This is a genomic window from Achromobacter aegrifaciens (assembly GCF_902859735.1).
In the GTDB taxonomy this organism is placed as follows: domain Bacteria; phylum Pseudomonadota; class Gammaproteobacteria; order Burkholderiales; family Burkholderiaceae_B; genus Achromobacter; species Achromobacter aegrifaciens.
The window spans coordinates 679,377-735,635 of the sequence record NZ_CADIJY010000002.1 but is presented as its reverse complement, the minus strand read 5'-3'; the positions used below and the strand labels follow the sequence as shown (position 1 = coordinate 735,635).

Sequence of the window (56,259 nt, the reverse complement as noted above, 5' to 3'; positions counted from 1 at the left end):
CCGTCAGCCTGGAACATCGCCCGGTTCGTTGCGATACCTTCCATCAGGAAGGGCACGAGCCGGGCGTTTTCGTCTTTGGCGACCGTGGGGAACACCTGCGCGAAGCGCTGGGTGTAATCCCGGCCGTAATTCGGCGGAATCTGCATGCCGACGATCAGGACCTGCGCCTCGGCCTTGCGGGCGGCCTGGGCCATGGTGCGCAGGTTCTGCTCGGTCATGGTCAGCGGCAGGCCGCGCAACGCGTCGTTCGAGCCCAGCTCCAGCACCACCACGGCCGGCGCATGCTGGCGCAGCAGCGCGGGCAGGCGGGCCACGCCGCCGCTGGTCGTGTCGCCGCTGATGCTGGCATTGACGACCTGGTACTTGGGGTATTGTTCCGCTACGCGGGCCGAAAGTAGCGGCACCCAACCGGTGCCGCGCTTGATGCCGTATTCGGCCGACAGGCTGTCGCCCAGGACCAACACCGTGCGGGGCGCGGAACCCTGGGCCGCGGCGGCGGTCTGAGCGTGGGCGGGCGCCACGACGGCGGTCGCCATGGCGGTCATGAGTAGCAGACGGGAAAATAGGCGCATGGATAACAAGAATTCGATCGAGGTGAAAGGGCTGGGCAAGCAGGTGGCCGATGCCGGCGGCACGCTCTCCATCCTGGAAGGTATAGATTTTACGGTCGAGGCGGGCAGCGCCGTGGCCATCACCGGCAGTTCGGGGTCGGGCAAGTCCACCTTGTTGGGACTGCTGGCAGGCCTGGATGTTCCCAGCGCGGGCAGCGTGCGCCTGGCCGGGCAGGACCTGTTCTCGCTGGACGAGGACGGCCGCGCGCGTTTGCGGGCCAATCATGTGGGTTTCGTATTCCAGTCATTCCAGCTGCTGCCCAACCTGACGGCGCTGGAAAACGTGATGCTGCCGTTGGAGCTGGCCGGGCAATCGGCGCGGGACGCGGCCCAGGCCATGTTGGAGCGGGTGGGGCTGGGCAAGCGCCTGCATCACTACCCGCGCACCCTGTCGGGCGGCGAGCAGCAACGCGTGTCGCTGGCGCGCGCCTTCGTGGTGCAGCCGGACCTGCTGTTCGCGGACGAGCCCACCGGCAGCCTGGACGCCGCCACAGGGGTGACGGTCATCGACCTGATGTTCGACCTGCACCGCGAGCACGGCACCACGCTGGTGCTGGTGACCCACGATCCGCAGCTGGCCGCCCGTTGCGGGCGTCAGCTGGTGCTGGCGGCGGGGCGGATGGTCAACGGCGCCTGATGCCGCCGGCCCCACCGCCGGGCTTCCAAGTTGGACCAGCCCCTCGGGGGGGCTGCGAGCCCCGGAGGGGCGCGGCGTGAGGGCCTTACCCTCTTACTTGGATTTCGCGACCGCCTGGTTCCAGGCGGCGACCACCGCCTCATACTCCTTCGCCGCGGCATCCTGGCTGACCGGGAAGATCTTGATGGTCTTCAGGTCGGGCAGGGTGGTCAGGCTGGCCACGGCCACGTCCGTGCGCGTCGGGCGGCGGAAGTTTTTCACCAGCTGCGCTTCCTGCGACTCCTTGCTCAAGAGGCCGTCATACAAGGCCTTGGCCGCGTCCATGTTCTTCGCGCCCTTGATGATGAACATGCCTTCCGGCGCCAGGTAGCTGCCCTCGGTCGGGTAGACCAGCTTGATTTCCTTCTGGCCGCCGGCCACGTATTCCTGCGCGGCGTATTCCAGCGTCATGCCCACGGCGTATTCACCCGCGGCCACGCCCTTGTAGGTGGTGCCGGACGATGCCGTGACCACCGCGTTGGCGGCGATCTTGTCCAGGCCTTCCTGGCCGAATTGCTTGAAGAGGCCATACACCAGCATGTAGGCCGTGCCGCTCTTGGACGGGTCGGTGATGGCGAACTTGTTCTTCCACTGCGGCTGCATCAGGTCGGACCAGGTGGCCGGCGCGGGCAGGCCCTTGAGCTGGCGCTCGTTGACCATCATCACCATGACGTGCACGTTGGTGCCCACCCACAGATCGTCCGGACCGCGGAACTCGGCGGGGATCTTGTCCAGGTCGGCCGGGCGGTAGGGCTGCAGATGCTGGCGGTAGGCGCCCAGCGTGCCGAAGCCGCCGCTCCAGAACAGGTCGCCGCGCGGATTCTGCGCCTCGGCCTCGATGCGCTTCATCATCGTGCCGGTGCCGCCGGTGACGGGCTGCACGTTCAATTTCGGCGACTTCTGCTTCACCGCGTCCAGCGCGGTTTCGATCGTCTCCGTGTTATTGGACGAATAGAGCACGACGTTCTGGGCCTGGGCGGCGCCAGTAGCCAGGGCGGCGGCCAGGACGCTGTACTGAAGTAGGTGCTTGAATTGCATGGTTAGCCTCTGTGCAAGTGGGTTATTTACCGGAGAACAGCTTGATGCCGAACGCCTTGACCGACACGATGATGGGCAGCACGATGACCGTGACCAGCGCCGCGCCATAGGCCGACGCCATGCCCAGCCTGCCGCCGTCGACCTGGCGGAAGATGGCGATGGGCATGGTCTCCAGGCCGCCGCTGTAGGCGACGATGGACGCCGACAGCTCGGAAATGGTGGTGAGCCACATCAGGATGGCTGCCGAGATGATGGATGCCTTCATGGCGGGCAGGATCACCTTGAAGAAGGTCATGAGCGGCGACACGCCCAGGCTGATCGACGCTTCCTCGATCGACTCGGGGATGTTGAACAGCACCGACGATGCGTTGCGCACCGCGAAGGGCAGGCGCCGCACCGTGTAGCACAGCACCATGATTCCTGACGTGCCCGCCAGCACCAGCCAGCCGGTGTTGAAGGTCTGCACCAGTGCGATGCCCAGCACCGTGCCGGAAATGGTCAGGGGCAGCACCACGATGTAGTCCAGCACCTGGGTCGAGGCGCTGCGCTTCTTGATCGTCAGATAGCTGACCAGCACCGCGAAGGCCACGCCCAGCACCGTGGCCAGCGAGGCGAACTTGAGCGAGTTCAGGATGGGTTCCGGCGCGCCATGCAGCGCGCGCTGCATGCTGGCCAGCGACCATTGGCCCCATTGCATGACCGGGCCGCTGGTCTTGGTGAAGGCAGCGATGAAGACCACGATCAGCGGCAGCAGCGAAATGAAGATGATCAGGCCGACACCGCTGGTGTAGAGCAGGGCGGTCCAGGAGCGCACGCGGGTAGCGGCCGGCGCGCGCCCCTGCGTCATGGTGTAGACCTTGCGTTCGACCACGCGTTTCTGGAAGAACAGCACGATGGCGACGATGGCGATGGACACCACCGACATCGCGCTCTGCAGAGTCGGGCTGCCGCCCATTTCGCTGACAAAGGTGTTGTACGTCATGACCGACAGCAGCGGCACGCGGCTGCCCAGCAGCATGGCCAGCGCGAAGTTGCCCACCACCAGCGTGAACACCACCAGCGCGTTGACCAGCACCGCCGGCAGCAGCACCGGCACCAGCACGCGCAGCTTGGTCAGGAGCGGCGGCGTGCCCAGGCTCAGGCCCGCTTCTTCCAGCTGGCCGTCGAAGCCGCGCAGCGCCGCCAGCACCCCCAGGTAGATGTAGGTGTAGTAGACCAGCGTCATGGAAAACACCATGCCGGTCCAGCCGTAGAACGAGGGCAGCGAAATGCCGGCGTCGCCCAGCAGGTTGGTCAGGATGCCGTTATTGCCCAGGATCAGCAGCCAGGACTGGCCGACGATGATCTCGGGGATCACGATGGTCAGCACCGGCAGGATCGCCACCAGGTTCTTCAGCGGAAAGTCGAAGCGCGCCACCATGTAGGCGAAGGGCACGCCCACCAGCACCGTGCAGGCCGTGACAGCCAGGCCCAGGATCAGCGTATTGCCGAAGGCCTCGACGTATTGGGAGTCGGCCAGCAGGGCCTTGAAGCCCTCCAGCGTGAAACCGCCATCCTGCCCGGTGACGCTATTGCTGAAGAGCACGGCCAACGGATAGAGCACGAAGAACAGTAGCAGGGCCAGGCTGATTGCCGTCAGGACGCCCCAGGGCCACCATTTGATTTTCATGGTCGGCACGTCCTCAGGCGTTGACGACGCGGCTGTCGGCGGGAATCAGTACCTGCACGGCTTCGCCGGGCTGGAACTGCGCCACCATGTTGCCCGCGTGCAGCTCGACGCGGATCTCGGAGCCGTTGTCCAGCGCGATGCGGTAGGCGGTCTTGAAGCCCAGGTATTGCCGCCGCAGCACCTTGCCAGGCAAGGTGTTGGGCACGTAAGGGGCGGGCGCCATCAAGGCCAGCTCTTCAGGGCGGGCGATGAGCACGCCTTTGCCGTCCAGCTGCTCGCTGCCCTGCACGCCGTCAAAGCCCAGGCCGCAGATCTCGTAGCGGACATGGCCGGCAGGGGCGCCGGCCTGGCCGTTGCGGGCCGGCACCGGGATCACGTTGGCCGAACCGATGAAGTCCGCGACGTAGGCGTTTACCGGCGTGCCATAAAGTTCTTCCGGCGTGCCCAGCTGGGCGATGTCGCCTCGGTCCATGATGGCGATGCGGTCGGACATCGCCAGCGCTTCTTCCTGGTCGTGCGTCACGAAGACGGTGGTGATGCCGGCCTCGCGCACCAGGTCCAGGATCACGTCGCGCATCTGCAGGCGCATCTTCGCGTCCAGGTTGGACAGCGGCTCATCCATCAACAGCACGCGCGGCCGGATCACCAGCGCGCGCGCCAGCGCCACGCGCTGGCGCTGTCCGCCGCTCATTTGCGCCGGGTAGCGTTCGGCCAGCGTCAGCAGCCCGACCTTGTCCAGCGCTTCATTGACGCGCCGCGTGATCTCGGCGCGCGCCACGCCGCGGGCGCGCAGGCCGTAGGCCACGTTGTCGAATGCGGTCTTGTCCGGGAACAACGCGTAGTCCTGGAACACCATGCCGATGTCGCGGCGGTGCGCGGACACGTGGGTCACGTCGTCCTGGTCGAACAGCAGGCGGCCGCCGTCGGGGGCATAGAAGCCCGCAATGCAGCGCAGCAGCGTGGTCTTGCCGCAGCCGCTGGGTCCCAATAGCGTGTAGAACGCGCCGTCGGGGATGTGCAGCGACAGATTGCGCAGCACTTGCTGCCCGCCGAAAGTCTTGACGATGCCGTCTACGGTGATTGATGCCATGTTTCGCTTCCTGCCTGAGGTTGTCGGCATCATAGGAACGGCTTCCGCGCGCGACCAGCGGTGTTTTTTAAGGGTAGTCGTTAGTTTTTCTAAGAGGTCGGCGCCCGGGCTATCACCTAGAATGCGGCTGGATAGATCAGGCGCGCGCAAGCAGCGCAGATAAAAAATAGACGACAAGGGAAAACGTGGGAAACAGCAGCACAGCGCGGCGCCGGGCCGGCGCGCGGGCGGGCCGCAACTGAGATGGCGGGGCAGAGCCTGCCGCCGCTGAAGGCCTTGCGCGTGTTCGAAGCCGCGGCGCGTCTGCGCAGCTTCACCGCGGCCGCCGACGAACTGAGCATCACGCATAGCGCGGTCAGCCAGCAGATCCGCATACTCGAAGAGTACGTGGGGCAGCCTCTGTTCGCGCGGGAGGCGCGCGGCGTGGCGCTGCTGCCTTGCGCCCAGGCCTACTTTCCGGAAATCCAGGCCAGCCTGGAACGCATCGCGGCCGCGACCGCCAAGCTGAAATCGCCCGCCTACGGCGGCGTGCTAAGCGTCTGCGCCACGCCGTCGCTGACCATGAAGTGGCTGATCCCGCGCCTGTCGGCGTTCCAGGCGCGGCATCCGGGCGTGGACGTGCAGCTCACCACGCAAGGGCGGTCGTTCCTGGACCGCGGCGGCGACACGGGCAGCGACGTGCTGATCCGCCACGGCTACATGGCGCATTCGGACCTGACCTGCGTGCACTGCCTGGACGACTTCCACGTGCCGGTGGCATCGCCGCGCTTCATCGAGCGCAACCGCCTGGCCGCGCCCGCGGATTGCCTGGGGCATCCGCTGCTGAAGATCGCGGGCGGCATGGACCACTGGCCGCGCTGGTTCGCGCTGGCCAAGGTGGACGTGCCTGCGCAATTGCCGGGGCCGGTGTTCGACCACCAGTTCCTGTGCATGCAGGCCGCCATGAACGACCTGGGCATCGCCTTGGCGCCCTGGTGCCTGCTGGAAGACGACATCCGCGCCGATCGCCTGCGCCCGCTGTTCGACGGCCCGCAGCTGCCGAACGCCGGCATCCACGCGCTGTACCGCCAGGACGGCCCGGCCGCCGCGTCGGCGCTACTGTTCATCGAGTGGTTGCGCGAGCAAGGGCGCGACCCCACACACACCGCATAGACCAAGGATCCCCCATGCATTCCGCCTCTACGACACCCGGCCTTTCCTGGCGCGGCATTGCGCCTCCGCTGGCGCTCGCGGACTACAAGCTCATCGCCTTCGACATGGACTCCACGCTGATCTCGATCGAGACGCTGGACGAAATGGCGGACCTGATGGGCAAGAAGGGCGAGGTGGCGGCGCTGACGGAAGCCGCCATGCGCGGCGAGATCAAGGACTACAAGCAGAGCCTGCGCGAGCGCGTGGCGCTGCTGGCAGGCATGCCGGAAGCGGCGCTGGACGAGGTCTATGAACAGCGTGTGCGCATCAATCCGGGCGCGGAAACGCTGATCGCGGCGTGCAAGGCCGCGGGCCTGACCTGCCTGCTGGTGACTGGCGGCTTTACCTGCTTCACCGACCGGCTGCGGGTGCGACTGGGGCTGGACGACGTGCGCGCCAATGTGCTGGAAATCGTGGACGGACGCCTGACCGGCCGGCTGCTGCCGCAAGCCTGGGGCGACATCTGCGATGGCGAGGAAAAGCGCCGCAAGCTGCTGGAAGTGTGCGCGGCGCTGGGCGTAGGGCCGGAGCGCGCCATCGCCGTGGGCGACGGCGCCAACGACCTGCCGATGATGCGCGCGGCGGGCCTGTCGGTGGGCTACCGCGCCAAACCGGCCGTGCGCGAGGAGGTCAATGTCGCAATCGACGAAGGCGGCCTGGACCGCCTGCTGGAGCTGATGGCGCGCTAGCGCCGGGGCTCAAGCCAGCCCGCGGATTTCCACGGCCGGATCGGTGTCGGCTTCATAGTCGACGCCTTCGATTTCGAAGCCGAACAGGCGCAGGAAGTCCTGCTTGTAGCCCGCGAAGTCCGTCAGCTGGTAGATGTTGTCGTTGGTGACCTGGCCCCACAGCGCCTGCACGCGGGCCTGCACCTCGGGATCCAGTTCCTTGTAGTCGGCGCGCAGGCGTCCGTCCTGGTCCAGGATCGGCGTCTTGCCGCACAGGCTGTCGCGGTACAGGCCATAGACCTGTTCGATGCAGCCCTCGTGCGTGCCGGCCTCCTTCATGGTCTTGAACAGCAGCGACAGGTAGAGCGGCATCATGGGGATCGCCGAGCTGGCCTGCGTCACCACCGCCTTGAGCACCGACACGCGGGCGTCGCCGCCGCGCGCGGCCAGCTTGGCGCGGATCTCCAGCACCTTCTGGTCCAGATCCTTCTTGGCGGCGCCGATCGAGCCATTCCAGTAGATGTCGTGGGTGATCTTCTCGCCCAGGTAGGTGAAGGCCGTGGTGGTGGCGCCTTCGGCCAGCACGCCGGCTTCCAGCAGCGCGTCTATCCACATCTGCCAGTCTTCGCCGCCCATGACGGCGACAGTCGCGTCGATCTCGGCCTGGGTGGCGGGTTCCAGCACGGATTCCTTGACCACTTCGCGGTCGGTGTCCAGGCCGCGCAGGTTGACCGCCTGGCCGATGGGCTTGAGGGTCGAATTGAAGACTTCGCCGGTTTTCGGGTGCGTGCGGCGCGGCGCGGCCAGGCTGTAGATCACCTGATCGACCTGGCCCAGATCCTGTTTGATGAGGTCTATGGTCTTGCGCTTGATTTCGTCGGAGAAGGCGTCGCCGTTGACGCTCTTGGCATAGAGTCCGGCGGCGTGGGCCTGCTCGTGGAACTCCGCCGTGTTGTACCAGCCCGGCGTGCCGGCCTTGGCGGCGTCGCCCGGCCGCTCGAAGAACACGCCCAGCGTCTGCGCGCCACAGCCAAAGGCCGCGCTGATCCGCGCCGCCAGGCCATAGCCGGTCGATGCGCCCAGGACCAGTACGCGTTTCGGCCCGCCAGCTATCGGCCCCTGGGCGCGGACGTAGTCGATCTGGTTGCGGACGTTGGCGGCGCAGCCGGCCGGATGGGTGGTGACGCAGATGAAACCGCGCACGCGGGGCTTGATGATCATGGGAGCCTCGATTCGGGGAAATGCCTGGATCGCCCATGCGCGAAAGCGCAAAAAGCGACCCGCATTGTACGGGAGGCGGCGCCTGCGCGCTGCCGGCTCAGCGTGCGTCGGCCCCGGCCAGCGGCGCGGCCTGGGCGCGGCTGCGGCGCCATTCGATCAGGCCGATGCCGATGCCGCTGGCGCAGATAATGGCGATGCCCAGCCAGGTCAGCGGGTCCGGGAAGTGGCCCCAGACCAGCCAGCCGACCGAGGTGGCGCTGATGATCTGCAGGTATACGAAGGGCGCCAGGGTGGAAGCGGGCGCGCGGCGGTAGGCGGCGATCTGGAACAGATGGCCCAGGCCGCCGGTGATGCCGGTGGAGATCAGCACAACCCAGTCCAGCGGCGCCAGGGCCTTGAGCACGGGCAGGGCAGGCGGCAGGATGAAGGGCAGGGACAGGGTCAGGCAAAGCGTGCCGACGGCGCCGCTCCAGATCAGCGAGGTAAACGGGTCGTCGCCCGCCACGCGCCGCGTGGCGATGAACTGCACGGCGAAGCAACAGGCCGTGAGCAGGCCGAACACCGTGCCCACCGGATCCAGGCCGCCGCCGGGGCGGATCACGATGATCACGCCGATGAAGGCGATGCCGGCGGCCACGAAGCGCGACAGGCGGGCGGGTTCCTTGAGGACCCAGGGCGCGGCGGACAGCACCAGCAGCGGCGCCAGGAAGTTGATGGCGGTGGCCTCGGCCTGCGGGATGTAGCTCAGCGTGGTGAAGAACATCAGCGTGGCCAGGAACATCGAGCCGCCGCGCAGGATCTGTTCGCGCGGCTTCTTGCTGCGAAAAACGCCCAGGCCGCGCGCGGGCAGCACCAGGGCCAGCACCAGCGCCAGGTGCACGGCATAGCGGAACCACGACAGCACCAGCAGCGGCACGCCCGCATTCATGACCCACTTGCCGCTGGCATCCAGGCACGACAGCGTCCACATCGACAGCACCAGCAACAGCACCCCCATCATCGGGCCGCTGGAAGCGGGCGTTGCGCGGCGCGTGCGACCGTCATCGGCCGGGGTCATCGACAAACTCCTTTGTTGGCTGAAACGCCGGTTTGCAGGTACCGGGCGGCTGCCATGATACGCTCATCGCGCCGGGGGAACAGGCTCATGATAGAACTACGCAACATCGAAACTTTTTTTTGGGTGGCCACGCTGGGCAGTTTTCGCGCCGCGTCGGAGAAACTCAACACCACCCAGCCTGCGGTATCGCAGCGCATCGCCTCGCTGGAGGCCGACCTGGGCGTGCTCCTGTTCGAGCGCGAGGCGCGCGGCGTGAAGCTGACCGCCAAGGGGCATGAACTGCTGTCGCATGCCGAACGCATGCTGCAGGTGCGGCGCGACATGTTCGAAGCCGCGCGCGAGCAAAACGTCATGAGCGGCACCGTGCGCATCGGCGTGGCCGAGACCATCGTGCAGACCTGGCTGCCCACGCTGATCGAGCTGATCCATTCGAACTATCCGGCGCTGGTGCTGGAAATAGAGGTGGACACGACGCATGTGCTGCGCTCGCACCTGATGTCGCGCCAGATCGATCTGGCCTTCCTGATGGGGCCGGTGCTCGAGGCGCGTGTGGAAAACCTGCCCCTATGCACCTATCCGCTGGCTTGGGTCGCCAGCCCCCTGTTGGATCTGGGGCCGGAGCCGCTGACATTGGAGCGGATAGGCAAGCTGCCCATCATCACCTATCCCTCCAACAGCGCGCCTTACCGCGTGGTGCGCGACATGCTGACTCGCGCCGGCGTGACGTCGCCGCGCATGTACGGCAGTGCGTCGATGTCGATGGTGGTGCGGATGACGCAGGACGCCATCGGCACCAGCGTCATCGCGCCGGTGTTCCTGGGCAAGGAGCTGGCGCGCGGCGAATTGCGCATCCTGCGCGTGGAGGCGGATCCTTTGCCGGAACTGAGCTTCACGGCTACCTGGGTGCAGGGGCCGGATAGTCACGCGGTACGGGTCATCGCGCAGATGGCGCAGAAGGTGGCCGAGCAGGCTGCGGACGGGATTCCGCTCTAGGTGTTTACCCCAGCAGGGGCTGCGCCGCCGGCCGTAGCGGCCGTGCGACGCGGCCACGTTGCGACGCGCCCAACTGCCCGCCAAGCCGCGCCACCGCGTCGTTTGCGCGAAACGCGGGGCGCTTGCCGCACGAGACCAAAGAAAAATTTATACCCCCGTATCGCAACATACGATTGGACGCTCCGCGCCCCTGACGCTGCAATGGCGCCACATCAATAACGATCGCCTGGATGCATAGAGCGGGGGAAAGCATGAACCAGCGTATGTCCCATTCCCGGAACCGGGCGGCAAGCCATGCCGCGCAGGCGCGACGCGCGCCGCTGCGCGGCTGATCTCCAGACTCTTCGATTGCCACCGCGCGCCGCCAGGATAACGGGATCCGGCGCGCGGCATACCATCCCGCCAGCCAGGAGTTTTGTCCATGAAGAAGTCGCTAGTTTTCGCCGCCGTCGCCGCCAGCTTGTTGGCCGGCGCCGTCCAGGCCCAGGACCTCCCCAAGACCCAGTTGAAAGTCGTGGGCGGCCTGAGCAACCTGACCGCCTACAACGATTACGAAAAGCCGTTCTGGACCAAGACCATCCCCGAGCTGTCCAAGGGCCAGGTCACGGCCGACATCAAGGGCTTCAACGAAATGGGCTTGAAGGGCCCCGAATTGCTGCGCCTGATGTCGCAGGGCGTGGTCGAATTCGGCACCGCCACCCTGGCGTACTTCGCCAGTGACAATCCCATCAACGAAGCGATCGACCTGGCCGGCCTGGCGCCCGACGTCAAGACCGCGCGCGCCGTCACCGACGCGTTCGAACCGGTCTACGCCAAGCTGTATGGCGAGGGCAGCAACGTCAAGCTGCTGGGCATTTCCACCTATCCCGCGCAGGTGCTGTTCTGCAACGCCGAAATCAAGGGCCTGGCCGACATCAAGGGCAAGAAGGTCCGCACCAGCAGCCGTACCACCGCCGAGTTCGTCGAAGCGCTGGGCGGCTCCAGCGTGACCATGGCCTTCGGCGAAGTGGTGCCGGCGCTGCAGAACAAGGTGGTGGATTGCGCCATCACGGGTTCGCTGTCCGGCTATTCGGCCAAGTGGTACGAAGTGTCGACCCACCTGGTCGCGCTGCCGATCAACTGGAACCAGCAGATCCACGCCGTGAACCAGAAGGCCTGGGACAAGCTGGATCCCAACGTGCGCACTTTCCTGCAGACCAATGTGAAGACGCTGGTCGACAACATCTGGGACGCCGCCGCGCGCCAGACGCAGGAAGGCTATGACTGCAACACGGGCGCTGCCGCTTGCCCGTTCCCGGTCAAGGGCAAGATGGTCCTGGTCCAGCCCTCGGATGCTGACCGCGCGCTGCTGAAGAAGGTCACCGAAGAAGCCGTGCTGCCGAAGTGGGCCGCGCGCTGCTCGGCCCAGTGCGTGAAGGACTTCAACGCCACCATCGGCAAGACGCTGGGCGTGGTGGCGAAGAAGTAGTCTCCCCCCCGAAGCGCTATCGCGCTTCCCCCCCAGGGGGGCATGCCTGCGGACCGGCGGAGCCGGATCCGCGGCATCCCGATCGGGGGAGGGGGGCGATGGATCGGGAGAGCTGGCTCCGTGGGGCGTCCCGATAGGGCGGTTCTCGACATAGCTGGGGCGGCGATGTGTGCCTGGCCCTGCAAAGGTTTTACTCATGACTCAATCTGAACACTTCCGCCTGCTGGGCGGGCTATTGCGGCGCGCCGAGAGCTTTTCGCGCTTGGCCGTGTGGGCCGGCGGCGCGCTGACGGTGGCCAGCGTGCTGCTGATCTCGTTCGATGTGCTGGCCCGCAAATTCCTGGGCTTCACGACCGGCGGCGCGGACGAGCTGTCCAGTTATGCCTTCGCCATCAGCACGTCCTGGGCGCTGGCGTTCGCCACGTTGCAGCGCGCCAATGTGCGCGTGGACGTGGTCTACCAGTACATGCCGGTGCGCGTTGCGGCCGTGCTGGACTGGATTTCCATGGTGGCCCTGGCGGTCTTCATGGTGTACCTGACTTACTACGCGTCGGAGGTGGTGCAGACCTCCTGGGCGCAGAAATCCGCGGCCAATACGCCGCTGGCCACGCCGTTGTGGATTCCGCAGGGCCTGTGGCTGCTCGGCCTGGGCTGGATGTGCATCACCGTCGCGCTGATGCTGGCGCGCGCTTCCGCCGCGCTGGTCACGGGCGATATCGAACTGGTCAGGAGCATTTGCGGCGTGCGTTCGGCGCAGGAAGAAGCCGACGAGGAAGCCGCCGCCGGCGAGCGCATGGTGAAGGGAGAGGCCGCATGATTTCCACCGCATTGATACTGCTTCTGGTGCTGATCGGCCTGTCCATTCCGGTGGGCGCGGCGCTGGGCGTGCTGGGCCTGATCCTGGACCCGCTGTTCTCCATGCTGCCGCTGACGCGCGCCATCGGCGAAGTTTCCTGGAGCACCAACAACGAATTCCTGCTGGTGGCGATTCCGCTGTTCATCATGCTGGGCGAGGTGCTGCTGCGTGCGGGCTTCGCCGAACGCATGTATGGCGCGATGAGCCTGTGGCTGTCGTGGCTGCCGGGCGGACTGATGCACGCCAACATCGGCGCCTCGACGCTGTTCTCGGCCACCTCGGGCTCCAGCGTGGCGACTGCCGCGACGGTCGGCACCGTGGCGATCCCGCAGATCCGCAAGTACGGCTACAACGAGCCGCTCTTCCTGGGCAGCCTGGCCGCCGGCGGCACGCTGGGCATCCTGATCCCGCCTTCGATCAACCTGGTCATCTATGGCGTGCTGACGAATTCCTCGGTGCCCAAGCTCTACCTGGCCGGCATCATCCCGGGTTTCGCGATGGCCGCGCTGTTCATGCTGACGGTGGTCATCGCCTGCGTCGCCAAGCCGTCCTGGGGCGGCAAGAAGATCCAGGCGACCTGGGGCCAGCGCTTTGCCAGCCTGGTGCATCTGGCGCCGCCCATGGGGATCTTCTTCCTGGTGGTGGGTTCCATCTACGCCGGCCTGGCCACGCCGACCGAGGCGGCCGCGCTGGGCGTGCTGGGCGCGTTCATCCTGGCGGCCTGGTTCCGCCGCCTGTCGTGGTCGATGCTGCGCGAGGTCATGGAAGGCACCATGCGCTCCACGGCCATGATCATGCTGATCGTGGTGGCGGCCAGCTTCCTGAACTTCGTCATGTCCGCGACCGGCCTGACCGATGCGCTGACCAAGTCGATCACGGGCCTGGGCCTGTCGCCCGGCTGGATGCTGCTGATCGTGGTGATTTTCTACCTGGTGCTGGGCTGCTTCATGGAAACGCTGTCCATGATGATCACGACCATCCCCATCGTGGCGCCCATCATGATCGGCCTGGGTTTCGACCCCATCTGGCTGGGCATCGTCATCATCATCCTGGTCGAAGCCGCCTTGATCACGCCGCCCGTGGGCCTGAACCTGTTCGTGGTGCAGAGCCTGCGCAAGAGCGGTTCCATGAGCGCGGTCATCATGGGCAGCCTGCCGTTCGTGGCCGCCATGTTCGTGATGCTGGCGTTGCTGGCCTTCTGGCCGGACGTGGCGCTGTGGCTGCCGCGCGTGTTCGGCTGACCTTCATTTCCTAGACATTCCGGGGCGCGGCGAGCCGCCGCGTCCTTCACCCCCTTATTCTCAGCAGGACAGATATGAAAGCCGTATTCCAGATCGAAGACTCGCAACCCCGCCAGGTGGAAGTGGAGTTCAACACCCTGATCGTCGCCGGCTGGGCCGGACGCGACATGGCCGCGATCGAGCACCACATCGAAGAACTCGCCGCCATCGGCGTGCCGCGCCCCAGCAGCGTGCCGCTGTACTACCGCATCGCCGACAACCAGCTGACCCAGAAGGAAACCGTGCAGGCGCTGGGCGAAGATTCGTCGGGAGAAGTCGAGACCTTCGTATTCTCCGTGGACGGCGAAATGTACGTCAGCATCGCGTCCGACCATACCGACCGCAAGCTGGAAACCTATAGCGTGGCGATGTCCAAGCAGGTCTGCGTCAAGCCCGTGGCCACGAGCGCCTGGCGTCTGGCCGACGTGGCGGACTACTGGGACGAGCTCATCATCCGTTCCTACATCGTCGAGAACGGCGTGGAAGTGCTGTACCAGGAAGGCCCGCTGGCGTCGCTGCGCACGCCGCAGGACCTGATCGCAGGCTATACCGGCGGCGCCACGGTGCTGCCGGCCGGCGCGGGCATGACCTGCGGCACGGTGGGCGCGATCGGCGGCATCCGCGCCGCGGCCGACTTCACCATGGAGTTGCACGATCCGCGGCGCCAGCGCAGCCTGCGCCACCGCTATCATGTCGAGACGCTCCCCGTGGTGGCCTGATTCAGGCCCCAGGCGCTGATCGCCAGGCGTGCCCGCTGGCGCGCCCGTTTGCACTCAAGCCGCAAGACGGCACTAGGATGACTATGGTTCCGACTTTGAATGATCTGACCCAGGCCCTGCAAGAGGGCCGCAGCACCTCCGTGGAACTGACGCAGGCGGCGCTGGCCCGCGCGCAGGACGAAGCGGGCGAGGGCGCCCGCGCGTTCACCCGCCTGTACGCCGAATCGGCATTGGCGCAGGCGCAAGCCTCCGACACGCTGCGCGCCGCCGGCATCGTCCGCTCCGCGATCGAGGGCCTGCCCATCAGCATCAAGGATCTCTTCGACGTCGAAGGCGAAACCACGATGGCGGGCTCGGTGGCCCGCGAGGGCGAACCGGCGGCCGACGCCGACGCCGAAGTCGTGCGCCGCCTGATCGCCGCAGGCGCGGTCATCATCGGCCGCACCAACATGACCGAATTTGCCTATTCGGGCCTGGGCATCAATCCCCATTACGGCACGCCCCTGAACCCCTACGACCGCGCCACCGGCCGCATCCCGGGCGGCTCGTCCTCGGGCGCCGCGGTGTCGGTTGCCGACGGCATGTCGGCCGCGGCCATCGGCTCGGACACCGGCGGTTCCGTGCGCATTCCGGCCGCGCTGTGCGGCCTGACGGGCTTCAAGCCCAGCGCCTGGCGCGTCTCCATGGAAGGCGTGCTGCCGCTGTCGGCCAACCTGGACTCCATCGGCCCGATCGCCGCCAGCGTGCGTTGCTGCGCCGAGCTGGACGCCATCCTGTCCGGGGACGGCGGCCCGGTGCCGGAAGCGGCCGTGCTGCACGGCCTGCGCCTGGCCATCCCGACCACGCTGGCGCTGGACGCCATGGACAAGCATGTCGCCGACAGCTTTGCAGTCGCCGTCAGCCGCCTGAAGGCCGCCGGCGCCCTGGTCGAAGAGATTGCGATTCCGGAATTCGCCGAACTGGCCGCCATCAACGCCAAGGGCGGCTTCACCGCCGCCGAGGCCTGGGCCTGGCACCGCGACTTGATCGCCCGCGCCGGCAAGCGCTATGACCCGCGCGTGGTGTCGCGCATCATGCGTGGCAAGGACATGAGCGCGGCCGACTACCTGGACCTGCTGGATGCGCGCGAAGCCTGGGTCGCGGCAGTGGACCGCCGCATCGCCGGCTACGACGCCCTGATCATGCCGACCACGCCCATCGTGGCGCCGGCGGTGGCCGACCTGCAGGCCTCGGACGAGGCCTACTACGCCGCCAATGGCCTGATCCTGCGCAATCCGACGCTGATCAATTTCCTGGATGGCTGCGCGCTGTCGCTGCCTTGCCATGCCGCAGGCACGGCGCCGGTGGGCCTGATGATCGCGGGCAGCAACGGCGCCGACCGCCGCATCCTGAGCATCGGCCTGGCGGTGGAAGCGCTCTACGCCGGCCAGTGACGCGCAGCGGGGGCGGGCGGCAGCCGCCGGGCCCGCCCCGGGCGCTAAGATGGCGGCTGCATAGCCGGATGCCGCCGCCATGATCGATCTGCGCAATATCGAAACGTTCTTCTGGGTCGCCACCCTGGGCGGTTTCCGGGCGGCCGCCGAAAAGCTGAACGCCACCCAGCCCGCCATTTCCCAGCGCATCGCGTCGCTGGAATCCGATCTGGGCGTGCGCCTGTTCGACCGCGATGCGCGCGGTATCAAGCTGACGGGCAAGGGACGCGAACTGCTGTCGCACGCCGAGCGCATGTTGCAGATGCGGCGCGACATGCAGGAGGCCGCGCGCGCCAAGAGCGTCATGAGCGGCATGTTGCGGCTGGGGGTATCGGAAACCATCGTCCATACCTGGCTGCCGACCCTGATGGAGTATCTGCACGACGTCTATCCGGCGCTGATGGTCGAGATCCAGGTGGATACGACCACCGTGCTGAAGACGCAGCTCGCCTCGCGCCAGATCGATCTGGCGTTCCTGCTCGGGCCGATGGAAGAGCCGCGCATCGAAAACCTGTATCTCTGCAACTACCCGCTGAGCTGGGTGGCCAGTCCCAAGCTCAAGGTGGGGCGCCAGCCCATCCCCTTGAAGCGGCTGGCCGAATGGCCCGTCATCACCTATCCGTCCACCACCGACCCGCATCGCGCCGTGCGCCAGCTGTTGCAGCAGGCCGGCGTGGAGGCGCCGCGCATGTACGGCAGTTCGGCGCTCAGCGTCATCGTGCGGATGGCGCAGGACGGCATCGGCACCGCGGTCATCGCGCCCGTCATCCTGCACAAGGAGCTGGCGCAAGGCGAATTGCGCATCCTGGACGTGAAGGCGCCGGCCTTGCCGCCGCTGCACTACACCGCCTGCTGGATGCAGGGGCCGGACAGCCAGATTCCGCGCGCGGTGGCCGAAGCAGCGCAGCAGATTGCGCGCGAAGAGGCGCTGCGCCATCCGGCATAACCCTGATAAGTAATTTTGATCGGGGTCTATCGCAACTTGTGATTGGACGCTGCTGCGCGGTTCCTGTGCAATGTCCCCATACTTGAATCGTCATTGAAGGGATGGACATGCATACGAACCCTGCCGCGCGCACTAGCGTGGAATTGGCCCGCCAGGCGCGCCTGGATGCGCGCAACGGCAAGCTCACCGGCCCCACCGCCAACCTGGCGCCCGGCCATGTACAGGCCAACCTGGCGATCCTGCCGCGCGCGCTGGCGGCGGATTTCCTGCATTTCTGTCAACGCAATCCCAAGCCCTGTCCCTTGCTCGCCATGTCCGAACCGGGCGATCCCGCTGTGCCGGAACTGGGCCAGGACATCGACATCCGCAGCGACATCCCGCGTTATCGCGTCTGGCAGAACGGCGAGCTGGTGGCCGAGCCCACCGACGTGCGCGACCTGTGGCGCGACGATCTGGTGTCGTTCCTGATCGGCTGCTCGTTCTCCTTCGAGGAAGCGATGCTGGACAACGGCCTGCCCGTGCGCCACATCGAGCAGGGCTGCAACGTGCCCATGTACCGCACCAGCATCCCGACCCATGCCGCGGGCGTGTTCGGCGGCCCCTTGGTCGTATCCATGCGTCCCCTGAAGGCCGCGGACGCCATCCGCGCCATCCAGGTCACTTCGCGTTTTCCCTCGGTCCACGGCGCGCCGGTGCATATCGGCGACCCCGCGTTGATCGGGATTGCCGACGTCAACCGCCCGGACTATGGTGATCCGGTGGAGATACGCGAAGGCGAGATGCCTGTGTTCTGGGCCTGCGGCGTGACGCCGCAGTCGGTGGTCGCAGCCGTGCGGCCGGAGTTCTGCATTACCCACGCGCCGGGCCACATGCTGGTCACGGACCTCATCAATAGCCGGATGGCGGTGTTCTGACCGCCTGCGATCCGCTTTCTCAGCAGCGCGTAAGCGGGTAGCGGTTAGAAGTCGTACTCGCGCTGCAATACCAGTTGTGCCACCAAAACGATCCATTAAAGGACAAGGGGAAATGGCGACAACCGCTTTGAATCTGGGGCCTTCCAGCTTGCCGGACGGTCTCGTGCCGCCGCGAACGCGGCCATGCATTGCTTTCATACCCAGCCGGTCCAATCCAGGAGTCCAGTTATGAAGATGAAGCTCATCGCGGGTGTCGCCGCGAGCCTGGCGCTGATGTGCGCCGTTCCCGCGCAGGCGCAACAGGCCGTGCGCATCGGCGCGATCTATCCGCTATCGGGCGCCTTGGCGTCAACGGGGTCTGAAATCAAGGCGGCCGTCGAACTGGCGGTCGAAATCATCAACAATCCGCATCCCGAACTGGAAGGCATACCGTTGGCCGCGGGCAGCGGGCTGCCGGCGCTGGGAGGCGCCAAGATCGAAGTGGTGTTCGGCGATTCCCAGGGCAAGCCCGAAGTGGGCCTGGCTGATGCCCAACGCCTGATAGACCAGGAAAAGGTCGTGGCCCTGACCGGCGCCTACCAGTCCGCCGTGACCAAGACCGCCAGCCGCATCGCCGAGCAGCGCGGCATTCCCTATGTAAACGGCGAATCCAGCAGCCCGGACCTGACCGAGCGCGGCTACAAGTGGTTCTTCCGCACCTCTCCCAATGACGATACCTTCGTCGAGAACATGATGCAGTTCCTGGACGGCGTGAAGGCCGTGCCGACCGCCAAGATCGCCGTGGTGTACGAGAACACCGACTTCGGCGTGAACACCTACAAGGCGGTCGAAAAGTTCGCCAAGCAGTACAAGCGCCAACTGGTCGCCAACATCGCCTATAGCGCGGGCTCGGCCTCGGTGACGGCGGAAGTGCAGAAACTCGCCGCCGCCAAGCCGGATGTGGCGATCTTCGCCAGCTATACCTCGGACGCCATGCTGTTCGTGCGCACCATGCGCGAAAGCAAGTACGCGCCGCCGGTGCTGCTGGCCAACGACGCGGGCTTCATCGATTCGCGCTTCGTGCAGGAAGTGGGGCCGCAGGTCCAGGGCGTGCTGACGCGCGACGTCTGGGGCAATGACGTGGCCGCATCCAAGGCCGGGCTGAAGAAGATCAACGACATGTACAAGGCCAAGACGGGCAAGGATCTGAACGGCAACAACGCGCGTTCGATGCAAGGGGTGCTGGTGCTGGCCGACGCGATCAACCGGGCCGGCTCGACGGACCCCGAGGCGATCCGCAAGGCGCTGGCCGCCACCGATCTGGGCGAGGCGCAGGTCGCGATGCCCTGGGCCGGCGTGCAGTTCGACGCCAAGGGCCAGAACACCAAGGGTTCGGGCCTGATCCTGGAGCTCAAGGGCGCCGCCTACCAGACCGTATGGCCGGAAAAATACCGTACGGACAAGAACCTGCCCACGCTGCCGTTCACCTGGAAGTAAACATAGTCTGACGCGGCGGGCCGCGGGGCCTGCCGCGAGGAGCACTCCATGTTCGAAGCTCTCTCGGCAGGCCTGTTCAACGGCCTGATCTATGCCGCGGTGGCGGTGGGGCTGGCGCTGATATGGGGCATCACCGACGTCATCAACTTCGCCCATGGCGAGTTCCTGATGCTGGGCATGTATGCCGCCTATTGGCTCTACACGCTGGGCCACATCGATCCCACGCTGTCGGCGCCGCTGGTGGCCATCGTGCTTGCCTTCGTCGGCTTCCTGACCTACGCGCTCATCATCCGCCGCTTGCAGAAAGGGCCGGCGATGGCGGTCATCCTGGCCACCTTCGGCCTCGGGTTGGTGCTGCGCCAGATCGCCTTCATCGCCTTCAGCCCCGACTACCGCAGCCTGCCGGACACGCTGGTGTCGGGCAGCGTCACGGTTGCCGGCATCTCGCTGGGCAGGCCCCAGGTGGTCACGGGCCTGATCGCGCTGGTGGTGGTGGTGGCGTTGTTCATCCTGGTGTACCGCACGCGCTGGGGCCATGCCTTGCAGGCCGTGGCGGAAGACCGCCAGGTGGCGGCGCTGGTGGGCATTTCGCCGGACCGGGTCAACGCCCAGGTCTGGATGCTGGGCAGCGCGGCGGTGGGGCTGGCTGGCGCCTTGCTGACCACCTTCTTCTATGTGTTCCCCTCGGTGGGCACCGTGTTCGGCCTGCTGGCTTTCGTGGCCGTGTGCATGGGCGGCTTCGGCTCGCTGCCGGGCGCCTTCATCGCGGGCATCCTGATCGGGATCATCGAAGCCATGACGGGTTACTTCGTCGCGCCGGCCTTGAAGACGGTGAGCGTCTTCATCCTGTTCATCCTGGTTCTCTGGTATCGGCCGCGCGGCCTGTTCGGGCGGTGGTGAGATGAACAAGACAGACAACATCGATACCCCGTCCGCCGGCGTGCCCAAATGGCCGGTCCTGGCCGCGGCCGTGGCCGCCATCCTGATGGCCCTGGTGCCGCTGGCGGTAAAGGACGCCTTCACCCTGCAGGTGCTGCTGCTGGCCATCATGTTCGGCGCGCTGGGCGCGTGCTGGAACCTCGTGGGCGGCTTCCTGGGGCGGATCTCGTTTGGCCATAGCGTGTTCGTGGGAGTAGGGGGTTACACCACCTTGCTGCTCCTGCACCATCTGAAGCTCACGCCGCTCTTGGGCATCCCGCTAGGCGGGGTGATCAGCGCCGGACTGGCCTGGCTGGTGGGCGGACCTACGCTGCGGCTGTCCGGCCACTACTTCGCCATGGCCACCATCGCGCTGCTGCAGATCGGCCTGCTGCTGATGATCAACTGGGAATGGGCGGGCGGCGCGGTCGGCCTGGAGGCGCCCATCGGCGACGCCGCCTGGATGTTGCTGTTCCGCAGCAAGGTGCCGTACTACTGGATCGCGGTGGGCCTGGCCTTCCTGACCTTCTGCGCCACGTTCTTCCTGGTGCATTCCAAGACCGGCTTCTATTGGCGCGCCATCAACGGCGACGAGGCGGCCTCGCGCAGCCTGGGCGTGCCTGCGGACCGCTACAAGATGCTGGCTTTCGTGATGTCGGCGGGCATGACCGGCGTATGGGGCGGCTTCTTCGCCATGTACGTGGGCTTCATCGATCCGGAATCCATGTTCAACCTGACGATGTCGGTGCAGGTCGTGCTGGTGACCATCCTGGGCGGGGTCGGCACGCTGATCGGCCCGTGGCTGGGCGCGGCCGTGTTGCTGCCGCTATCCGAGGGCACGCGCGTGCTGTGGGGCAGTTCGGGCATGGGCCTGGACCTGCTGGTTTTCGGCCTGGCTATTTTGTTGGTCACCATGTTCCTGCCGGGCGGGCTGGTCACACTGAGGAGGCGCCGTGGCTCTGCTGGACGTTAAGAACCTGACCAAGCAATTCGGCGGCCTGGTCGCGAACAAGGACATCTCGCTGTCGGTCGAGGCGGGCGAGATCGTCGCCATCATCGGCCCGAACGGGGCGGGCAAGAGCACCTTGTTCAACGGCCTGGTGGGGCACCACGAGCCCACCTCAGGCTCGGTGACCTTCGACGGCCAGTCGATGATAGGCCGGCGGCCCGAACAGGTGGCCGCCATGGGCCTGGTGCGCACTTATCAGATCCCGCGCAGCTTCGGACAGATGACGGTGTTGGAAAACGCCATGGTCGGCGCGCTGTTGCGCCATCCGCGCCTGCAGGACGCGCGCCGCGAATCGGCCCGTGTGCTGGAACTGGTGGGCCTGGCCGAGCGCGCCGACGTGAGGGCGTCCGAACTCAATGTGGCGGGACAGAAGCGGGTCGAGCTGGCCCGGGCGCTGGCCACCGAGCCGCGCATGCTGCTGCTGGACGAAGTGGCGGGCGGCCTGAATCCGGCCGAGGCCATCGCCCTGTCCGAGATCCTGCGAGGCATCCACGCGTCGGGCGTCACGCTCATCATCGTGGAGCATGTGCTGGAGGTGGTCATGCGGCTGGCGCAGCGGGTGCTGGTGCTGAACTTCGGCCAGATGATCGCCGAGGGCGCGCCGCAGGAAATCGTGCGCGACCCGGCTGTGATCGAAGCCTATCTGGGGAGAAAGCACCGTGCCTGATGCGATGCTGAAAGTGGAAGACCTGAGCGTGGCCTACGGCGGCGTGCAGGCGGTGCGCGGCTTGTCGCTGGAGGTCAGGCCGGGCGAAATCGCTGCGCTGCTGGGCGCCAACGGCGCGGGCAAATCCAGCACCCTGATGGCGATCGTCGGGTCGGTCAAGCCCAAGAGCGGCCGGGTAGTTTTCGAAGGCCGGGACATCACTGGCACCCCGCCGGACAGGCTGGTGACCCAGGGCATTTCCATGATCCCCGAAGGCGCCCGCGTCTTCGCGCGCCAACCCGTGGAACAGAACCTGCGCCTGGGCGCCTATACGGTGCGCGATGAGCGCGTGTACGGGGAACGCCTGGAGCGGGTCTATGCCTTGTTCCCGCGCCTGAAGGAGCGTCGCACGCAGCTGGCCGGAACCATGTCGGGCGGCGAGCGGCAGATGCTGGCTATCGGCCGCGCGCTGATGAGCGGGCCGCGCCTGCTCCTGATAGACGAGCCCAGCCTGGGCCTGTCGCCCCTGCTGGTGGAACAGGTATTCGACGCGTTGGCCGCCTTGAACCGCGACGACGGCCTGTCGGTCTTGCTGGTGGAGCAGAACATGGCCCAGGCGCTGGAAGTCGCGGCGCGCGCCTACGTGATGCAGAGCGGCAGGGTGGCGCTGTCGGGCGAAGCGGCGGAACTGGCAGCCTCGGACGAGGTGCGCAAGGCGTATCTGGGGATGTGAGGATGGGGGCGTGACGAAACCGCGCCGGACGCACATGGCATCCGGCGCGGACTGCCATCAGAAGATGTGGCGGAAGCCCACTGCGGCGCCGAGCTGGCTGGTCTTGCCGGCGATTTCGCCGCTGGCGGCATCGTTGACCTTGTTCCAGTCGACGGTGCCGTAGATCTGCGAGCGCTTGGACAGCGAGTACTCGGCCACGGCGACCAGCGCGTAGCGCTTGCCCTTGTCGCCATCTTCGACCACGTTCTTGCTCTGGTCGTAGTAGGCGGCGCCGGTGATGGCCCAGCGCGGCGTGGCCTGCCAGGTGACGCCGGCGAAGTAGCCGTTGTCCTTGCGATTCAGGCCGGGCGCCTGTTCGCCGCCCATGACGGCGTTGACCCAGCCGGTTTCGTCGCGGCCGTTGTAGTAGCCGGCGAAGACCTTGGCGGCTTCGAACTGGTAGGAGGCGTTCAGGTTCCAGACGCGCTGGCGCAGATCGGAATCCGTGCCGTCGTAGGTCTGCTGATAGGCAGCGCCCAGGCCCAGCTTGCCGACCGTGTAGCGCAGGCTGGCGCCGTACTGCTGGCCGGCCTTATGGTCGTTGTAGTCGTCGCCGTTGGCCCAGGACAGCACGAAAGCCAGGTCTCCGATGGTGTTGGAGTACTTGGTCATGTTGTTGGTGCGCACGCGCGACATGGCGGCGGGCAGCCAGGCGTTCTGGTCGTAGTTGCCCACGGTCAGCGGGTCGAAGTAGTCAGCCAGCAGGTCGAACATCGGGGTGTTCTGCAGACCCAGGGTCAGCGCGCCGATGCTGCCGCCGTCCAGGCCGATGTAGGCCAGGCGGCTGAACGTCTTGGACGGATCCGAGCCGCGGCCGTTCTGCATGTTGAAGCCGTTTTCCAGGCGGAAGAAGGCGCGGTTGCCGTCGCCCAGGTCTTCGGAGCCGCGCAGGCCCCAACGGCTGTTGGAGATGGCGCCGTTCTCCATCGACACGCGGCTGCCGTCTTGGCCGACGCTGCCGGCGCTGGTGCTCAGGTAGCGGATGCTGACGTCGGCGATGCCGTACAGGGTGACGCTGGTTTCGGCTTGGGCCGCGCCGGCGGCCAGGCCCAGGCTTGCAAGGGCGAGGGATAGGGTAATGCGTTTCATGCTGGGGGCTCCTCCTGGGTAGCGCTATTTTTTAGTGGCGCCGGGCTTTTGGCCCGGCTGTTTGCGCCTGGCGGATCGTCAGGCGCTGGGCCGTCGCACCGACGCTTACGGTAAGCGCGGGTCCGGGCGATGGCCGCATATGCACATATACGCTGTAATGTTGCAACGTAGCAGCGCCAGGGAATTCTAGAAAAACTGGGGCACGAACAACACCTGTTGTTTTTTGGAGTTTTCCCTGGTTTACAGGACGGCAAAACAGGGGGAGCGGGTAGGGCGCCAGCCCTGGCGAAAAAAAACCCCGTTTCAGAAACGGGGTTTTCAGGGTGACGTCGTCCTACAGCGTCATGTGCAGCGGCAGCCATGTCGCTATGCCAGGCACGGCATAGAGCAGCAGCACGGCCAGGATCATCAGGAAGAACATAGGCAGCGAGGCGCGCGCGATGTAGGGCAGCTCCCTGCCGCTCATGCCGGAAAGCACGAACAGGTTGAACCCGACCGGCGGCGTGATCTGTGCCATTTCTACAACGAACACGATGAAGATGCCGAACCAGATCAGGTCGATGCCGGCGGCCTGCACCGTGGGCAGCAGCACGCCCATGGTCAGCACGACGATGGAGATGCCGTCCAGGAAGCAGCCCAGGACGATGAAGAACACCATCAAGGCCATGATCAGCCCGAACTGCGACAGGCCCAGGCCTCCGATCCATTCGGCCAGCGCGCGCGGCAGGCCGATATAGCCCATGGCCAGCGTCAGGAACTGCGCGCCCGCCAGGATCAGCGCAATCATGCAGTACAGCCGGGTGGCGCCCAGCAGCGACTGCATGAAGGTGGAGCGGTTCAGCGATCCCTGCAGCGCCGAGAGGATCAGCGCGCCCACCACGCCGACGGCCGCCGCTTCCGTGGCGGTGGCGATGCCGGTATAGATGGAGCCCAGCACCGCGCCGATCAGGAGCATCACGGGGATCAGATGGCGCGAGCGCGACAGCTTCTCCAGCAACGTCAGGCCGGGGTCGGCCGCCGGAACCTGGCCGGGATTGCGGATCGCCCACCAGGCGATGTAGCCCATGAACAGCAAGGCCAGCAAGATTCCCGGCACGATGCCCGCGATGAACAGCTTTGCGATGGACACGTCCGCCGCCACGCCGTACACGATCATGATGATGGAAGGCGGGATCAGCAGGCCCAGCGTGCCGGCGCCCGACAGCGTGCCCAGGATCTTGTCCTCGGGGTAGCCGCGGCGCGTCAGTTCCGGGATGGTCATCTTGCCGACCGTGGCGCAGGTCGCCGCGGACGAGCCCGAGACCGCCGCGAAGATGGCGCAGCCGATCACATTGGTGTGCAGCAGCCGCCCGGGCAGGCGGTTGAGCCAGGGGGCGAGGCCCTTGAACAGGTCTTCCGACAGCCGAGTGCGGAACAGGATTTCGCCCATCCACAGAAACAGCGGCAGGGCGGTCAGGGTCCAGCTGGACGACGCGCCCCAGATGGTGACGGCCATGGCATCGCCCGCGGGCCGGCTGGAGAAGATCTCCATGCCGATCCAGGCGGTGCCCGCCAGGGTCAGGCCGACCCAGACCCCGCAGCCCAGCAGCGCGAAGATCGAGACGACCAATAGGGTTATGACGAGTAGTTCATTCATGGGTTTGCTGCGAAGTGGCGGCGGCCAGGCCGCGTGAGCGTCGGATCAGCTCGTCGATCAGGGCGACCAGGAACAGCACCGTGCCCACGGCCATGCTGAGCTGGGGGATCCAGAGCGGCGTGGCGTCGTTGGACGTGGAGATGTCGTTGAACTGCCAGGAGTCGTAGGTCAGCTTGATGCTGAAGAACGCGAAGGCGGACGCCAGCAGGCAGCCGACCGCCAGGGCGAAGATATCCAGCTTGCGGCCTGCGGCGGGCTTGAGCGAATTGAGCAGCAGCGTCACGCGGATGTGTTCGCCGTGCTTGAACGTACTGGCAAGGGCGAGAAACCCGGCGGCGGCCATGAAATACCCGGCATAGGCGTCCGTGCCGGGTATGTTCATGCTGAGCTGGCGCGCGATGATCGCGGCCAGCACCGACACCAGGACGCCGATCGTGCACAGGCCGGCCAGCAGGCCGGCCGCGCCGTAAAGACCATCTAGAAAGCGGCGCATGGAAATATCACTGCTTCTTGTAGGCGTCGATCATGGCCTGGCCGTCGGCGCCAGCCTTCTTCAGCCAGTCGTCCAGCATGCGCTTGCCGATCACGGACAGGCCTTCCTTCAGCTCAACCGTGGGCTGGATGGTTTCCATGCCGTTCTTGGCCAGTTCCGCCTGATACCACTTGTTCTTTTCCTGCGACAGCTTCCAGCCGCGTTCCTCGGCTTGCGCGCCAGCCTTCTTCAAGGCGGCTTGGGCCGCGGGGTCGAGCGCGTCGAACGCCTTCTTGTTGACGATGATGGCGTTCTTCGGCAGCCAGGCCTGGGTGTCGTAGAACTTCTTGATGTACTCGTAGGTCTTGGTGTCGTAGCCGGTCGACGCCGAGGACATGTAAGAATCGATCACGCCGGTGGCCATGGCCTGGGCCAATTCAGCCTGCTGCACCGTGACGGGCTGCGCGCCGACCAGTTCGGCGATCTTGGCCGTCACCGGGCTGTAGGCGCGCCACTTCAGGCCCTTCATGTCGCTGATCTGCTTGATGTCCTTGTTGGCGAAGATGCCCTGGGGCGGCCAGGCCACCGCGTACAGCAGCGTCATGCCGTGCGCGTTCAGCTTCTTTTCGAGGAAGGGCTTCTGCGCCTGGTAGAGCTTGAACGACGCGTCATAGCCGGTGGCCAGGAAGGGCAGGCCGTCCAGTTCGTAGATCGGGTCTTCGTTCGCAAAGTTGGTCAGCAGGATCTCGCCGATCTGCGCCTGGTTGCCTTGCACGGCGCGCTTGATCTCGGGCGCCTTGTACAGCGAGGCGTTGTTGTGCAGCGTGATCTTCAGCTTGCCCTCGGACAGCGTGTCCACGTCCTTGACGAAGGTGGTCAGGTTCTCGACGTGGAAGTTGCTGGCCGGGTAGGCCGTGGGCAGATCCCATTTGGTTTGGGCCTGTGCGCCTGCGCTGAACGCCAGGACGATGCTGCCGGCGAGCAGGGAGATTTTCTTGTGCATGGGTGGGTCCTTCTTTGCGAATGGTGAAGCCGGGTTGTGCCCGATAGGCATTGCGAAAAAGAGAGCGCCGCGGCGATGACGCGCAGCTGAAAAGCCGTGCCATTCTATGTTGCTATGCGGCGGCGGGGCGCGCGAAATCGCGTCTTTACGGGTTATTCCTAACAGGCGTGCGCACTGCCGATCATTGAGGGTTCAATCTTTGCGCAAACGCATTGCGGCAGCCGTTTTTCTTCTAACATTGCGCTATCGAAAGCGTGATGCCGAGGCATGTGTGAACTTCGTTTTTCGTCGTGATGAGTTGTTGGTGGAAGAGACTTCGGCCGTCCTGCCGGACACTGCATTGTGTGTACGGATAGGCGTGGCGGCCACGGCCCTGCAGCCGATCTGGACGCTGCCCGGTTCGCCGTACCGCACCGTGCACGTGGATCCGGGCGTGGAGCCGCCGCAAGGCTATGCGTTCAGGAAGCTGCGTTCGCTCTTTGGCGTGCTGGATGACGAGCGCATGGCGCTGGCCGGACGCGCCTACCAGATCGCCGAATGGGCGCGCACGCACCGGTTCTGCGGCGTCTGCGGTACGCCGGCGGAGCGGGTGCCCACCGAATTCTGTCTGCGTTGCCCGTCCTGCGGTTTTTCGGCCTATCCGCGCATTTCGCCCGCCATGATGGTGCTGATCCGCAAGGGCGACAGCATCCTGCTGGCACGCCATACCACCACCGCGACCTCGCGCTATACCGCGCTGGCCGGCTTCGTCGAACCCGGCGAAAGCATCGAGCAGACCATCCACCGCGAGGTCCACGAGGAAGTCGGCCTGAAGGTCGGCAACCTGCAGTATTTCGGCAGCCAGTCCTGGCCGTTCCCGCATTCGCTCATGGTCGCGTTCACAGCGGACTACGTGTCCGGCGACATACGCGTGCAGGAAGACGAGATCGCCGATGCGCGCTGGTTCGGTCCCGGCGACCCCATGCCCGATATCGCGCCGCGGATTTCCATCGCGGGGTGGTTGATCCGAGCGAACCTGCCCATGGGCTGGTCGGCGCCTTAAGACGGCCTGTTTCGGCTGTAGTCCTGTAGGGGTATTCCCTTGAAAGAGGGGATTTCCGGCGTCTTGTTCGTATTTTTTATTGATGAAATATAGATAAATTATTAGTATTTCGTTCAGATAAACTCGGCTTGCGTCTTCCATGCCCCCCACTTTGATTGCATCGTCGGCCCATTTGGCCGGCGGCAGCGCGCCCGACCTTTCCGAAGTGGAATTCGGTCTGATGATCGCCAGCCACGCCTTCGACCGCTGGACCGTGCGCTGCATGGCGGCGGCCGGGCTGCCCGACCTGACGCCCACCGACGTGATGGTCTTTCATCATGTCTATCACCGCGAGCGCCCCAAGAAACTGGCCGACATCTGCTTCACGCTGAATGTCGAGGACACGCACATCGTCAGCTACGCGCTGAAGAAACTCGACCGCCTGGGCGTGGTCAAGGGCGAGCGCAGCAGCAAGGAAGTGTTCTACAGCGTGACCCCGGAAGGCGCGGCCATACTCAAGCGCTATGCCGAGGTCCGCGAGCAATGCCTGACCGCCGGCCTGGACGCGCCGGGCGGGGGCGGGCTGGACTTCAGCCGCCAGCTGGCGCATACGCTGCGCGCGTTGTCCGGCCTGTACGACCAGGCGGCCCGCGCGGCGACCTCTCTCTGATTCCGTTTACCCGTGCGCGGCCGCAGGCGCCGCGGCGACCCTTTGTTTGCAAGGACAGCTATGAAGTGGCAATTCTGGATTGACCGTGGGGGTACCTTTACCGACATCGTGGCGCGTCGCCCCGACGGCACGACCACCACGGCCAAGATGCTCTCGGAAAACCCCGAGCAGTACCGCGACGCAGCCGTGGCCGGCATCCGCAAGTTGCTGGGTATCGCGCCCGGCCAGCCCGTGCCCGCCGACCAGGTCGAGTGCGTGAAGATGGGCACCACGGTGGCCACCAACGCCTTGCTGGAACGCAAGGGCGAGCGCACCTTGCTGGTCACGACGAAGGGGTTCCGCGACGGTCTGCGCATTGCCTACCAGAACCGTCCGCGCCTGTTCGACCGAAATGTCGTCCTGCCCGAGATGCTCTACGAGTCCGTGGTGGAAGCGGATGAGCGCGTGGCCGCCGACGGCGAGGTGATCCGCGAACTGGATCAGGAAGCGCTGCGCACAGCCATGCAGGCCGCCTACGACAGCGGCATCCGCGCCGTGGCCATCGTCTTCATGCACGCCTGGCATGCGCCCGAGCACGAACGCATCGCGGCCCGCATCGCGCGTGAAGTGGGCTTCCCGCAGGTGTCGGCCTCGCACGAGGTCAGCCCGCTGATCAAGTTCGTGTCGCGCGGCGACACCACGGTGGTGGACGCGTATCTGTCGCCCATCCTGAAGCGCTATGTGGACCAGGTGGCCGGCGAACTGCCGGGCATCCGCCTCATGTTCATGCAATCGAGCGGCGGCCTGACGGACGCGCATCGCTTCCGCGGCAAGGACGCCATTCTGTCGGGTCCCGCCGGCGGCATCGTCGGCATGGTGCGCACCAGCGAGATCGCGGGCTTTCCCAAGGTCATCGGCTTCGACATGGGCGGCACTTCCACCGACGTGTCGCATTACGCCGGCGAATTCGAACGTGAATTCGAGACCCAGGTGGCCGGCGTGCGCATGCGCGCGCCCATGATGAGCATCCACACCGTGGCGGCGGGCGGCGGCTCGATCCTGCATTTCGACGGCGCGCGTCTGCGCGTGGGTCCGGATTCAGCCGGCGCCAACCCGGGTCCCGCCTGCTACCGCCGCGGCGGCCCGCTGGCGGTGACGGACTGCAACGTCCTCCTGGGCAAGATCCAGCCCGACTTTTTCCCCAAGGTCTTCGGCCCCGAGGCCAATGAACCTCTGGACCGCGATGCGGTCGTGGCGCGCTTTACGGCCATGTCCGACGAAGTGCGCGCCGCCACTGGCCGCGAAATGAGTCCCGAACAGCTGGCCGAAGGCTTCCTGGAAATCGCCGTGGGCAACATGGCCGAGGCCATCAAGCGCATCTCGGTCCAGCGCGGCCACGACGTGACCGAGTACGCGCTGACGGTGTTCGGCGGCGCGGGCGGCCAGCATGCCTGCCTGGTCGCCGACGCGCTGGGCATGACCACGGTGTTCGCGCACCCGCTGGGCGGCGTGCTGTCGGCCTACGGCATGGGCCTGGCCGACCAGACCGACATGCGCCAGAAGACGGTCGAGAAGGTTCTCGATGCCGAACTGATGCTGGCATTGAAGGGCGAATTCGACGAGCTGGCCGGCCAGGCGGTCGGCGAACTGCGCCGCCAGCACGTGGCGGAAAGCGACATCAGCGTGCAGCGCCGCCTGCATCTGAAGTACCGCGGCACCGATACCTCGCTGGAAGTGGCGTACACGGACCTGGAACAGGCGCGCAAGGAATTCGAAGCGGCCTACCGCCTGCGCTATTCCTTCCTGATGCCCAACCGCGAACTGGTGGTGGAAACCATCTCGGTCGAAGCCACGGGCGGCGGCGAGCGCGTCGGCGACGCGTCCGCGGCGCGCGTGCGCGACGGCGCGCTGGCTCCCAGCCGCGTCGTCAGCATGTACAGCGGCGGCGCCTGGCGCGACACGCCCTTGTACGTGCGCGAGGACATGGCGGGCGGCGACGTGGTGGCGGGACCCGCCATCATTTCCGAACCCAACCAGACCACGGTGGTCGAGGCCGGCTGGCAGGCGGAACTCACGGCGCAGGACCACTTCGTGATCCGCCGCGTGGAAGCGCGTCCGGAGCGCCGCGCCATCGGCACGCAGGCCGATCCGGTCATGCTGGAGGTCTTCAACAACCTCTTCATGTCGATCGCAGAGCAGATGGGTTACCGCCTGCAGAACACGGCGTACTCGGTCAACATCAAGGAACGCCTGGACTTCTCTTGCGCGATCTTCGATGCGCAGGCGCGCCTGATCGCCAATGCTCCGCACATGCCGGTGCATCTGGGGTCCATGGGCGAGTCCGTGCGCACGGTCATGAACGCCAACGCCGGCAACATGCAGCCTGGCGACGCCTACGTGGTGAACGATCCGTACCACGGCGGCACGCACTTGCCCGACGTCACGGTCATCACCCCGGTGTTCGACCGCGATGGGCGGGAGATCCTGTTCTACGTTGGTTCGCGCGGCCACCATGCCGACATTGGCGGTACCACGCCGGGTTCGATGCCGCCGGATTCCAAGACGGTGGAAGACGAGGGCGTGCTCTTCACCAACTTCCAGCTTGTGAAGAACGGCGAGTTCCGCGAAGCCGCGGCGCGCGGCATCCTGGGCTCGGGCCGCTGGCCGGCCCGCAATCCGGACCAGAACATCGCCGACATGCACGCGCAGATCGCCGCCAATGAAAAGGGCGTGCAGGAGCTGCTGCGCATGTGCGACCACTTCGGCCTGGACGTGGTCCGGGCCTACATGGGGCACGTGCAGGACAACGCCGAGGAAGCGGTGCGCCGCGTGATCTCGGTGCTGAAGGACGGCAGCTACGAGTACCCGCTGGACAACGGCGCGGTGATCCGCGTGGCCGTTAAGGTGGACACCGAGGCGCGCAGCGCCGTGGTGGACTTCACCGGCACGTCCAACCAGCTGGACAACAACTTCAACGCTCCGGGCGCCATCGCCGTTGCGGCGGTGCTGTACGTGTTCCGCACCTTGGTCAATGACGATATTCCGCTGAACGACGGCTGCCTCGTGCCGCTGTCCATCATCCTGCCGGAAGGCTCGATGCTGCGTCCGAATCCGCCGGCCTCGGTGGTGGCGGGCAACGTGGAAACGTCCATGTGCATCGTCAACGCGTTGTATGGCGCGCTGGGCGTGCTGGCCGCAAGCCAGGGCACGATGAACAACTTCACGTTCGGCAACGCGCGTCATCAGTACTACGAGACCATCTCGGGCGGCACGGGCGCGGGCCCTGTGCGCATCGACGCGGCGGGTCCTCGCGATGAAGGTTTCGCCGGGACCTCGCTGGTGCAGGCGCACATGACCAACTCGCGGCTGACGGACCCCGAAGTGCTGGAGTTCCGTTTCCCGGTGCGTCTGGAATCCTACGAAATCCGCAAGGGCTCGGGCGGCGCCGGCCGCTACCCGGGCGGTGACGGCGGTGTGCGCCGCATCCGTTTCCTGGAGGACATGACGGCCGCCATCCTGTCGAACAACCGCCTGTATGCGCCGTTCGGCCTGGCGGGAGGGCAACCCGGCGCCATGGGACGCAACTCGGTCGAACGCGCCGACGGTTCGGTCCAGGAACTGGGTCCGCAAGACAGCGCACAGCTGCGTCCGGGCGATATCTTCGTCGTCGAAACCCCGGGAGGCGGCGGGTACGGGGCGGTGTAATCCGTCTGCACCGAAAGACAACGGCCGCGTCAGTGATGACGCGGCCGTTGTGTTGATGGGTCAGGCGGCAATCTCACTCCGTATCTGACATCACATCCAGCACGATCTCCGCTCTCGCCTTCCGGTCATACACCCGCAAGGTCACTTCGCTTTCCCCAATTTCAAAGACCGCCGTCGCCAGCGTGTTCTCGTCATCGGGATCATCCGGCGAGGTCCGCAGGATAGGCAGTTCGCCTTCGGTGTCGTGCAGCGCGGCGAGCAGATCCGCGCTGGCGGTCGCGCTGGACCAGCCGTCCACGATGCCCTCGATGCGGTTCTGTCGCGCCCGCGACGAGTCGGTGACGATCTGCGCGATGCCGCCCATGTCGGCATGCACCATGTGATTGGCATGGCCGTAGCGCGTGCCGATCTCCAGGATGGAAACCTCGCCCGGCGCCACTTCCGCGCTGAGCAGGCGGGCGTCGCCGGCCGCGCCCAGGGTGTGGTGAAAGCCGCCGGAGTGCGGTAGGTGCCGCAACAGGCCGAGCGCCTCGTCCAGCGTCGTGCAATCCAGCACCGCGCGCGCCATCAGCATGCGCGGCACGCCGGGATGCCGCTGCCGGATGCGCAGGTTGTTGATGGTCTGCACCAGTCCGGCGCGGTTGGCGCCGAAGGTATGGCCGGGCAGCGAGCCCGGATAGTAGAAGCTGAGGTAGCCGGGCGCGTCTTCCAGCGCCACGTCGACCAGATGGCAGCGCCCGCGCAGATAGGGATCGCCGTCCTCGTTGTGTGCGATCCAGCGCGTGCCGTCGGCCGCTTTCAGCGCGACGGACGTGCAGCCGTCGGTGGTGCTGTGCAGCAGGTCGCCGCGGCAGTTCCACAGCAGCACGTCCTCGATCGGCATGTGCAGGCCCTCGGCCATGCCTTCCAGTTCTTCCCAGATTGCTGGCAGCGCAGCTTGCGCCTGTTGCGCCAGCTCGTCGAGGAAGGCGTGGCCGCGCCATGGCCGCAGCGCGTCCCAGGTGCGGCTTTGGTCCAGGTAGGTCGCCATCAGGGGCCGCGCCAGCTTGCCCAGCGCGAGGCCCGTCTGACGCCGGTTTCCGGCAATGCGTACATGTTTGTAGGCCATGGGAATCCTCCGGGTGTCATGCGGATTGTAAATTTTCCGGCCGCTGCCGGGTGGGGACGTATGCGTTAAGATCGGCGGTAAGCCGTGCCGGAGACCCCGGCGCAGCCCAGGAATCATGCCCCTACAACAACCCCGGGGTGCCGACTGGTCCCCAAGAGGAGAGTTTCATGATCAAACGCAAAGTCGCCGCCGCACTGGTCGGCCTGTCCGTGGCCATGTTCGGTGCCGTCTCAGGCGCGCATGCCCAAGGCAAGGAATTGGTGGTGGCCACCGATACCGCTTTCGTGCCGTTCGAGTTCAAGCAGGGTAATACCTACGTGGGCTTCGACGTGGATCTGTGGGCGGCCATCGCCAAGGAACTCAACCTCAAGTACAAGCTGCAGCCCATGGACTTCGCGGGCATCATCCCGGGCCTGCAAACCAAGAACATCGACGCGGCGCTGGCCGGCATCACGATCCGCGACGACCGCAAGAAGGTCATCGACTTCTCCGATCCCTACTACGAAAGCGGCCTGGCGATCCTGGTCGGCGAAAAGAACACGGACATCAAGGACGCCAAGTCCCTGGCCGGCAAGACCGTCGCGGTCAAGACCGGCACCGCCACCGTGGACTTCCTGAAGGCGCAGGTGCCGGATGCGAAGCTCAAGCTGTTCCCGAACATCGACAACGCCTATCTGGAACTGGCTACCGGCCGCGTCGACGCCGCGGTGCACGACACGCCCAATGTCCAGTACTACGCCAACACCGCCGGCAAGGGCCGCGTGAAGGTGGTCGGCTCGGTCAAGAGCGGCGACTTCTACGGCATCGCCTTCCCCAAGGGCAGCGATCTGGTGCCGCAGGTGAACAAGGCGCTGGCCACGCTGAAGGCCAACGGCCAGTACGACGCCATCTATACCAAGTGGTTCGGCAAGAAGCCCTGAGCATCCGGGTCCGCATTGCATTCCGGGACCGCCCGGCATCGGCCTGCGCCGGCTGATGCCGGCAGCTACGCCGCAGTCGGGCGTATGGTCCCGCGCCGCTCCCGCCGCGCTACGGCGCGGCGCCGCGCCATAGGGGGAATATCGTGGAGTTTGACTGGACTGTAATCAGGGACGCGCTACCCAATCTGCTCGAGGGTACGCTGATGACCATCAAGATCACGTTCTGGGGCTTGTTCGGCGGTTTTTTGCTGGGCGCGCTGTCCGGCGTGACAAGGGCTTACGGACATCCCATCCTGTCGGCCATCGCGCAGGTCTACGTCGCGGTCATCCGCGGCACGCCGATCGTGGTGCAGGTGATGTTCATCTATTTCGCCTTGCCCCTGCTGGCGAACATCCGGGTGGACGCGGAGTGGGCGGCCATCGTCACGCTCATCATCAATTCCGGGGCCTACATTTCCGAGATCGTGCGCGGCGCGCTGTTGTCCGTGCACAAGGGCCTGAAGGAAGCCGGCCAAGCCATGGGGCTGCCGTTCCACAAGATCCTCTTCCACATCATCGGGCCGGTGGCGTTCCGCCGCATGATTCCGCCGCTGGGCAACCAGTGCATCATCAGCCTGAAGGATTCTTCGCTCTTCATCGTGATCGGCGTGGCCGAACTGACCCGGCAGGGCCAGGAAATCATGGCCAGCAACTTTCGCGCCGTCGAGATCTGGTCGGCGGTGGCGATCGTCTACCTGATCCTGACCGGCCTGATGGCGTTGGGCCTGCATCTGATTGAAAGAAGGATGCGCATACTATGAGCATGGTTGAATTCCACAACGTCACCAAGACTTTCGGCGAGTCCGTGGTGCTCAACGGGATCTCGCTGAACATCGACGCGGGCGAGGTCGTGGTGGTGGTTGGGCCCTCGGGTTCGGGCAAGTCCACCTTCCTGCGTTGCATCAACGTGCTTGAAACCATCAACGATGGCGATTTGCTGGTCGATGGACTGAGCGTGAACGGCGGGGCCGCGCAAGTGCGCGAAATCCGGCGCGAGGCGGGCATGGTGTTTCAGCAGTTCAATCTGTTCCCGCAGATGACGGCGCTGGAAAACGTCATGTTCGGCCCGATCCATACCCGTGGGCAAAGCCGCGCCGAGGCGCGTGAGCTGGCCGAAAGCCTGCTGGCCAAGGTCGGCCTGGCCGAGCGCATGGACCACTATCCGTCCGAGCTTTCAGGCGGCCAGCAGCAGCGCGTGGCGATTGCGCGGGCGCTGGCCATCAAGCCCAAGCTGATGCTGTTCGACGAGCCCACGTCGGCGCTGGATCCGGAGCTGCGCCACGAGGTGCTCAAAGTCATGCGCGACCTGGCCGAGGAGGGCATGACCATGGTCGTGGTCACGCATGAGATGGAGTTCGCGCGCAAGGTGGGCAGCCGCCTGATCTTCATCGACGCGGGCAAGATCGCGCATGACGGGCCGCCTGGCGAATTGCTGAGCAATCCGCCCAGTCAGCGGCTCAAGGATTTTCTGCAGCACGTGACCTGAGCAGAGCAGTGCAGGGCTGGCGATTCAGCCCTGCACTGAAGAACTGCTCAACCCTTCACGCGCACGATCTTCTGCACTTGCGGCACGTGCCGGATGGCGCGGATCACCTGCGCCAGGTGCTTGCGGCTGTCGACCTGGATCGTCAGATGCAGCGACACCGTGGCGACCGCGTCGTCGTGCATGGTGACGTGCACGATGTTGGCGTCGGCCGCCGTGACTTCCGCCGCCAGCCGGCCCAGCACACCGCGTTCGTTGCGCGTGACGATGTCCAGGCGCGTGGCCAGGTGCTTGGCGGTGTTGTTGGGGTCCCAGGCGACGTTGATCCAGCGTTCTGGTTCGCGCAGGCGCTGGCGCATGGCCACCGGGCAATCGGCGGTGTGCACCACCAGTCCGTGTCCCATGCGCATGCCGGCGATGATGGGGTCGCCCGGCAGCGGGCCGCAGCAAGGCGCCAATTGCACCGCCTGGCCCTCATTGCCCTGGATCAGGATGGGGGCGCTGCGCGCCGAGGTCAGTTCGTCCACGGCAGCGGCCGTGGTTGCGACCAACTGGTGTTCGGGCGCGAAGCGGCGCGCCACCACGGCGGCCAGGCGCTTGCCCAGGCCGATGTCGGCCAGGATTTCCTCGCGCGAGCTGGCGCCGGTGCTGCGCGCCAGCTTCTGCCACGCCGGGTCGTCGGTGGCGGGCAGGGGCATGTGCAGCTCTTGCAGCGCCTGGCCCAGCAGGCGTTCGCCAAAGGCCACCGATTCTTCGTACTTGACGGTGCGCAGGTAGTGGCGGATTTCAGAGCGCGCGCGGCCGGTGCGCACGTAGTTCAGCCATTGCGCGTTCGGACGGGAGGCGGGGGAGGTGACGATTTCCACCGTGTCGCCGCTGTTGAGTTCGGTGCGCAACGGCACGAACTCGCCGTTGACCTTGGCGGCCACCGCCTGGTTGCCGATGTCGGTGTGGATCGCGTAGGCGAAGTCCACCGGTGTGGCGCCGCGGGGCAGCGAAATGATCTTGCCGCGCGGCGTGAACACGTAGACCGCGTCGGGGAATAGATCGACCTTGACGTGCTCCAGGAATTCGCCGGAATCGCCGGTCTGGCTCTGGATGTCCAGCAGCGATTGCAGCCACTGGTGGGTGCGCTTCTGCAGGTCGTTGAGGGTCAGGTCCGCGCCCTTGTAGAGCCAGTGCGAGGCCACGCCTTCTTCCGCAACGTGATGCATGTCGCGGGTGCGGAACTGGAACTCTACCGGTGTGCCGTAGGGGCCGACGAGGGTCGTGTGCAGGGACTGGTAGCCGTTCACCTTGGGGATGGCGATGTAGTCCTTGAACTTGCCGGGCACGGGCCGGTAGAGCTGATGCAGCGTGCCCAGCGCCAGGTAGCACTCGGGCAGGGTGTGCACGATGACGCGGAAACCGTAGATGTCCAGGACGTCGGAGAACGACTTCTTCTGGTCGACCATCTTGCGGTAGATGCCGTAGAGCGTCTTCTCGCGGCCGGTGACCTCGGCTTCGATGCCGGCGGCGGGCAGCGAAGCCCGCACCGAATCGGCGATCTTGGTGATGACCTCGCGGCGGTTGCCGCGCGCGGCCAGCACGGCCTTGTACAGCACCTGATAGCGGTTCGGGTACATGGCCGCAAAGCACAGGTCCTGCAGTTCGCGGAACAGCAGGTTCAGGCCCAGGCGATGCGCGATAGGCGCGTAGATGTCCAGTGTTTCGCGCGCGATGCGGCGGCGCTTTTCCGGATTGACCGCGTCCAGCGTGCGCATATTGTGCAGGCGGTCGGCCAGCTTGATGAGGATGACGCGCACGTCGCGCGCCATCGCCAGCAGCATCTTGCGGAAGCTCTCGGCCTGTTGTTCGGCCTTGGTGGCGAAGTCCAGGCGATCCAGCTTGGACAGGCCGTCGACCAGTTCTGCGACTTCAGGGCCGAATTTCTCGGCCAGCTCATGCTTGGCGATGCCCTGGTCTTCCATCACGTCGTGCAGCAGGGCGGCGGACAACGCGTTGACGTCGAGCTTCCAGCCTGCGCAGATTTCGGTGACGGCGATGGGGTGAGAGATGTAGGGCGAACCGCTGGCGCGGAACTGGCCCAGATGCGCCTGGTCCGCGAAGCGATAGGCTTCGCGCACGCGCTCTACGTCTTTCTTGTCGAGATAGCTGCCGATGATTTCGGTCAGCGGCGCCAGCGAAGCGACCGGCGAGGCGGTCGCGTCCGCCGCTTCTTGCGCGGCGACGGACGGTGGCGTGGGGGGAGTCTTGTCTTTCTTGCCGGTGCGGCGCCCGAGACGGGAGCCGGCACGCAGTGCGGCAAGCAGACCTGATGAAGCGTACTTCAGCCCGGGAAAAGCCATGCTTGCCGCCCCCGGAGATTATCAGGTGGGTACTTTACGCAGCATTTCCACGCCGGTGAGGCCGCCCGCGATTTCGCGCAGGGCAGTGACCGTGGGCTTGTCTTTGCTGTCCAGGCGCGGGGCATGGCCTTGCGCCAACTCGCGGGCGCGGTAGGTCGCGGCCAGCGTGAGCTTGAAACGATTGGGGATTTGATTCAGACAGTCTTCGACGGTAATGCGAGCCATTAGGACACCTGGTGCTGATGGAGGATAGGGAGAATGCGTTCGGCTCAGTGCTCGGCCGGGATGCCCAGCTGCGAGAACAACTGGCTGTGGCGGGCGGCCTGAGACGAAAAGCGCAGCCGTGCGGCGCTGACTATTTGAGTCAATTCCGACAAGGCCACGCTAAATTCTTGATTAATAATAACATATTCGCATTCAGGCGCGTGGGCGATTTCGCCGCCCGCGGCCATCAGGCGGCGCGCGATCACCTGGGGCGCGTCCTGGCCGCGCGCCTTGAGCCGGCTTTCGAGTTCATCGATGGACGGCGGCAGCACGAATACGCCGATCGCGCCGGGGAAGCGCTGCTTCACCTGGCGCGCGCCTTGCCAGTCGATCTCTAGCAGCACGTCGCGGCCGGCGCGCGTGGCTTCGTCGATGCGGTCTCGCGGCGTGCCGTAAAAGTTGCCATGCACTTCCGCCCATTCCAGCAGGTTGTTGCCCTCGCGCAGGAGCTTGAATTCGTCCGTGGATACGAAGCGGTATTCGCGGCCGTCTTCCTCGCCGGGGCGGGGCGCGCGGGTGGTGCAGGAAATGGAGAGCAGGATGGAGGGGTCTTGCTGGAGCAAGGCCTTGACCAGGCTGGACTTGCCGGCGCCGCTGGGCGCGACGACCATGAAGACGTTTCCGGGATTGGCGGACATGAATGTGGCAGGCGTGTGATGCTAAGACACGAAGAATAACAAATCACGCGGCCGGGCAGTGGGGAACCCGCAAGCCGGCCGCGTGATCTGCGCCTGCCGGACTCAGCCGCCCGCCTTGGCGGCGGCCTGGGTCAGCTTGCCACCGGCTGGCGGCGAGTCGCTGCCCAGCAAATGGCCGTTGACCTCGATACCGTAAAGCGAGTCGTCGGAGTCGTGGTACTTGGCCCGGGTTGCGGCGACAGACTCTGTATAGCGCGGATCCTGCGGACGCTCGTGCGCATTCATGAAGTAGGCGACGTCCCAGGCTTCCTGGTCGCTCAGCATGCCGGCCTGTCCGAGCGGCATGTTGGCCTTGATGAAGCCGGCGGCATTGCCGATCTGGTGCATGCCCGCGCCCCAGTTGAAGGAGTCCGCGCCCCACAGGGCGGGGAACACCCAATGCTTGCCGTTCTTCTGGCCTTGGCCCTCGGCCCCGTGGCAGACCGCGCAGTATTGCGCATAGACCTCGCTGCCGCGCAGGTAGTCGGCCTTCTTGGCTGGCGCGGGCAGCTTGCGGTAGCCCTGGCCCTCCAGCACCACGCCGGTGGGCGCCTTGCTGGCCAGCCAGAACATATAGGTCTGCAGCGCGGTCAGGGTGGGATCGTCCGCGGCGGGCGCCTTGCCATTCATGCTGAAGCGGAAACACCCTTGCAGGCGTTCGGCCAGGGTGTTGACGTGGCCGTTCTTGGCGCGATAGGCGGGGTAGAGCACGTAGGCAGCCCACATAGGCGCTGAGTCCGGCCGGCGGCCGGCGTCCAGGTGGCAGCTGACGCAGTTCAGGTTGTTGCCGACAAACTTGGCGGCGTTCTGCGGGGTGTGCAGGAAGATCTGTTCGCCTTCGCGCACGGCTTTGCCGAAATCGTTGTCGGGGATGGACGCGGCCGACGATGGTGTGAAGGACGGGCGGGGTTCGGCCGCAAACGTGGCGGCGGACGCGAACAGGCAGGCGGCGGACAGCAGGCGCAGGCTGGTGGCGGTCATTGCTGGGCTCCCGCGGCGGTGTTGGCTTGCGCGGCAAGCTGGTCGGCGGCCTTGGGCAGGCCTGCATAGTAGGCGGAGACGGCGTCGATCTCGGCGCTGGACAGGCGCGTGGCCACGGCCGGCATCAGGCCCAGCGGACCCGGAGGGCGCTGGCCTTGCTGCCAGGCGCGCAGTTGGCCCGCGATGTAGGCAGCGGGCTGGCCCGCCAAGGCGGGGAAATTCGCGCCGACGCCGATGCCGCCCGGCCCGTGGCACTGGTTGCAGGCGGGCACGTTCTTGTCCCAGGCGCCGCGGGTGGCCAGCCAGGCGCCGGTGTCCGCCGGCTTGGCCGGATGCATGGCGGTGGCGGCCAGTTTGTCGATGTCCAGCGCGGAAGGCAGCGCGGCGTAGTACTGCGCCACAGCCTTGCGCTGCGCCGGGTCCAGCGCCTTGGCGGTGGCGGCCATGACCGGGCTGACGCGCGAGCCATTGGCCATGGCTTCGAGCTGTTCGTCCAGGTACGCACTGCCCATGCCGGCAAGTTGCGGAAAGCCGGCGGCGGGATTGCCCTCGCCACGGGCGCCGTGGCAGGTGATACAGGCGGGCGCGCCGTTGGCGCCCTGGGTGCTGATCTGCTTGCCGTCGGGCGCGCTTTGCGCACCGGCCGAGGCGGCGTACAACGCGCTCAGGACCAGTGCGGCGGGTAGGGACCGTGGGGTCATAGAACCTGCTCCGTGGGTGTTATTGGATTTTTGGTAATAAGCTAATTTCCAGGAATTATATAAAGACTTGTGACGGATCAACACGGGATTGTCGACCCTGTGGCATGCGTTGCGCGGATTTTTTCTGCGTGGAATAGCTGAGCGGGTGCAGATCCGTCGGTCGCGATCGCTGCAGGAAAAACGGGTCTTCCGGCGCATTTGGCAGCTTGTCCATGCCGGGTAATTTTTGCTTGCGTGTGACGCGTTCGAATGTGTCACGGCTGGAACCTTCGCTTGCAGCATGGCCAGAATGATTGGGGTAGCATTCCGCCGATCGATAACAAGGAGAATCCGATGCAAGCGAACGAGATCGAACACCCGCGCGTGGCGCTGGTCACCGGCGCCGGTACCGGCATAGGCCGCGCGGTGGCGCTGGAATTCCTGGCGCAAGGCTATCGGGTCGTGTTGGCCGGCCGTCGCCGCGAACCGCTGGAAGCCACCCGCACCGCGGCGGGCGAGGACGGCGTGAGGGCGCTGGTGGTGCCCACGGATGTATCCGACGAGCAGGCCGTGCGCGAACTATTCGATGCGGCGCAGCGCGAATATGGCCGGCTGGACGTGCTGTTCAACAATGCCGGCCGCGGCGCGCCCGCGATGCCGATCGAGGAGTTGCCCGTATCGCTGTGGCGCGAGGTGGTGGACACCAACCTGACCGGCATGTTCCTGTGCGCGCAAGCCGCCATTCGCGTGATGAAGGCGCAGAATCCGCGTGGCGGGCGCATCATCAACAACGGTTCGATCTCGGCGCATGCGCCGCGTCCGTTCTCCATCGCCTACACCGCCACCAAGCACGCGGTGACCGGGCTGACCAAGTCCATTTCGCTGGATTGCCGGCCCTACAACATCGCTTGCGGCCAGATCGACATCGGCAATGCCGCCACCGACATGACCGAGCGCATGGCCGCAGGCATCCTGCAGGCGGACGGCAGCACCAAGGTGGAGCCGCGCATGGACGTGGCGCACGTGGCGCAGGCGGTGGCCGCCATGGCGCGCCTGCCGCTGGAGGCCAACGTGCAGTTCATGACCATCATGGCGACCAACATGCCCTTCGTGGGCCGGGGCTGAAACGCGGCAAGCCTGCGGCGGCGCGTCCTTGCTGGACTGGCCGCGGCAGGCTGTGGTGCCTCCCCCAAGGGGCGTCGGCAGCGACGCCCCGATTTTTTCCGTCAGCGGGCGGAAGCCTGGGCCAGCATCTGGCCCGGTTGCATATCCAGATAGCGCCGGGCGCCGACGTAGCGCTTGGTCCAGTACGAATTCTTCATTTCGTCCACACGCACCTTGGTGCCGCGGCGCGGAGCGTGGACAAACTTGTTCTGGCCGATGTAGATGCCGACGTGCGAGGTCACGCCGCGGCCGCGCGTGGCGAAGAACACCAGGTCGCCGGGGCGCAGATCCTGCTTGTTGGCGACGGATTCGCCAGCGGTGCGTTGAGCGCGCGCCGTGCGAGGCAGCTCCATGCCGGCGATTTCACGGAAGACGTGCAGGACCAGTCCGCTGCAATCGAAACCGTCGGCATCGTCGCCGCCCCAGCTATAGGGGGTGCCGATGGCATCCAGGCCGGCTTGCACGACACGGTCGCGCAGGGTGGGGACGGTGGGTTCCTGGGCCAGGCGCAGGCCGGTAAGCGAGGGGCGGGCCTGCTCGGAGCGGACGGACGCCTGGGCGGCGTCGGGAATCCAGGAAAGGGTCAGGGCGATGATGGGCGCTGACAGGAATACGGGAATGCGTAGTTGGGCAATTCGGGCTTTTCGCGTGGGCGGCGTCATTACGTCACTTCAAGAATCGGAGTGGGCGGCATGGCTTTGCCTGGACAGGCAAGCCGGCGGAAAGGGGGGCAACACCGGGACGTAAAACCCCGGACTGCCATGTGATTGTAATGGAATAATGTTTCATTACATTTGTAGTGCAATGCAGCATTCTTGTCGGTGGAAGTTACGGCGCGCGCAGCTTCCCGGGCCGTCGAATATGACATTTCATCTGGCGCGGGCTCGGGCATAATCGTCGCAATCGGCCCTGCGGCCCGGCAAGCCGGCAGCGGCCGCGGTTACAGATAAGATGAGAAGCGGAGTAAAGCTCGATGATGAACGCAGTGCACCCTTTGTCTTCCATGAGCCGGCCAGAAGCCTTGCCCTTCGAGCCGTTCCAGGATGCGGTGGCGGCAGTGGAGCGCCTGATCGAAATCTATGCGCGCAATACCGCATTCCTGCGCGCCGCCTTCCGTGAAGTGCTGAAAGGCTCGACCAACGGCCGCGAGCGCGCCCGAGCCTACTACCCGGCCATCCGTATCGTGGTGGAAACCTACGATCCGATCGATACCCGGCTGTCCTACGGCCACGTCGCCGAACCGGGCATTTACCAGACCACCATCACCCAGCCCGCGCTGTTTCGCGACTACCTGATCGAGCAGGTCAGCCAGCTGCTGCAGAACCACCGCGTGGCGGTCGAAGTCGGCGAGTCCGATTCGCCCATTCCGCTGCATTTCGCCTTCCCCGAGGGCGCCTACGTCGAGGGCGAGCATCTGGAGGCACTCAAGCGGCCCCTGCGCGACCTGTTCGACGTGCCCGACCTGGCGGTGACGGACGATGCCATCGTCAACGGTTCCTGGCGCGGCAAGGAGGGCGAGCCCAAGCCGCTGGCGCCTTTTACGGCCCAGCGCGTGGACTATTCGCTGCACCGCTTGCAGCACTACACCTCGACCGCGCCCGCGCATTTCCAGAATTTCGTGCTGTTCACCAACTACCAGTTCTACGTGGACGAGTTCTGCGCCCGCGCCCGCGCGCTCATGGCCAGCGGCAACGAAGACTACGAAATGCTGGTGGAGCCGGGCAACCGCATCACGCGGCGGGGCGAAAGCGGCCCGGGCGACGAGGACCAGGCGGTCCGCCTGCCGCAGATGCCGGCCTACCACCTGGTGCGCGGCGACCATTCGGGCATCACGCTGGTGAACATCGGCGTGGGACCGTCCAACGCCAAGACCATTACCGACCACATCGCCGTACTGCGCCCGCACGCCTGGCTGATGCTGGGCCACTGCGCGGGCCTGCGCGATTCGCAGCGCCTGGGCGACTACGTCTTGGCTCATGGCTATGTGCGCGAGGACCACGTGCTGGACGCCGACCTGCCGACCTGGGTGCCGGTGCCGGCGCTGGCCGAGGTGCAGGTGGCGCTGGAGCAGGCGGTCGAAGAAGTGGCCGGGCTGTCGGGCTGGGATCTGAAGCGCATCATGCGCACGGGCACGGTCGCCACCATCGACAACCGCAATTGGGAACTGCGTGATCATCTGGAACTGGTGGAGCGTTTTGCGCAGTCCCGCGCGATTGCGCTGGACATGGAATCCGCCACCATCGCGGCCAACGGCTTCCGCTTCCGCGTGCCGTACGGCACCTTGCTGTGCGTGTCGGACAAGCCTTTGCATGGCGAACTGAAGCTGCCCGGCATGGCCAGCGCCTTCTACCGCCGCCAGGTGAATCAACATCTGGAAATCGGCATCCGCGCCCTGGAGCGGCTGCGCGACATGCCGCCGGAACGCCTGCATTCGCGCAAGCTGCGCACCTTCATGGAAACGGCGTTTCAATAGGTTCGTCGATCCGTCCCCGAGGCCGTCCGATTTCACCGGATGGGGCCTCTTGCGCTATTCTCGCCGGTTGCTTGGAAATTCCCAGGCACCTGGCGTTGCGCACAGGTGCCTTCATGACCTGAAGGAAATGCATTTTGGCACCATCGGAACACGATGAACGTCGCTCAGGCGGCACGCGCGAGGCGAAGGCGAACCCGCCTTCCGAACTGCGCCGCACGCTGTCCGCGCGCCACCTGACCATGATTGCGGTGGGCGGGTCCATCGGCACCGGCCTGTTCGTGGCTTCCGGCGCGACCATCGCCAAGGCCGGCCCCGGCGGGGCGCTGCTGGGCTACGTGCTGATCGGCATCATGGTCTATTTCCTGATGACCAGCCTGGGCGAACTGGCCGCCGCGATGCCGGTTTCCGGTTCCTTTTCCACCTACGGCGCGCGCTATGTCGAGGACGGCTTCGGCTTCGCCCTGGGCTGGAACTATTGGTACAACTGGGCGGTGACCGTGGCGGTGGACCTGGTGGCGGCGCAACTGGTCATGGCCTACTGGTTTCCCGACGTGCCGGGTTTCTATTGGAGCGCCCTGTTCCTGGCGATCACCTTCGGCCTGAACGCCATGTCGGCGCGCGGCTTCGGCGAGGCAGAGTTCTGGTTCGCGCTGATCAAGGTGATCGCGGTGCTGGCGTTCGTGGCCATGGGCGTGATGATGCTGCTGGGCATCATCCGGGGCGGAGAAACGGGCGGCCTGGCCAACTGGACCGTGGGCGATGCGCCGTTCTCAGGCGGCTTCGCGGCGCTGATCGGCGTGGCCATGGTGGTGGGCTTTTCGTTCCAGGGTACCGAGCTCATCGGCATCGCCGCCGGCGAATCCAAGGACCCGGCGCGCAACCTGCCGCGCGCGGTGCGCCAGGTCTTCTGGCGCATCCTGCTGTTCTACGTGGCGGCCATCCTGGTCATCGGCCTCTTGATTCCCTATACCGACCCGCACCTGTTGCGCAACGAGGTCGAGGACATCAGCGTCAGTCCCTTCGCGCTGATCTTCGAGCGGGCCGGCCTCCTGGGGGCGGCTTCGGTCATGAACGCGGTGGTGCTGACGTCGGTATTGTCGGCGGGCAATTCCGGCATGTACGCGGCTACACGCATGCTTTACAGCCTGGCCCGCGAAGGCAAGGCGCCGCGCATCTTCGGCCGCATCTCGCGCAGCGGCGTGCCGCTGTGGGCGCTGCTGGCGACGACGGTGGTGGCGGCGCTGTGTTTTTTCACCTTCATTTTCAGCCCCAACGCCGTCTACATCTGGCTGCTGAACACCTCCGGGATGACGGGCTTCATCGCCTGGCTGGGCATCGCCATCAGCCACTACCGGTTCCGCCGTGGCTACGTGAAGCAGGGCCATAACCTGGCCGATCTGCCGTATGTGTCGCCGTTCTTCCCGTTCGGGCCGATCTTCGCTTTCGTGCTCTGCCTGATCATCACCCTGGGGCAGAACTACCAGGCGTTCCTGCAGGACAAGATCGATTGGGGCGGCGTGGTCGCGACCTACATCGGGATTCCGCTGTTCCTGCTGATCTGGGCCGGCTACCGGCTGGCGCGCGGCTCGCGCTTCGTGAACTACCGGGACATGCATTTCCCGGATGCGCGGGCGCGTAGTGCTTATCTGGATTCAGCGCTGCGGGGGGAGCCTGCGGCGGGCGAGGCGAGGTGAGGGCTGGTCAAGCCAACGCTTCGATGACGGCCTCAGGGTTCCGTTCGATGACGTTAAGTAGTACCAGGGCAGGGCCGCGCGGTGAGCGATCACCGCGTTCCCAATGTCGCAGCGTGGCAGTCGAAAAGCCGAATCGGGCTGCGAATTGTTCCTGGGTCATTCCGACTTTGGCGCGTACGGCTTTGACGTCAACCTCGCGGGGGCGATGCAGGCGAACGCCGCGTGTATCTCCCTGCGCGTGGGCAATCGCTTCTTGCAAGCCTTGCTTGATGCCGTCGAATGCAGTGCTCATGATCTTGTTTGTCCTTTCCAGATATTCACCAGCAAAGTCACCATGCCGGCTAGCTCGTTGCGTTGGGCCTTAGTCAGATTGGCTTTATCGTTTTTCGCAAAAAGCGTCAGCAAATATAGCGGCATAAGATCATCGTGGTAGTAATAGATGATGCGCGCGCCGCCGCTCTTGCCTTGCCCGCTACGACGCCAGCGCAATTTGCGGACTCCACCGGTGCCCTCCATGATGTCTCCCGCCTTCGGATGCCCGGCCAGGTAGTCAATCAGGTCTTGACGCTCGTTTGGCAGCAATAGTCTGTCGGCAAGACGAATGTAAGAGGGCAGTTCCGCAATGCCATGCATGGTTTGTCGCAAAGTTAATTCTAATCCATTGGATTAGTTCGGCAAGGTCAGACTTCCGGCATCGAGGCCAGGACGCAAGCACGTATATCAACAGCTACAGGCCAATGCGGGGCGGGCGAGCCCTTAAAACCAGACGAAAAGCAGCCCTTACGTACTGGATCATCCATCCAGCAGGTAAGGGCTGCTTTTTTTTACCCAGGATCCGGCGCCCATTCAGAGGCGCCATCGCGTATCCCGCTATTCGATGTTCTGCGCCTGTTCCCGCATCTGCTCGATCAGCAGCTTCAGGTCCATGGCGGCGCGGGTGACTTCCATGCTGCCGGCCTTGGAGCCCAGGGTGTTGGCTTCGCGGTTCATTTCCTGGAACAGGAAGTCCAGGCGCTTGCCCGCGCTGCCGGCGTTCTTTTTGCCGGAGGCGGGTTTGCCGCCGCCGTCGCCCAGCAGGTGGCGCAGTTCTTCCAGGTGCGAGCGCAGGCGGGAGAGTTCTTCGGCCACATCGATGCGCAGGGCGAACAGGTTGGCTTCCTGGGACAGGCGTTCGGACAGTTCCGCGCCGGAAATGTGGGTGAAGCCGCCGGGGAAGGCGGATTCCACGCTTTCGCGCAGCTTGGAAGCCAGCTTGTCGCGGTGGTCCGCCAGCAGTTGGGGCAGGTGCGCCTGCACCAGCTCGACGATGCGCGCGACGCCGTCGGCGCATTCGCGCATCATGCCGGCCAGGCGTTCGCCTTCGCGCGCGCGGCCTTCCTGCAGCTGGGTCAGGGCCTGCTGGGCGGCCTGCATGCAGGCGGCGCCCCAGACTTGCGGGTCGAGCGCGTCGTTGGCGCGCTGGCCCGGCCAGTTGAACAGTTCCACCAGGCGCGGGGCGGCGATGTCGGGGAGGATGCGGCGCGCGGCCTGCAGCTGTTCGGCCAGGCTTTCGAGCCAGGCCGGTTCCAGCTTGGACAGGTCGGTGCTGGCGTTGCGCGTGTAGGAAACGCGGATTTCGACCTTGCCGCGCGCCAGATTGGCGGTCAGCAATTCGCGCAGCGGCGTTTCCACGTGGCGCAATTCGTCGGGCAGGCGGAAGTAGAGGTCAAGGAAGCGGCTGTTGACGCTGCGGAATTCGAGCGCAAGCGTGCCTTGCTCGAGATCTGCGCGGGCGTTGCCGAAGGCGGTCATGCTGCGAATCATGATGTGCGTGTCCTGGTAATGCTTTTTATTGGGAACCGGCGGGTGTGCGCGCCAGCCGGTTTTTCGGCGCGGACCCTTTCATTTGTACCGGTTATATCGCGGCAGGATACTCCAAGCGGCGTTTTCCTGCGGCGCCACCCCGTACAATGCGGCGGATCTAAGCCACGTCTGGAGTTTGCCTGTGACCACTACCCCCGCCATCGCCCGTCCTTCGGGCCGCGCCGTCGACGAACTGCGGCCGTTCAGCCTGGAGCGCGGGTTCACGCGCTACGCCGAAGGTTCGGTGCTGGTGAAGGCCGGCAACACCCATGTGCTGTGCACGGCCAGCGTACTTGAGAAGGTACCGCCTTTTCTGAAGGGCAAGGGGGAAGGCTGGGTAACGGCTGAATACGGCATGTTGCCGCGCGCCACCCATACGCGCGGCGACCGCGAGGCCGCGCGCGGCAAGCAGAGCGGCCGCACCCAGGAAATCCAGCGCCTGATCGGCCGCAGCCTGCGGGCCGTGTTCGACATGAAGGCGCTGGGCGAACGCACGCTGCACCTGGACTGCGACGTGCTGCAGGCCGACGGCGGTACGCGCTGCGCCAGCATTACCGGCGCCTGGGTGGCCGCGGCCGACGCCGTCGCGTTGCTGATGCAGCGCGGCGACCTCGCCGCGAACCCGATCCGCGATGCGGTGGCAGCGGTGTCGGTCGGCTTGGTACAAGGTCGCGCGGTGCTGGACCTGGATTACGAGGAAGACTCGGCCTGCGACGCCGACGTAAACGTGATCATGACCGGCAGCGGCGCATTCGTGGAAGTGCAGGGCACGGGCGAGGGCGCCACCTTCACCCGCGCGGAACTGGACACGATGCTGGTGTTGGCCGAAAACGGCATCGCCGGCCTGGTGCGGGCGCAGCGCGCGGCGCTGGCCTGATCGGCGCCAAAAGAAACGGGTTGGACGCGCACCCCGCGGCCAACCCGTAGATTCGTCTGCAGGCTTTACTTCGACGCCAGCAGCATTCCCATTTTTTCCGCCTTTTCCAGATTCCAGATCGCGGCGATCAGCCCGCGCAGCTCTTGCTCGGTAGCGGCGTCCGCGTAGCGGCCCAGGCTTAGCGTCTTGTCCTCGATTTCCGCCCGGCTCAGGGTATTACCCGGATCGCCCTTGGGTTCATCCACGCGGCCATGCAGCTTGCGGCCGTCGCGGGTGTAGACCGTGACCTTGCCGATCCAGCGCTGAGGGTAGGCGCCGTCGACCTCCGGGTCGAGTTCCATTTCGACCTTGCCGCGGAACGTGGCGACGCCCGGATCGTCCAGGCCGGCATCGAATTCCGCCAGGCCTGCGCGGCCCTGGCGGGCGATCAGGGCCAGGACAGTGCCCATCGAGAACTTGGACTGGTGCACGGTCTGCGGATTGACTACCGGCCCCAGCACGTCGATGGCGCCCTGGTGCACGTGGGCCACGACGCGCTCGATGTCGGCTTCGGTCAGCTTGTTGTCGCGCAGCGCTTGCTGTAGCGCGTCGGCAGCGGGGTGGGTGTGGCGGCAGGAAGCGTGGAACTTGAACGAGGTCTCGGCCAGCGCCCAGCGTTCGCCCAAGCGGTCGCACAGGCGGCTCGGGTCGGCGTCGGTGGACATGCCGGCCGCCATGCCCTGCGGACCTTCCAGGATGTGGCGCGCGCCGGTGAAACCTTCGCGCGCCAGATAGGCGGCGGTGATGCCGTCGGCCGCGGCCTTGGCGGTGTGCAGTTGCTTGGAGTCGGCGGCGTCGCGCAGGAACTCCCAGAGGCCCGCAGCCTGAGTGCCGGCCGAGCCCAGCGCGTGCAGCATTTCCTCGGGGGACAGGTTCAGCAGCCGGCCGGCGGTGACGGCGGCGGCCAGCGTGCCTGCGGTGCCGGTGGTGTGGAAGATCTTGTAGTGCGAACGGCCCAGGAATTCGCCGACGCGGATTCCCACTTCGTAGCCCGCAACAGACGCGACCAGCAGGTCGCGGCCCGAGCGCCCCAGCGCTTGCGCCACGGCCAGCGCAGGCGGGAACACCACGGCGGCGGGGTGGAACACGGAACCGTTGTGCACGTCGTCCTGCTCGACCACGTGGGCGGCCGCCGCGTTGACCATGGCGGCGAACAGCGGCGTGGTGCGGCGGCGGGTGATCAGGACTTCGCTGGGGCCGTCGGCCGGACCCATGGCGGCGGCGTAGCGGTCGATGGCCTGCACCGCGCGCGCCGAAGCGCCCGCCAGAATGGACGCCAGGCAGTCCAGCAACAGGTCCTCGGCGCGGCGCAGCACCGGCGCCGGGATGTCTTCATAGCGCAGGTTGGCGGCGAAGGCCGCGAGTTCGGCGCTCAGGTGCGGGATATCTTTGGCAGCGGTCATTGATGTCGGGGTCCGGTCAGAAGGAGCGGGGCAGGCCCAGGATGTGTTCGGCCACGTAGGACAGGATCAGGTTGGTCGAGATCGGCGCGACCTGATACAGGCGGGTTTCGCGGAACTTGCGCTCCACATCGTATTCCGTGGCGAAGCCGAAGCCGCCGTGGAATTGCAGGCAGGCATTGGCGGCTTCCCAGGACGCGTCGGCAGCCAGCAGCTTGGCCATGTTGGCTTGTGCGCCGCAGGGCTCGTGGGCGTCGAACAGGCGGCAGGCCTCGTAGCGCATCAGGCTGGCCGCTTCGACGTTGATGTGGGCGCGGGCGATGGGGAACTGCACGCCCTGGTTCTGGCCGATGGGGCGGCCGAACACCATGCGCTCCTTGGCGTAGGCGGTGACCTTGTCCACGAACCAGTAGCCGTCGCCAATGCATTCGGCGGCGATCAGGGTGCGTTCGGCGTTCAGGCCGTCCAGGATGTACTTGAAGCCCTTTCCTTCCTCGCCGATCAGGTTCTCCTCGGGGATTTCGAGGTTGTCGAAGAACAGCTCGTTGGTCTCGTGGTTGACCATGTTGGGGATCGGGCGGATCGACATGCCGTGCTTGACGGCATGATGCAGGTCCACCAGGAAGATGGACATGCCTTCGGACTTGCGCGTGACCTGGTCCAGCGGCGTGGTGCGCGCCAGCAGGATCATCAGGTCGGAGTGCTGCACGCGCGAGATCCAGACCTTCTGGCCGTTGATGACGTAGCGGTCGCCGCGCTTGACCGCGGTGGTCTTGATCTTGGTCGTGTCGGTGCCGGTGGTGGGTTCGGTGACGCCCATGGACTGCAGGCGCAGTTCGCCGGCGGCGATGCGCGGCAGGTACTCGCGCTTCTGGGCTTCGGAGCCGTGGCGCAGCAGCGTGCCCATGTTGTACATCTGGCCGTGGCAGGCGCCGGAATTGCCGCCGCTGCGGTTGATTTCTTCCATGATGACAGACGCTTCGGTCAGGCCCAGGCCGGAGCCGCCGTATTCCTGCGGGATCAGCGCGGCCAGCCAGCCGGCTTCGGTCAGCGCGCGGACGAAGGCTTCGGGATAGCCGCGTTCTTCATCGACCTTGCGGAAGTATTCGGAGGGGAACTGGGCGCAGAGATCGCGCACGGCTTCGCGGATGTCCTGATAGGCGTGGGAGGCGTTGGTCATGATGCGGTTTTCTGTATGGGTAATGGATCGGTACACCGTGGAATGTGCCGCATGCCGCCGCCCCTGCCAATTCACAATTGCTTAATACGGGGTTCGGTTTCATGACGGGAGTTTGTCATCCCGGCGCCGGGGTTGTGTCAAGAAATTGCCAAACTGGGTGTCCATAATCCATGCGAACGCCGCCGCTGGCGGCAGGATTTGTATGGACTGATATGCGGAAAAACATCAGGGTCACGACGGCGTTGTCGGCCATTCTTGCGTTGTTCGTGGTGCTGTTCGCGCTGGCGGCAGCGGCAGGAATCTCGGTGCTGCGGGAAAACCGGACGGACATAGAAGCGCTGGGCCGGGGCAGCATCGAACGGGCAGGCGATCTGGCCGACATGACCAGCCGGTTGTTCCAGGCGCGGGCCGCGCTGACGGATGCCAAGACGGCGATGGAAGGCGGGCTGGAAGAGGCGCGCAACGAGTCGCTGGCGCACGCCGAGGCGCTGCTCAAGCAGGCCGCGGACAGCCTGGGACGCTTGCGCGCCAATCCCGACATCAGCGCCGAGGGCGCGCCGTTGTTCGATGGCGTATTGGCGGCCTACGCAGCCTTCGCGGACAAGACGCTGGCACCCATGCATGCGGCGATCAAGGGCTGGAACGGGATCGAGGTGAACCGCCTGGTGGACAAGGCGCTGCCGGCCAGCGGCGCTGCCTACGTCAAGCAGGCCGACGCCTACCAGACCTACGCCCGCGATCAGGGGCAGGCGGCCGTGGCCAGCGCCAGCCTCACGCTGCAGCGGGTGATCGCGGTGGCGGCCGGGGTGCTGGCGCTGGTGCTGCTGTTGGCTGTGCTGATCCGCCTGGCGTTCCGCCGCAGCATCCTGCGGCCGCTGAATGAAGCAGGGGCGCATTTCGACCGCATCGCCGACGGCGACCTCACGGGTGCGATCGCCATGCGCGGCGACAACGAGATCGGCGTCCTGTACAGCGCCATGCGGCGCATGCAGAAAGGGCTGTCGGCGGCAGTGGCCTCGGTGCGCCATGGCGTCGAGGAAATCCATACCGGTTCCGGCGAGATCGCCGCGGGCGGGGCGGACATGTCGGACCGTACCGCGCGTCAGGCGGGCTCGCTGCAGGAAGCGTCGGCCAACATGATGCAGCTGGCGCAAACGGTGCAGCTGACCGCCGGCAACGCCGACCTGGCCAGCCGCCAGGCGCTGGGCGCGACCCAGCTGGCGCAGCGCGGCGGCGCGGCGGTGGAGGAAGTGGTGCAGAGCATGCAGGGCATCGCCGAAAGCGCCCGCCGCATCGGCGAGATCGTGGGCGTGGTCGACAGCATCGCGTTCCAGACCAATATCCTGGCGCTCAATGCCGCGGTGGAAGCGGCGCGCGCGGGAGAGCAGGGAAAGGGCTTTGCCGTGGTGGCGGGCGAGGTGCGCTCGCTCGCCCAGCGCAGCGCGCAGGCCGCCAAGGAAATCAAGGGCCTGATCGAGGACTCCGCGGCGCGCGTGCAGGCGGGCGTGCGTCAGGTCAGCGTGGCCGGCGACACCATGCGCGACATGATGCAATCGGTGGACCGGGTCACGCAGATTGTGGCCGAGATTTCCAGCGCGACGGCCGAGCAGGCGGCGGGCATCGCCTCGGTGAACCATGCGGTGGCGGACATCGAACGCTCGACGCAGGAGAATGCCGCCATGGTGGAGCAGACCGCGGCCGCTGCCGCCGCGCTGGAAGCCCAGGCGCAGGGTCTGCGCCGGGCCGTGGCGGTGTTCCAGATCGCCCAGCCGGCCGATGGCGCGGCCGGGCAGGGTTCAGCTATCCAGCTGCGGCAGGATGCCGCCGGTGTAGCGCTCGGCCACCAGCGACAGGTTCCCGTGCTTGACCTTGTGCTTGACGTGAGCGGCGGCCGACGCGATGTCCTCAGGGCGGATGCGCTCGCATAGTGATGGCGTGACGGTGAGGGCGCCCACGCCCAGCGTCACGAAGGGAAAGAAGCGCGGCACGCCGTAGCGGTCCTCGGCCTCGATCCCGCCGTTGCGGCGGCCCTCGTCGTCATACAGGTCCATGGCGCGGTCGTTGAATTCCGCGATGATGCGCTGGGCGCGCGCCATCCAGTCGGGGCTGCGCAACAGCACCACGAAGTCATCGCCGCCCACATGGCCGACGAAGTCGCGCTGCGGATCGCAGTGGCGCTTGATGACTTCGGCGGTCAACATGATCATGTCGTCGCCGCGCCAATAGCCATAGACGTCGTTGAAGGGCTTGAAGTTGTTCAGGTCGCCATAGCAGATGGTGAAGTCGTCGGCGTCTTCGAGCAGCGTGGCGATGTGGCGGCTGATGGGGATGTTGCCAGGCAGCGAGGTCAGCGGATTGGCGTAGCGCGCCGCCTCGATGCGCATCTCGGTGACCGAGCGCACCAAGGTTTCGCCGGTGGCCAGGCCGTCGTAGCGGCCTTCGCGCGTGATGATCAGGCCGTCCATCAGATAGCGCTGGTCTTCCGAGATCAGCACGTGGCTCAACTGGTCGATGGATACGTTCAGGTCCACCAGCACCGGTTCGGCATTCATGAAGGTGGAGCAGGCGTCCCGCCCGAACAGCTCGCGCGTGTAGCGCTGGGCGTAATGTTCCGAGAAATCGCGCCGGTTGATGATGCCGACCGGCCGGTTGTCGTCGTCGATCACCGCCACCGCGTGCATTTCCTTGTGTTCGATGAACAGCCGGTGCACGTCGTCATTGGTGTGTCCGGTCAGCCGTACCGCCGGCGCTTCGACGCGCAGGCTGGCCGCCGTGCCGCCGACGCCGCGGGCGGGCGTTGCGGCCGGCGCGCGTTGGCGCAGCGAATCGCGCAGCGGCGGCGCCAGCTCGGTCAGCAGCATTTCCTCCGGCCGGCCCAGCAGCCAGCCTTGCGCGTAGCGGATGTCCAGCTCGCGCACCACGGCCAGGTCCTCGGCGGTCTCGATGCCTTCGGCAACGATGGTGGTGCCCAGGTGCTGCGCCACTTTGAGGATGGCGCGCACCATGTTCTGCTTGCGCTCGTCCTGGCCGATGCCGTCGAAGAAATAGCGGTCGATCTTGACCAGGTCCGGCTGCATCTCGGCCCAGAGCTGCAGATTGGAGTTGCCCACGCCGTAGTCGTCCAGCGCGACACGCATGCCATGCGCCCGCAGGCAGGCAAATGCGCTGGACAGCTCGGCCATGTGCTCGGACAGCGGATCCTGCTCGGTGAGTTCGACGATGATGCTGGAAGGCGCGAGCGAACAATTCTTGAGCAGGCGCTCGGGCATTTCCTCGCCCCACAGGGTCCAGTAGTGCAGCAGCGCCGAACCGGACAGATTCAGGAACAGCATGCCGGAGGCGTCATGCTGGTGAAAGCCCTGTGCGCCGGCGCGGAAGCTCGCCAGCTCCAGCTGCGGATGCAGGCCCTGGCGGCGGGCCTCGGCGAACAAGGCGTCGGGAAAGTGCAGGGCGGTGTCGGCGGGGCCGCGGATCAGGCTTTCATGGCCGTAGATGCGGCTGTGCGAAAGATCGACCACGGGCTGGAAGCGTGGGCGCAGCAGCCGTTCCCGCAGGATGCCAGCCAGGCTCACGTGCGCTGACGCGCTGTCCAGGGGGGATGAGGGTGCGCGGGCCGCTACCGGCCTGGGCAAAGCGTGAATGGGGTCCATCGCCGGTGCGTTCAGATACTATCAGTGACAAGTTTGATCATGTTGACAACAAAATATGTCCGCGTTGTTTCGTCGATGGCAGGCGCGCCATATTCAATTAGGGTCAGTATCACTGTCAACCCTGGCGCAAGGTATATCCTTTCGCCTCGCGGGGGCATGCCGCCCGCAGGCGGCGGATAGGGCCCGCGCCCTATACAATTTGCCCCATGACTGCTCCCAAGATTCCCGATTCCCTGCGCCGCGTGGTGCTCGCCTCCAACAATGCCGGCAAGCTGCGCGAGTTTTCCGCGCTGTTCGCGCCCCTGGGCATCGAGCTTGTGCCCCAGGGCGAACTGGGCGTGCCCGAGGCCGAAGAGCCGCACGTGACGTTCGTCGAGAACGCGCTGGCCAAGGCCCGCCATGCCAGCCGCCTGACGGGACTGCCGGCCCTGGCCGACGATTCCGGCCTGTGCGTCGCGGCGCTGGATGGCGCGCCTGGCGTGTATTCGGCGCGCTATGCCAAGATGCTGGGCGGCGAAAAATCCGATCAGGCCAATAACGAACTGCTGGTGCGCAATCTGGCCGGCGTGGCCGACCGCAGCGCCTGGTACGTGGCGGTGCTGGCGCTGGTGCGTTCCGAGAACGATCCGCGGCCGCTGATAGGCGAAGGCCTGTGGCATGGCGAGATCATCGACCAGCCCGAAGGCGCCAACGGCTTTGGCTACGATCCGCATTTCTACCTGCCCGACCAGGCCCTGACCGCCGCCGCCCTGGAGCCCGAGGAAAAGAACCGGCTGAGCCATCGCGCCCGCGCCCTGCGCGAACTGTTGAGCAAGCTGAGCCAGGCTTGACTAGGGCGCCGCGCGGCGCCCGGTTCAGGAATTACGCATGTCCATCATCATTCCCATCCGCAACGACATGGGCGCGCAACCGTCGCGCCTGAAGCTGCCGGCCGGCGCCACGCTGACCAGCCTGCCGCCGCTGTCCGTCTATGTGCACGTGCCGTGGTGCGTGCGCAAATGTCCTTATTGCGACTTCAATTCCCACGCGGCGCCGGGCGAAATCCCGGAACGCGCCTATCTGGATGCCCTGCGCAGCGATCTGGAGCAGGCGCTGCCTTCGATCTGGGGGCGGCAGGTGGTATCCGTCTTCATCGGCGGAGGCACGCCCAGCCTGCTGTCGTCCGAAGGACTGGA

General features: G+C 66.0%; 51 protein-coding genes and 1 pseudogene (2 of these 52 running past the window's edge). 29 read left to right on the top strand and 23 right to left on the bottom strand.

All coding sequences use genetic code 11. The features are described 5' to 3' along the window. Window positions 1–572, bottom strand: partial view of an arylesterase gene (locus HV766_RS09325; RefSeq protein WP_054454005.1) — the 5' portion only. 76 nt of this gene lie to the left of the window's left edge; 572 of the gene's 648 nt are visible here — the first part of the coding sequence; the start codon lies at window positions 570–572; the stop codon falls past the left edge of the window. Here HV766_RS09325 and HV766_RS09320 point away from each other — a divergent pair. After that, a complete protein-coding gene (locus tag HV766_RS09320; protein WP_054454006.1) occupies window positions 571–1,248 on the top strand; it encodes an ABC transporter ATP-binding protein in 678 nt (225 codons plus the stop codon). The two genes, HV766_RS09325 and HV766_RS09320, sit on opposite strands and share 2 nt — an antisense overlap. Before the next feature lie 93 nt (window positions 1,249–1,341). Here the strand turns inward: HV766_RS09320 and HV766_RS09315 are convergent, their stop codons facing one another. From HV766_RS09315 to HV766_RS09305, 3 genes are read right to left on the bottom strand one after another with little or no spacing between them, the layout of a single operon-like run. Beyond that, the gene (locus HV766_RS09315) at window positions 1,342–2,325 is read right to left on the bottom strand and encodes an ABC transporter substrate-binding protein (RefSeq protein WP_054454008.1); all 984 of its coding nucleotides are present in this window, start codon (window positions 2,323–2,325) and stop codon (window positions 1,342–1,344) included. Between the two features lie 22 nt (window positions 2,326–2,347). Beyond that, a complete protein-coding gene (locus HV766_RS09310) occupies window positions 2,348–3,994 on the bottom strand; it encodes an ABC transporter permease (protein ID WP_175181019.1) in 1,647 nt (548 codons plus the stop codon). Between the two features lie 13 nt (window positions 3,995–4,007). Next, window positions 4,008–5,084: an ABC transporter ATP-binding protein gene (locus HV766_RS09305; RefSeq protein ID WP_125472282.1), complete on the bottom strand. Its 1,077-nt coding sequence runs from the start codon at window positions 5,082–5,084 to the stop codon at window positions 4,008–4,010. Window positions 5,085–5,327: 243 nt separating this feature from the next. On the opposite strand from HV766_RS09305, the gene HV766_RS09300 reads away from it, so the two are divergent. Together HV766_RS09300 and serB are read left to right on the top strand one after the other, a co-directional pair. Then, window positions 5,328–6,236, top strand: coding sequence for a LysR substrate-binding domain-containing protein (locus HV766_RS09300; RefSeq protein WP_175181018.1), 909 nt, complete (start codon window positions 5,328–5,330; stop codon window positions 6,234–6,236). A 14-nt stretch (window positions 6,237–6,250) separates the two neighbouring features. Then, window positions 6,251–6,964, top strand: a complete 714-nt coding sequence (serB, locus tag HV766_RS09295) for a phosphoserine phosphatase SerB (RefSeq protein ID WP_175181017.1) — start codon at window positions 6,251–6,253, stop codon at window positions 6,962–6,964. Window positions 6,965–6,973: 9 nt separating this feature from the next. Here serB and fabV read toward each other — a convergent pair whose 3' ends face one another. Then, window positions 6,974–8,164 (bottom strand): enoyl-ACP reductase FabV, encoded by a 1,191-nt coding sequence (gene fabV / locus HV766_RS09290; protein ID WP_119449673.1) that lies wholly within the window; start codon window positions 8,162–8,164, stop codon window positions 6,974–6,976. Between the two features lie 97 nt (window positions 8,165–8,261). Beyond that, a complete protein-coding gene (locus tag HV766_RS09285) occupies window positions 8,262–9,221 on the bottom strand; it encodes a DMT family transporter (RefSeq protein WP_175181016.1) in 960 nt (319 codons plus the stop codon). Between the two features lie 87 nt (window positions 9,222–9,308). Between HV766_RS09285 and HV766_RS09280 the strand changes: the two genes are divergently transcribed. From HV766_RS09280 to HV766_RS09220, 13 genes are all read left to right on the top strand, one after another. After that, window positions 9,309–10,214 (top strand): LysR family transcriptional regulator, encoded by a 906-nt coding sequence (locus tag HV766_RS09280; protein ID WP_054454022.1) that lies wholly within the window; start codon window positions 9,309–9,311, stop codon window positions 10,212–10,214. 421 nt (window positions 10,215–10,635) lie between these two features. Beyond that, complete coding sequence (locus tag HV766_RS09275; RefSeq protein WP_054454026.1) at window positions 10,636–11,682, top strand: TRAP transporter substrate-binding protein; 1,047 nt, start codon at window positions 10,636–10,638, stop codon at window positions 11,680–11,682. Between the two features lie 196 nt (window positions 11,683–11,878). Further along, complete coding sequence (locus HV766_RS09270) at window positions 11,879–12,499, top strand: TRAP transporter small permease subunit (RefSeq protein WP_054454028.1); 621 nt, start codon at window positions 11,879–11,881, stop codon at window positions 12,497–12,499. Next, window positions 12,496–13,779: a TRAP transporter large permease gene (locus HV766_RS09265; RefSeq protein WP_054454030.1), complete on the top strand. Its 1,284-nt coding sequence runs from the start codon at window positions 12,496–12,498 to the stop codon at window positions 13,777–13,779. The genes HV766_RS09270 and HV766_RS09265 overlap by 4 nt, the downstream gene beginning before the upstream one ends. A gap of 74 nt (window positions 13,780–13,853) precedes the next feature. Then, window positions 13,854–14,537, top strand: coding sequence for a DUF2848 domain-containing protein (locus tag HV766_RS09260; protein WP_054454032.1), 684 nt, complete (start codon window positions 13,854–13,856; stop codon window positions 14,535–14,537). An 83-nt stretch (window positions 14,538–14,620) separates the two neighbouring features. Next, window positions 14,621–15,970 carry an amidase gene (locus HV766_RS09255; RefSeq protein WP_119449676.1) on the top strand — a complete coding sequence of 450 codons (1,350 nt, stop codon included), beginning with the start codon at window positions 14,621–14,623 and terminating at the stop codon, window positions 15,968–15,970. 79 nt (window positions 15,971–16,049) lie between these two features. Continuing rightward, window positions 16,050–16,955 carry a LysR family transcriptional regulator gene (locus HV766_RS09250; protein ID WP_088140712.1) on the top strand — a complete coding sequence of 302 codons (906 nt, stop codon included), beginning with the start codon at window positions 16,050–16,052 and terminating at the stop codon, window positions 16,953–16,955. Window positions 16,956–17,062: 107 nt separating this feature from the next. Next, on the top strand, window positions 17,063–17,869 hold the full coding sequence (locus HV766_RS09245; RefSeq protein ID WP_175181015.1) for a putative hydro-lyase: 807 nt from the start codon (window positions 17,063–17,065) through the stop codon (window positions 17,867–17,869). Between the two features lie 228 nt (window positions 17,870–18,097). Beyond that, entirely contained in the window at window positions 18,098–19,345 is a 1,248-nt protein-coding gene (locus HV766_RS09240; RefSeq protein WP_054454039.1) for an ABC transporter substrate-binding protein, read from the top strand. A 48-nt stretch (window positions 19,346–19,393) separates the two neighbouring features. Further along, window positions 19,394–20,245 (top strand): branched-chain amino acid ABC transporter permease, encoded by an 852-nt coding sequence (locus HV766_RS09235; protein ID WP_119451601.1) that lies wholly within the window; start codon window positions 19,394–19,396, stop codon window positions 20,243–20,245. Between the two features lies 1 nt (window position 20,246). Then, on the top strand, window positions 20,247–21,236 hold the full coding sequence (locus tag HV766_RS09230; protein WP_175181014.1) for a branched-chain amino acid ABC transporter permease: 990 nt from the start codon (window positions 20,247–20,249) through the stop codon (window positions 21,234–21,236). After that, entirely contained in the window at window positions 21,217–21,939 is a 723-nt protein-coding gene (locus tag HV766_RS09225; RefSeq protein WP_054454046.1) for an ABC transporter ATP-binding protein, read from the top strand. The genes HV766_RS09230 and HV766_RS09225 overlap by 20 nt, the downstream gene beginning before the upstream one ends. 4 nt (window positions 21,940–21,943) lie before the next feature. Beyond that, complete coding sequence (locus tag HV766_RS09220; RefSeq protein WP_175181081.1) at window positions 21,944–22,651, top strand: ABC transporter ATP-binding protein; 708 nt, start codon at window positions 21,944–21,946, stop codon at window positions 22,649–22,651. Between the two features lie 57 nt (window positions 22,652–22,708). Here the strand turns inward: HV766_RS09220 and HV766_RS09215 are convergent, their stop codons facing one another. The 4 genes from HV766_RS09215 to HV766_RS09200 all read right to left on the bottom strand — a co-directional run bounded on the left by HV766_RS09215 (window position 22,709) and on the right by HV766_RS09200 (window position 26,890). Next, window positions 22,709–23,779 (bottom strand): porin, encoded by a 1,071-nt coding sequence (locus HV766_RS09215; RefSeq protein ID WP_175181013.1) that lies wholly within the window; start codon window positions 23,777–23,779, stop codon window positions 22,709–22,711. A 334-nt stretch (window positions 23,780–24,113) separates the two neighbouring features. Then, window positions 24,114–25,415, bottom strand: coding sequence for a TRAP transporter large permease (locus tag HV766_RS09210; RefSeq protein WP_175181012.1), 1,302 nt, complete (start codon window positions 25,413–25,415; stop codon window positions 24,114–24,116). Next, window positions 25,408–25,908, bottom strand: a complete 501-nt coding sequence (locus HV766_RS09205; RefSeq protein ID WP_042793698.1) for a TRAP transporter small permease — start codon at window positions 25,906–25,908, stop codon at window positions 25,408–25,410. Before HV766_RS09205 ends, HV766_RS09210 begins: the two co-directional genes overlap by 8 nt. Window positions 25,909–25,915: 7 nt before the next feature. Further along, a complete protein-coding gene (locus tag HV766_RS09200; protein ID WP_054454053.1) occupies window positions 25,916–26,890 on the bottom strand; it encodes a TRAP transporter substrate-binding protein in 975 nt (324 codons plus the stop codon). Window positions 26,891–27,161: 271 nt separating this feature from the next. Between HV766_RS09200 and nudC the strand changes: the two genes are divergently transcribed. The 3 genes from nudC to HV766_RS09185 all read left to right on the top strand — a co-directional run bounded on the left by nudC (window position 27,162) and on the right by HV766_RS09185 (window position 32,265). Further along, window positions 27,162–27,932: an NAD(+) diphosphatase gene (gene nudC, locus HV766_RS09195; RefSeq protein WP_119451595.1), complete on the top strand. Its 771-nt coding sequence runs from the start codon at window positions 27,162–27,164 to the stop codon at window positions 27,930–27,932. Between the two features lie 139 nt (window positions 27,933–28,071). Then, entirely contained in the window at window positions 28,072–28,581 is a 510-nt protein-coding gene (locus tag HV766_RS09190; protein WP_175181011.1) for a winged helix DNA-binding protein, read from the top strand. A gap of 60 nt (window positions 28,582–28,641) precedes the next feature. Next, complete coding sequence (locus HV766_RS09185) at window positions 28,642–32,265, top strand: hydantoinase B/oxoprolinase family protein (protein ID WP_175181010.1); 3,624 nt, start codon at window positions 28,642–28,644, stop codon at window positions 32,263–32,265. A gap of 73 nt (window positions 32,266–32,338) precedes the next feature. On the opposite strand, the gene HV766_RS09180 is transcribed toward HV766_RS09185, so the two are convergent. Further along, window positions 32,339–33,373, bottom strand: coding sequence for a C45 family autoproteolytic acyltransferase/hydrolase (locus HV766_RS09180; protein ID WP_175181009.1), 1,035 nt, complete (start codon window positions 33,371–33,373; stop codon window positions 32,339–32,341). Window positions 33,374–33,540: 167 nt separating this feature from the next. On the opposite strand from HV766_RS09180, the gene glnH reads away from it, so the two are divergent. The 3 genes from glnH to glnQ all read left to right on the top strand — a co-directional run bounded on the left by glnH (window position 33,541) and on the right by glnQ (window position 35,818). Then, window positions 33,541–34,293: a glutamine ABC transporter substrate-binding protein GlnH gene (gene glnH / locus HV766_RS09175; RefSeq protein ID WP_054454063.1), complete on the top strand. Its 753-nt coding sequence runs from the start codon at window positions 33,541–33,543 to the stop codon at window positions 34,291–34,293. 143 nt (window positions 34,294–34,436) lie between these two features. Then, complete coding sequence (glnP, locus tag HV766_RS09170) at window positions 34,437–35,093, top strand: glutamine ABC transporter permease GlnP (protein WP_054454065.1); 657 nt, start codon at window positions 34,437–34,439, stop codon at window positions 35,091–35,093. Then, the gene (gene glnQ, locus HV766_RS09165) at window positions 35,090–35,818 is read left to right on the top strand and encodes a glutamine ABC transporter ATP-binding protein GlnQ (RefSeq protein ID WP_054454067.1); all 729 of its coding nucleotides are present in this window, start codon (window positions 35,090–35,092) and stop codon (window positions 35,816–35,818) included. Before glnP ends, glnQ begins: the two co-directional genes overlap by 4 nt. A 47-nt stretch (window positions 35,819–35,865) precedes the next feature. Here the strand turns inward: glnQ and HV766_RS09160 are convergent, their stop codons facing one another. The 5 genes from HV766_RS09160 to HV766_RS09140 all read right to left on the bottom strand — a co-directional run bounded on the left by HV766_RS09160 (window position 35,866) and on the right by HV766_RS09140 (window position 40,786). Beyond that, window positions 35,866–38,163, bottom strand: a complete 2,298-nt coding sequence (locus tag HV766_RS09160; protein WP_054454071.1) for a RelA/SpoT family protein — start codon at window positions 38,161–38,163, stop codon at window positions 35,866–35,868. A 21-nt stretch (window positions 38,164–38,184) separates the two neighbouring features. After that, window positions 38,185–38,388, bottom strand: a complete 204-nt coding sequence (gene rpoZ / locus HV766_RS09155) for a DNA-directed RNA polymerase subunit omega (protein ID WP_006219679.1) — start codon at window positions 38,386–38,388, stop codon at window positions 38,185–38,187. 44 nt (window positions 38,389–38,432) lie between these two features. Then, the gene (gmk, locus tag HV766_RS09150; RefSeq protein WP_082400970.1) at window positions 38,433–39,065 is read right to left on the bottom strand and encodes a guanylate kinase; all 633 of its coding nucleotides are present in this window, start codon (window positions 39,063–39,065) and stop codon (window positions 38,433–38,435) included. Between the two features lie 102 nt (window positions 39,066–39,167). Beyond that, window positions 39,168–40,085 (bottom strand): c-type cytochrome, encoded by a 918-nt coding sequence (locus HV766_RS09145; RefSeq protein WP_175181008.1) that lies wholly within the window; start codon window positions 40,083–40,085, stop codon window positions 39,168–39,170. Beyond that, complete coding sequence (locus HV766_RS09140; RefSeq protein WP_175181007.1) at window positions 40,082–40,786, bottom strand: c-type cytochrome; 705 nt, start codon at window positions 40,784–40,786, stop codon at window positions 40,082–40,084. Before HV766_RS09140 ends, HV766_RS09145 begins: the two co-directional genes overlap by 4 nt. A gap of 333 nt (window positions 40,787–41,119) precedes the next feature. On the opposite strand from HV766_RS09140, the gene HV766_RS09135 reads away from it, so the two are divergent. After that, on the top strand, window positions 41,120–41,890 hold the full coding sequence (locus HV766_RS09135) for an SDR family oxidoreductase (protein ID WP_054454077.1): 771 nt from the start codon (window positions 41,120–41,122) through the stop codon (window positions 41,888–41,890). A 101-nt stretch (window positions 41,891–41,991) separates the two neighbouring features. On the opposite strand, the gene HV766_RS09130 is transcribed toward HV766_RS09135, so the two are convergent. Continuing rightward, on the bottom strand, window positions 41,992–42,591 hold the full coding sequence (locus HV766_RS09130) for a C40 family peptidase (protein WP_175181006.1): 600 nt from the start codon (window positions 42,589–42,591) through the stop codon (window positions 41,992–41,994). 311 nt (window positions 42,592–42,902) lie between these two features. Between HV766_RS09130 and HV766_RS09125 the strand changes: the two genes are divergently transcribed. Together HV766_RS09125 and HV766_RS09120 are read left to right on the top strand one after the other, a co-directional pair. Continuing rightward, the gene (locus HV766_RS09125; RefSeq protein WP_370127645.1) at window positions 42,903–44,402 is read left to right on the top strand and encodes an AMP nucleosidase; all 1,500 of its coding nucleotides are present in this window, start codon (window positions 42,903–42,905) and stop codon (window positions 44,400–44,402) included. Between the two features lie 134 nt (window positions 44,403–44,536). Then, a complete protein-coding gene (locus HV766_RS09120) occupies window positions 44,537–46,096 on the top strand; it encodes an amino acid permease (RefSeq protein WP_054454080.1) in 1,560 nt (519 codons plus the stop codon). Window positions 46,097–46,103: 7 nt separating this feature from the next. Here HV766_RS09120 and HV766_RS09115 read toward each other — a convergent pair whose 3' ends face one another. The 3 genes from HV766_RS09115 to HV766_RS09105 all read right to left on the bottom strand — a co-directional run bounded on the left by HV766_RS09115 (window position 46,104) and on the right by HV766_RS09105 (window position 47,899). Beyond that, window positions 46,104–46,388: a helix-turn-helix domain-containing protein gene (locus tag HV766_RS09115; protein ID WP_082400972.1), complete on the bottom strand. Its 285-nt coding sequence runs from the start codon at window positions 46,386–46,388 to the stop codon at window positions 46,104–46,106. Then, window positions 46,385–46,729 carry a type II toxin-antitoxin system RelE/ParE family toxin gene (locus HV766_RS09110; RefSeq protein WP_175160446.1) on the bottom strand — a complete coding sequence of 115 codons (345 nt, stop codon included), beginning with the start codon at window positions 46,727–46,729 and terminating at the stop codon, window positions 46,385–46,387. The genes HV766_RS09115 and HV766_RS09110 overlap by 4 nt, the downstream gene beginning before the upstream one ends. Window positions 46,730–46,966: 237 nt before the next feature. After that, window positions 46,967–47,899, bottom strand: coding sequence for a YicC/YloC family endoribonuclease (locus tag HV766_RS09105; protein ID WP_119451588.1), 933 nt, complete (start codon window positions 47,897–47,899; stop codon window positions 46,967–46,969). Window positions 47,900–48,080: 181 nt separating this feature from the next. Between HV766_RS09105 and rph the strand changes: the two genes are divergently transcribed. Continuing rightward, window positions 48,081–48,815, top strand: a complete 735-nt coding sequence (gene rph, locus HV766_RS09100) for a ribonuclease PH (protein ID WP_302476941.1) — start codon at window positions 48,081–48,083, stop codon at window positions 48,813–48,815. Window positions 48,816–48,880: 65 nt separating this feature from the next. Here rph and HV766_RS09095 read toward each other — a convergent pair whose 3' ends face one another. Both HV766_RS09095 and HV766_RS09090 read right to left on the bottom strand, forming a co-directional pair. Continuing rightward, entirely contained in the window at window positions 48,881–50,257 is a 1,377-nt protein-coding gene (locus HV766_RS09095) for an MmgE/PrpD family protein (RefSeq protein ID WP_175181005.1), read from the bottom strand. 16 nt (window positions 50,258–50,273) lie between these two features. Then, entirely contained in the window at window positions 50,274–51,434 is a 1,161-nt protein-coding gene (locus HV766_RS09090) for an acyl-CoA dehydrogenase family protein (RefSeq protein ID WP_054454089.1), read from the bottom strand. 170 nt (window positions 51,435–51,604) lie between these two features. Here HV766_RS09090 and HV766_RS09085 point away from each other — a divergent pair. Further along, a pseudogene (locus tag HV766_RS09085) lies at window positions 51,605–53,080 on the top strand (methyl-accepting chemotaxis protein); the annotation flags it as partial. A 150-nt stretch (window positions 53,081–53,230) separates the two neighbouring features. On the opposite strand, the gene HV766_RS09080 reads toward HV766_RS09085, so the two are convergent. After that, window positions 53,231–55,084: an EAL domain-containing protein gene (locus HV766_RS09080; protein ID WP_254593300.1), complete on the bottom strand. Its 1,854-nt coding sequence runs from the start codon at window positions 55,082–55,084 to the stop codon at window positions 53,231–53,233. Window positions 55,085–55,290: 206 nt separating this feature from the next. On the opposite strand from HV766_RS09080, the gene rdgB reads away from it, so the two are divergent. Beyond that, a complete protein-coding gene (gene rdgB, locus HV766_RS09075; RefSeq protein ID WP_054454093.1) occupies window positions 55,291–55,914 on the top strand; it encodes an RdgB/HAM1 family non-canonical purine NTP pyrophosphatase in 624 nt (207 codons plus the stop codon). A gap of 37 nt (window positions 55,915–55,951) precedes the next feature. Further along, on the top strand, window positions 55,952–56,259 hold the 5' portion of the coding sequence (hemW, locus tag HV766_RS09070; RefSeq protein ID WP_054454095.1) for a radical SAM family heme chaperone HemW. 913 nt of this gene lie beyond the right edge of the window; only the first 308 of its 1,221 coding nucleotides appear in the window; it begins with the start codon at window positions 55,952–55,954; its stop codon lies beyond the right edge, outside the window.

Bases quoted from the DNA above. Each gene is read 5' to 3' on its own strand.
- HV766_RS09320 (WP_054454006.1), top strand. From the start codon at position 571: ATGGATAACAAGAATTCGATCGAGGTGAAAGGGCTGGGCAAGCAGGTG.
- HV766_RS09315 (WP_054454008.1), bottom strand. From the start codon at position 2,325: ATGCAATTCAAGCACCTACTTCAGTACAGCGTCCTGGCCGCCGCCCTG.
- HV766_RS09310 (WP_175181019.1), bottom strand. From the start codon at position 3,994: ATGAAAATCAAATGGTGGCCCTGGGGCGTCCTGACGGCAATCAGCCTG.
- HV766_RS09305 (WP_125472282.1), bottom strand. From the start codon at position 5,084: ATGGCATCAATCACCGTAGACGGCATCGTCAAGACTTTCGGCGGGCAG.
- HV766_RS09300 (WP_175181018.1), top strand. From the start codon at position 5,328: ATGGCGGGGCAGAGCCTGCCGCCGCTGAAGGCCTTGCGCGTGTTCGAA.
- serB (WP_175181017.1), top strand. From the start codon at position 6,251: ATGCATTCCGCCTCTACGACACCCGGCCTTTCCTGGCGCGGCATTGCG.
- fabV (WP_119449673.1), bottom strand. From the start codon at position 8,164: ATGATCATCAAGCCCCGCGTGCGCGGTTTCATCTGCGTCACCACCCAT.
- HV766_RS09285 (WP_175181016.1), bottom strand. From the start codon at position 9,221: ATGACCCCGGCCGATGACGGTCGCACGCGCCGCGCAACGCCCGCTTCC.
- HV766_RS09280 (WP_054454022.1), top strand. From the start codon at position 9,309: ATGATAGAACTACGCAACATCGAAACTTTTTTTTGGGTGGCCACGCTG.
- HV766_RS09275 (WP_054454026.1), top strand. From the start codon at position 10,636: ATGAAGAAGTCGCTAGTTTTCGCCGCCGTCGCCGCCAGCTTGTTGGCC.
- HV766_RS09270 (WP_054454028.1), top strand. From the start codon at position 11,879: ATGACTCAATCTGAACACTTCCGCCTGCTGGGCGGGCTATTGCGGCGC.
- HV766_RS09265 (WP_054454030.1), top strand. From the start codon at position 12,496: ATGATTTCCACCGCATTGATACTGCTTCTGGTGCTGATCGGCCTGTCC.
- HV766_RS09260 (WP_054454032.1), top strand. From the start codon at position 13,854: ATGAAAGCCGTATTCCAGATCGAAGACTCGCAACCCCGCCAGGTGGAA.
- HV766_RS09255 (WP_119449676.1), top strand. From the start codon at position 14,621: ATGGTTCCGACTTTGAATGATCTGACCCAGGCCCTGCAAGAGGGCCGC.
- HV766_RS09250 (WP_088140712.1), top strand. From the start codon at position 16,050: ATGATCGATCTGCGCAATATCGAAACGTTCTTCTGGGTCGCCACCCTG.
- HV766_RS09245 (WP_175181015.1), top strand. From the start codon at position 17,063: ATGCATACGAACCCTGCCGCGCGCACTAGCGTGGAATTGGCCCGCCAG.
- HV766_RS09240 (WP_054454039.1), top strand. From the start codon at position 18,098: ATGAAGATGAAGCTCATCGCGGGTGTCGCCGCGAGCCTGGCGCTGATG.
- HV766_RS09235 (WP_119451601.1), top strand. From the start codon at position 19,394: ATGTTCGAAGCTCTCTCGGCAGGCCTGTTCAACGGCCTGATCTATGCC.
- HV766_RS09230 (WP_175181014.1), top strand. From the start codon at position 20,247: ATGAACAAGACAGACAACATCGATACCCCGTCCGCCGGCGTGCCCAAA.
- HV766_RS09220 (WP_175181081.1), top strand. From the start codon at position 21,944: ATGCTGAAAGTGGAAGACCTGAGCGTGGCCTACGGCGGCGTGCAGGCG.
- HV766_RS09215 (WP_175181013.1), bottom strand. From the start codon at position 23,779: ATGAAACGCATTACCCTATCCCTCGCCCTTGCAAGCCTGGGCCTGGCC.
- HV766_RS09210 (WP_175181012.1), bottom strand. From the start codon at position 25,415: ATGAATGAACTACTCGTCATAACCCTATTGGTCGTCTCGATCTTCGCG.
- HV766_RS09205 (WP_042793698.1), bottom strand. From the start codon at position 25,908: ATGCGCCGCTTTCTAGATGGTCTTTACGGCGCGGCCGGCCTGCTGGCC.
- HV766_RS09200 (WP_054454053.1), bottom strand. From the start codon at position 26,890: ATGCACAAGAAAATCTCCCTGCTCGCCGGCAGCATCGTCCTGGCGTTC.
- HV766_RS09190 (WP_175181011.1), top strand. From the start codon at position 28,072: ATGCCCCCCACTTTGATTGCATCGTCGGCCCATTTGGCCGGCGGCAGC.
- HV766_RS09185 (WP_175181010.1), top strand. From the start codon at position 28,642: ATGAAGTGGCAATTCTGGATTGACCGTGGGGGTACCTTTACCGACATC.
- HV766_RS09180 (WP_175181009.1), bottom strand. From the start codon at position 33,373: ATGGCCTACAAACATGTACGCATTGCCGGAAACCGGCGTCAGACGGGC.
- glnH (WP_054454063.1), top strand. From the start codon at position 33,541: ATGATCAAACGCAAAGTCGCCGCCGCACTGGTCGGCCTGTCCGTGGCC.
- glnQ (WP_054454067.1), top strand. From the start codon at position 35,090: ATGAGCATGGTTGAATTCCACAACGTCACCAAGACTTTCGGCGAGTCC.
- HV766_RS09160 (WP_054454071.1), bottom strand. From the start codon at position 38,163: ATGGCTTTTCCCGGGCTGAAGTACGCTTCATCAGGTCTGCTTGCCGCA.
- rpoZ (WP_006219679.1), bottom strand. From the start codon at position 38,388: ATGGCTCGCATTACCGTCGAAGACTGTCTGAATCAAATCCCCAATCGT.
- gmk (WP_082400970.1), bottom strand. From the start codon at position 39,065: ATGTCCGCCAATCCCGGAAACGTCTTCATGGTCGTCGCGCCCAGCGGC.
- HV766_RS09145 (WP_175181008.1), bottom strand. From the start codon at position 40,085: ATGACCGCCACCAGCCTGCGCCTGCTGTCCGCCGCCTGCCTGTTCGCG.
- HV766_RS09140 (WP_175181007.1), bottom strand. From the start codon at position 40,786: ATGACCCCACGGTCCCTACCCGCCGCACTGGTCCTGAGCGCGTTGTAC.
- HV766_RS09135 (WP_054454077.1), top strand. From the start codon at position 41,120: ATGCAAGCGAACGAGATCGAACACCCGCGCGTGGCGCTGGTCACCGGC.
- HV766_RS09130 (WP_175181006.1), bottom strand. From the start codon at position 42,591: ATGACGCCGCCCACGCGAAAAGCCCGAATTGCCCAACTACGCATTCCC.
- HV766_RS09125 (WP_370127645.1), top strand. From the start codon at position 42,903: ATGATGAACGCAGTGCACCCTTTGTCTTCCATGAGCCGGCCAGAAGCC.
- HV766_RS09115 (WP_082400972.1), bottom strand. From the start codon at position 46,388: ATGAGCACTGCATTCGACGGCATCAAGCAAGGCTTGCAAGAAGCGATT.
- HV766_RS09110 (WP_175160446.1), bottom strand. From the start codon at position 46,729: ATGCATGGCATTGCGGAACTGCCCTCTTACATTCGTCTTGCCGACAGA.
- HV766_RS09105 (WP_119451588.1), bottom strand. From the start codon at position 47,899: ATGATTCGCAGCATGACCGCCTTCGGCAACGCCCGCGCAGATCTCGAG.
- HV766_RS09095 (WP_175181005.1), bottom strand. From the start codon at position 50,257: ATGACCGCTGCCAAAGATATCCCGCACCTGAGCGCCGAACTCGCGGCC.
- HV766_RS09090 (WP_054454089.1), bottom strand. From the start codon at position 51,434: ATGACCAACGCCTCCCACGCCTATCAGGACATCCGCGAAGCCGTGCGC.
- HV766_RS09080 (WP_254593300.1), bottom strand. From the start codon at position 55,084: ATGGACCCCATTCACGCTTTGCCCAGGCCGGTAGCGGCCCGCGCACCC.
- rdgB (WP_054454093.1), top strand. From the start codon at position 55,291: ATGACTGCTCCCAAGATTCCCGATTCCCTGCGCCGCGTGGTGCTCGCC.